This is a genomic window from Kitasatospora sp. NPDC089797, assembly GCF_040684795.1.
GTDB lineage: Bacteria > Actinomycetota > Actinomycetes > Streptomycetales > Streptomycetaceae > Kitasatospora.
Genome location: NZ_JBFBGS010000008.1, coordinates 56,960 through 114,168, shown reverse-complemented (window position 1 = coordinate 114,168; position 57,209 = coordinate 56,960). Strand labels below are relative to the sequence as shown.

48 protein-coding genes, 1 pseudogene and 1 riboswitch (2 of these 50 running past the window's edge) are annotated in these 57,209 nt (G+C 72.8%); of the genes and pseudogenes, 27 read left to right on the top strand and 22 right to left on the bottom strand.

The features are described from left to right. Window positions 1-707: the 5' portion of a DUF885 domain-containing protein gene (locus AB0O91_RS08595; protein ID WP_363429330.1), read on the bottom strand. It extends 1,003 nt beyond the left edge of the window; the window shows 707 of its 1,710 coding nt (coding positions 1-707); it begins with the start codon at window positions 705-707; its stop codon lies off the left edge, out of view. A 287-nt stretch (window positions 708-994) separates the two neighbouring features. On the opposite strand from AB0O91_RS08595, the gene AB0O91_RS08590 reads away from it, so the two are divergent. Continuing rightward, window positions 995-1,753 (top strand): helix-turn-helix domain-containing protein, encoded by a 759-nt coding sequence (locus AB0O91_RS08590; RefSeq protein WP_363429328.1) that lies wholly within the window; start codon window positions 995-997, stop codon window positions 1,751-1,753. A gap of 59 nt (window positions 1,754-1,812) precedes the next feature. Here AB0O91_RS08590 and AB0O91_RS08585 read toward each other — a convergent pair whose 3' ends face one another. From AB0O91_RS08585 to AB0O91_RS08550, 8 genes are all read right to left on the bottom strand, one after another. Further along, window positions 1,813-2,664, bottom strand: coding sequence for a fumarylacetoacetate hydrolase family protein (locus tag AB0O91_RS08585; RefSeq protein WP_363429326.1), 852 nt, complete (start codon window positions 2,662-2,664; stop codon window positions 1,813-1,815). A 196-nt stretch (window positions 2,665-2,860) separates the two neighbouring features. After that, a complete protein-coding gene (locus AB0O91_RS08580; RefSeq protein ID WP_363429324.1) occupies window positions 2,861-4,120 on the bottom strand; it encodes a serine/threonine-protein kinase in 1,260 nt (419 codons plus the stop codon). Window positions 4,121-4,219: 99 nt separating this feature from the next. Next, a complete protein-coding gene (locus AB0O91_RS08575) occupies window positions 4,220-5,206 on the bottom strand; it encodes an ABC transporter substrate-binding protein (RefSeq protein WP_363429322.1) in 987 nt (328 codons plus the stop codon). 36 nt (window positions 5,207-5,242) lie between these two features. Beyond that, window positions 5,243-5,995 (bottom strand): amino acid ABC transporter ATP-binding protein, encoded by a 753-nt coding sequence (locus tag AB0O91_RS08570; protein ID WP_363429475.1) that lies wholly within the window; start codon window positions 5,993-5,995, stop codon window positions 5,243-5,245. A gap of 23 nt (window positions 5,996-6,018) precedes the next feature. Further along, the gene (locus AB0O91_RS08565) at window positions 6,019-7,053 is read right to left on the bottom strand and encodes an amino acid ABC transporter permease (RefSeq protein WP_363429320.1); all 1,035 of its coding nucleotides are present in this window, start codon (window positions 7,051-7,053) and stop codon (window positions 6,019-6,021) included. 26 nt (window positions 7,054-7,079) lie between these two features. After that, window positions 7,080-8,027 (bottom strand): ABC transporter substrate-binding protein, encoded by a 948-nt coding sequence (locus AB0O91_RS08560; protein ID WP_363429318.1) that lies wholly within the window; start codon window positions 8,025-8,027, stop codon window positions 7,080-7,082. A gap of 10 nt (window positions 8,028-8,037) precedes the next feature. Then, window positions 8,038-8,535 (bottom strand): GNAT family N-acetyltransferase, encoded by a 498-nt coding sequence (locus tag AB0O91_RS08555; RefSeq protein WP_363429316.1) that lies wholly within the window; start codon window positions 8,533-8,535, stop codon window positions 8,038-8,040. Further along, window positions 8,532-9,698, bottom strand: coding sequence for an LLM class flavin-dependent oxidoreductase (locus AB0O91_RS08550; protein ID WP_363429314.1), 1,167 nt, complete (start codon window positions 9,696-9,698; stop codon window positions 8,532-8,534). Before AB0O91_RS08550 ends, AB0O91_RS08555 begins: the two co-directional genes overlap by 4 nt. Before the next feature lie 650 nt (window positions 9,699-10,348). Between AB0O91_RS08550 and AB0O91_RS08545 the strand changes: the two genes are divergently transcribed. The 3 genes from AB0O91_RS08545 to AB0O91_RS08535 all read left to right on the top strand — a co-directional run bounded on the left by AB0O91_RS08545 (window position 10,349) and on the right by AB0O91_RS08535 (window position 15,718). Next, the gene (locus tag AB0O91_RS08545) at window positions 10,349-11,302 is read left to right on the top strand and encodes an amino acid ABC transporter permease (protein WP_363429312.1); all 954 of its coding nucleotides are present in this window, start codon (window positions 10,349-10,351) and stop codon (window positions 11,300-11,302) included. Next, window positions 11,299-13,224, top strand: a complete 1,926-nt coding sequence (locus AB0O91_RS08540; RefSeq protein WP_363429310.1) for an FAD/NAD(P)-binding protein — start codon at window positions 11,299-11,301, stop codon at window positions 13,222-13,224. Before AB0O91_RS08545 ends, AB0O91_RS08540 begins: the two co-directional genes overlap by 4 nt. Window positions 13,225-13,432: 208 nt before the next feature. Then, entirely contained in the window at window positions 13,433-15,718 is a 2,286-nt protein-coding gene (locus tag AB0O91_RS08535) for an FdhF/YdeP family oxidoreductase (protein WP_363429308.1), read from the top strand. A gap of 66 nt (window positions 15,719-15,784) precedes the next feature. Here AB0O91_RS08535 and AB0O91_RS08530 read toward each other — a convergent pair whose 3' ends face one another. Beyond that, complete coding sequence (locus tag AB0O91_RS08530; protein ID WP_363429306.1) at window positions 15,785-17,323, bottom strand: NlpC/P60 family protein; 1,539 nt, start codon at window positions 17,321-17,323, stop codon at window positions 15,785-15,787. 389 nt (window positions 17,324-17,712) lie between these two features. On the opposite strand from AB0O91_RS08530, the gene AB0O91_RS08525 reads away from it, so the two are divergent. Next, the gene (locus tag AB0O91_RS08525; protein ID WP_363429304.1) at window positions 17,713-18,897 is read left to right on the top strand and encodes an inorganic phosphate transporter; all 1,185 of its coding nucleotides are present in this window, start codon (window positions 17,713-17,715) and stop codon (window positions 18,895-18,897) included. Between the two features lie 25 nt (window positions 18,898-18,922). Further along, window positions 18,923-19,171 carry a hypothetical protein gene (locus AB0O91_RS08520; RefSeq protein WP_363429473.1) on the top strand — a complete coding sequence of 83 codons (249 nt, stop codon included), beginning with the start codon at window positions 18,923-18,925 and terminating at the stop codon, window positions 19,169-19,171. 82 nt (window positions 19,172-19,253) lie between these two features. Here AB0O91_RS08520 and AB0O91_RS08515 read toward each other — a convergent pair whose 3' ends face one another. Together AB0O91_RS08515 and AB0O91_RS08510 are read right to left on the bottom strand one after the other, a co-directional pair. Next, entirely contained in the window at window positions 19,254-20,804 is a 1,551-nt protein-coding gene (locus AB0O91_RS08515) for an MDR family MFS transporter (RefSeq protein ID WP_363429302.1), read from the bottom strand. Window positions 20,805-20,941: 137 nt separating this feature from the next. After that, entirely contained in the window at window positions 20,942-21,391 is a 450-nt protein-coding gene (locus AB0O91_RS08510; protein WP_363429300.1) for a MarR family transcriptional regulator, read from the bottom strand. Window positions 21,392-21,503: 112 nt separating this feature from the next. On the opposite strand from AB0O91_RS08510, the gene AB0O91_RS08505 reads away from it, so the two are divergent. After that, on the top strand, window positions 21,504-22,553 hold the full coding sequence (locus AB0O91_RS08505; RefSeq protein ID WP_363429298.1) for an ABC transporter permease: 1,050 nt from the start codon (window positions 21,504-21,506) through the stop codon (window positions 22,551-22,553). Between the two features lie 126 nt (window positions 22,554-22,679). Here AB0O91_RS08505 and AB0O91_RS08500 read toward each other — a convergent pair whose 3' ends face one another. From AB0O91_RS08500 to AB0O91_RS08485, 4 genes are all read right to left on the bottom strand, one after another. Further along, the gene (locus AB0O91_RS08500; RefSeq protein WP_363429296.1) at window positions 22,680-23,909 is read right to left on the bottom strand and encodes an ROK family transcriptional regulator; all 1,230 of its coding nucleotides are present in this window, start codon (window positions 23,907-23,909) and stop codon (window positions 22,680-22,682) included. Between the two features lie 67 nt (window positions 23,910-23,976). Then, window positions 23,977-24,519: a GtrA family protein gene (locus AB0O91_RS08495; protein WP_363429294.1), complete on the bottom strand. Its 543-nt coding sequence runs from the start codon at window positions 24,517-24,519 to the stop codon at window positions 23,977-23,979. 66 nt (window positions 24,520-24,585) lie between these two features. Further along, on the bottom strand, window positions 24,586-26,982 hold the full coding sequence (gene lon / locus AB0O91_RS08490; protein ID WP_363429292.1) for an endopeptidase La: 2,397 nt from the start codon (window positions 26,980-26,982) through the stop codon (window positions 24,586-24,588). Window positions 26,983-27,147: 165 nt separating this feature from the next. After that, the gene (locus tag AB0O91_RS08485; RefSeq protein ID WP_363429290.1) at window positions 27,148-27,951 is read right to left on the bottom strand and encodes a rhomboid-like protein; all 804 of its coding nucleotides are present in this window, start codon (window positions 27,949-27,951) and stop codon (window positions 27,148-27,150) included. Window positions 27,952-28,511: 560 nt separating this feature from the next. Between AB0O91_RS08485 and AB0O91_RS08480 the strand changes: the two genes are divergently transcribed. The 6 genes from AB0O91_RS08480 to AB0O91_RS08455 all read left to right on the top strand — a co-directional run bounded on the left by AB0O91_RS08480 (window position 28,512) and on the right by AB0O91_RS08455 (window position 37,026). Then, the gene (locus AB0O91_RS08480) at window positions 28,512-29,249 is read left to right on the top strand and encodes a response regulator transcription factor (protein WP_094742879.1); all 738 of its coding nucleotides are present in this window, start codon (window positions 28,512-28,514) and stop codon (window positions 29,247-29,249) included. Window positions 29,250-29,328: 79 nt separating this feature from the next. Then, entirely contained in the window at window positions 29,329-30,459 is a 1,131-nt protein-coding gene (locus tag AB0O91_RS08475) for a HAMP domain-containing sensor histidine kinase (protein ID WP_363429287.1), read from the top strand. 286 nt (window positions 30,460-30,745) lie between these two features. Next, window positions 30,746-34,471, top strand: a complete 3,726-nt coding sequence (locus AB0O91_RS08470) for a multifunctional oxoglutarate decarboxylase/oxoglutarate dehydrogenase thiamine pyrophosphate-binding subunit/dihydrolipoyllysine-residue succinyltransferase subunit (RefSeq protein ID WP_363429285.1) — start codon at window positions 30,746-30,748, stop codon at window positions 34,469-34,471. A 158-nt stretch (window positions 34,472-34,629) separates the two neighbouring features. Next, window positions 34,630-34,809, top strand: a complete 180-nt coding sequence (locus AB0O91_RS08465) for a DUF6104 family protein (protein ID WP_360253909.1) — start codon at window positions 34,630-34,632, stop codon at window positions 34,807-34,809. Window positions 34,810-35,036: 227 nt separating this feature from the next. After that, window positions 35,037-35,957, top strand: coding sequence for a DUF4097 family beta strand repeat-containing protein (locus AB0O91_RS08460; protein WP_363429282.1), 921 nt, complete (start codon window positions 35,037-35,039; stop codon window positions 35,955-35,957). A 1-nt stretch (window position 35,958) separates the two neighbouring features. Continuing rightward, window positions 35,959-37,026, top strand: coding sequence for a PadR family transcriptional regulator (locus AB0O91_RS08455; RefSeq protein ID WP_363429280.1), 1,068 nt, complete (start codon window positions 35,959-35,961; stop codon window positions 37,024-37,026). A gap of 79 nt (window positions 37,027-37,105) precedes the next feature. Here AB0O91_RS08455 and AB0O91_RS08450 read toward each other — a convergent pair whose 3' ends face one another. Together AB0O91_RS08450 and AB0O91_RS08445 are read right to left on the bottom strand one after the other, a co-directional pair. Further along, a complete protein-coding gene (locus tag AB0O91_RS08450) occupies window positions 37,106-38,068 on the bottom strand; it encodes a zinc-binding dehydrogenase (protein WP_363429278.1) in 963 nt (320 codons plus the stop codon). 222 nt (window positions 38,069-38,290) lie between these two features. Next, window positions 38,291-39,427 (bottom strand): annotated as a pseudogene (locus AB0O91_RS08445) (NADP-dependent malic enzyme); the annotation flags it as partial. Between the two features lie 644 nt (window positions 39,428-40,071). Here AB0O91_RS08445 and AB0O91_RS08440 point away from each other — a divergent pair. The 5 genes from AB0O91_RS08440 to AB0O91_RS08420 all read left to right on the top strand — a co-directional run bounded on the left by AB0O91_RS08440 (window position 40,072) and on the right by AB0O91_RS08420 (window position 44,914). Continuing rightward, a complete protein-coding gene (locus AB0O91_RS08440) occupies window positions 40,072-40,998 on the top strand; it encodes an ABC transporter substrate-binding protein (RefSeq protein ID WP_363429276.1) in 927 nt (308 codons plus the stop codon). 455 nt (window positions 40,999-41,453) lie between these two features. Further along, window positions 41,454-42,383 (top strand): ABC transporter substrate-binding protein, encoded by a 930-nt coding sequence (locus tag AB0O91_RS08435; protein WP_363429274.1) that lies wholly within the window; start codon window positions 41,454-41,456, stop codon window positions 42,381-42,383. A gap of 34 nt (window positions 42,384-42,417) precedes the next feature. Next, window positions 42,418-43,392, top strand: a complete 975-nt coding sequence (locus AB0O91_RS08430) for an amino acid ABC transporter permease (protein WP_363429272.1) — start codon at window positions 42,418-42,420, stop codon at window positions 43,390-43,392. Between the two features lie 47 nt (window positions 43,393-43,439). Beyond that, entirely contained in the window at window positions 43,440-44,192 is a 753-nt protein-coding gene (locus tag AB0O91_RS08425; protein ID WP_363429471.1) for an amino acid ABC transporter ATP-binding protein, read from the top strand. 113 nt (window positions 44,193-44,305) lie between these two features. Beyond that, entirely contained in the window at window positions 44,306-44,914 is a 609-nt protein-coding gene (locus AB0O91_RS08420; RefSeq protein WP_363429270.1) for a CGNR zinc finger domain-containing protein, read from the top strand. Between the two features lie 77 nt (window positions 44,915-44,991). Here AB0O91_RS08420 and sodX read toward each other — a convergent pair whose 3' ends face one another. Beyond that, window positions 44,992-45,435 carry a nickel-type superoxide dismutase maturation protease gene (gene sodX / locus AB0O91_RS08415; protein WP_363429268.1) on the bottom strand — a complete coding sequence of 148 codons (444 nt, stop codon included), beginning with the start codon at window positions 45,433-45,435 and terminating at the stop codon, window positions 44,992-44,994. 183 nt (window positions 45,436-45,618) lie between these two features. Between sodX and sodN the strand changes: the two genes are divergently transcribed. From sodN to AB0O91_RS08380, 7 genes are all read left to right on the top strand, one after another. Next, window positions 45,619-46,014 carry a superoxide dismutase, Ni gene (gene sodN, locus AB0O91_RS08410; protein ID WP_045699892.1) on the top strand — a complete coding sequence of 132 codons (396 nt, stop codon included), beginning with the start codon at window positions 45,619-45,621 and terminating at the stop codon, window positions 46,012-46,014. A gap of 89 nt (window positions 46,015-46,103) precedes the next feature. Then, window positions 46,104-46,243: riboswitch (cobalamin riboswitch) on the top strand. 94 nt (window positions 46,244-46,337) lie between these two features. Continuing rightward, entirely contained in the window at window positions 46,338-47,390 is a 1,053-nt protein-coding gene (locus tag AB0O91_RS08405) for an iron ABC transporter permease (protein ID WP_363429266.1), read from the top strand. Beyond that, a complete protein-coding gene (locus tag AB0O91_RS08400) occupies window positions 47,387-48,178 on the top strand; it encodes an ABC transporter ATP-binding protein (protein WP_363429264.1) in 792 nt (263 codons plus the stop codon). The genes AB0O91_RS08405 and AB0O91_RS08400 overlap by 4 nt, the downstream gene beginning before the upstream one ends. 58 nt (window positions 48,179-48,236) lie before the next feature. Beyond that, window positions 48,237-49,229 (top strand): ABC transporter substrate-binding protein, encoded by a 993-nt coding sequence (locus AB0O91_RS08395; protein WP_363429262.1) that lies wholly within the window; start codon window positions 48,237-48,239, stop codon window positions 49,227-49,229. Window positions 49,230-49,370: 141 nt separating this feature from the next. After that, window positions 49,371-49,847, top strand: coding sequence for a GNAT family N-acetyltransferase (locus AB0O91_RS08390; protein ID WP_363429260.1), 477 nt, complete (start codon window positions 49,371-49,373; stop codon window positions 49,845-49,847). A gap of 149 nt (window positions 49,848-49,996) precedes the next feature. Further along, window positions 49,997-50,407 (top strand): anti-sigma regulatory factor, encoded by a 411-nt coding sequence (locus AB0O91_RS08385; RefSeq protein WP_363429258.1) that lies wholly within the window; start codon window positions 49,997-49,999, stop codon window positions 50,405-50,407. A gap of 147 nt (window positions 50,408-50,554) precedes the next feature. Then, on the top strand, window positions 50,555-51,565 hold the full coding sequence (locus tag AB0O91_RS08380; protein ID WP_363429256.1) for an RNA polymerase sigma factor SigF: 1,011 nt from the start codon (window positions 50,555-50,557) through the stop codon (window positions 51,563-51,565). Window positions 51,566-51,645: 80 nt separating this feature from the next. On the opposite strand, the gene AB0O91_RS08375 is transcribed toward AB0O91_RS08380, so the two are convergent. Next, window positions 51,646-52,062, bottom strand: coding sequence for a hypothetical protein (locus AB0O91_RS08375; RefSeq protein ID WP_363429254.1), 417 nt, complete (start codon window positions 52,060-52,062; stop codon window positions 51,646-51,648). Window positions 52,063-52,112: 50 nt separating this feature from the next. On the opposite strand from AB0O91_RS08375, the gene AB0O91_RS08370 reads away from it, so the two are divergent. Next, on the top strand, window positions 52,113-53,084 hold the full coding sequence (locus AB0O91_RS08370) for a diacylglycerol kinase family protein (RefSeq protein WP_363429252.1): 972 nt from the start codon (window positions 52,113-52,115) through the stop codon (window positions 53,082-53,084). Between the two features lie 370 nt (window positions 53,085-53,454). Beyond that, window positions 53,455-53,706: a WhiB family transcriptional regulator gene (locus tag AB0O91_RS08365; RefSeq protein WP_014138019.1), complete on the top strand. Its 252-nt coding sequence runs from the start codon at window positions 53,455-53,457 to the stop codon at window positions 53,704-53,706. Window positions 53,707-54,158: 452 nt separating this feature from the next. On the opposite strand, the gene AB0O91_RS08360 is transcribed toward AB0O91_RS08365, so the two are convergent. Together AB0O91_RS08360 and AB0O91_RS08355 are read right to left on the bottom strand one after the other, a co-directional pair. Beyond that, entirely contained in the window at window positions 54,159-55,679 is a 1,521-nt protein-coding gene (locus AB0O91_RS08360; protein ID WP_363429250.1) for a PAS domain-containing sensor histidine kinase, read from the bottom strand. A 475-nt stretch (window positions 55,680-56,154) separates the two neighbouring features. Then, window positions 56,155-57,209: the 3' portion of an SIS domain-containing protein gene (locus AB0O91_RS08355; protein ID WP_363429248.1), read on the bottom strand. It continues 4 nt past the right edge of the window; 1,055 of the gene's 1,059 nt are visible here — the last part of the coding sequence; its start codon lies off the right edge, out of view — the gene reads right to left on this strand; its stop codon occupies window positions 56,155-56,157.

Here is a 57,209-nt window from a genome sequence, read left to right as displayed (position 1 = left end):
TGGTCCGGGGTGTCGGCCGCGGCCGGGCCGTACACGTCCCGCAGCCAGTCGCGCAGGGCGGCCAGCGCCTCGGCCGCGGCCACCGCGTGCGCGGACAGCTCGGCGCGCACGGCCTCCGGCGCGGCCTGGACGAACTCGCCGAACCAGCCGCCGGGGGTCTCCCCCGCCAGCCACTCGCCGTACTGGCCGACCACCGTCTCCACCTGGCGCGGGCCGGACAGCAGGCCGCGCTCGATGCCCTCGGTCAGCGTCCGCCGGTACTGCTCCAGCGCCAGCGGGATCCGGGCCAGCCGGCGGCCGATCCGCCGCCAGTCGTCCTCGGTGTCGGCGGGCAGCAGGGTGAAGGCCTCCCGGACGTTGTGCACCGGGGAGCCCAGGTTGCGCACCGCGCGGTAGCCCTCCCCCGCGTCGTGGACGGCGAGTTCGGCGGTCAGCCGCTCGCGCAGCAGCCGCGCGCAGCGGCGCTCGGCCTCCTCGTCGGCGAGGCCGGCCCGCTCGGCCTCGTCCAGCTGCTCCAGGGTGCGGCGGGCGAGGTCGGCGACGGCCCGGTCACCGGCCGGGGAGAGGTCGGGCAGCCGGTCGTCCTCGGGGTTGAGGCCGAGGTAGACCGCGGTCAGCGGGTCGAGGTCGGCCAGGGACCGGACGTAACCGTCAGCGATGCGGCGGGGGGTGTGGTCGCCGCCGGAATTGATCAGTTCTTCAACCATTGGCACATCATCGCGTTGCCGGGGCCGAATGCAAGCCCCGTCACCGGCCGTTGACGGCCCCGACGCCGGCCCGACGCCCGGCCGTTGACGGCCCCGACGCCGGCCCGACGCCCGGCCGTTGACGGCCCCGACGCCGGGCCGGCACCCGGGCGGCGGCGCACCGGGCGGGGCGCGCGGGGAGCGGGGTGCGCGCGGAGCGGCGCGCGGGGAGCGGGGCAAACGCCTGTTCGGGGGGATCCGGCGCGCGACAGGTCCCGATCGGCCCGACGCCCATTACGCTGACCGGCATGGAAGCCCGCCCCACCACGGCAACCGACCCGGTCCGCACGCCCGCCGTCCCCGCACCGCGACCGCGCCGCTCCGGGTACCGGCGGCTGCCGGTCGAACAGCGGCGTGAGCAGCTGATCGCGGTCGCGCTGGAGCTGTTCGCCGCCCGGCCGCCCGAGGAGGTCAGCCTGGACGACGTCGCCGAGGCGGCCGGCGCCTCCCGGCCGCTGGTCTACCGCTACTTCGCGGGCGGCAAGCAGCAGTTGTACGAGGCCGCGCTGCGCACCGCGGCGGACGAGCTGACCGCCCGGTTCGCCGTCCCGCCGACCGGGACGCCGTCCGAGCAGCTGGGGGCCGCGCTGGACGGCTACTTCGCCTTCGTCGCCGAACACGACGCGGGTTACTCGGCGCTGCTGCGCGGCGGTTCGGTGGTGGAGACGGCCCGCACCTCGGCGATCGTGGACGACGTCCGGCGGGCGGCGCTCCGGCGGACCCTGCGGCACCTGGGCGTGCGGGAGGCCGGACCGCGGCTGACGCTGCTGGTGCGCTCGTGGATCGCGGTGGTCGAGGGGGCCTCGCTGAGCTGGCTGGACGAGGGGCGCGCGCTGCCGGTGGACGGGCTGCGGGACTGGCTGGTGGACCAGTTCACGGCGATGGCGGCGGCGACGGCGCTGCACGATCCGCAGACGGCGGAGGTGCTGGCGGGGCTGCTCGCGCTGGAGGGTCCGCGGGCGGAACGGGCCGAGCGGCTGCGCGCGGTGCTGGGCGGCGGCCGGTAGCGGCGGCCGGTCGGGGTGGCCTCCCGACCCCCGTGCCAAGGGTCGGGGCGGCGCGGTGATCAGGCCTTGCCGAGCACCTGGCGCTGCCGGCCCAGGCCGTCGATCTCGATCTCGACCACGTCACCGGGGGCCAGGAACGGCGTGCCCGGACGGCCCAGGGTGACCCCGGCCGGGGTGCCGGTGATGACCACGTCGCCGGGCTCCAGCACCATGAACCGGCTCGCGTAGCGGACCAGTTCGAGCACCGGGAAGATCATCTCCGCGGTGTTGCCGTGCTGCCGCTGCTCGCCGTTGACCCAGAGCCGCAGTGCCAGGGCCTGCGGGTCGGCCACCTCGTCGGCGGTGACCAGCCAGGGCCCGAGCGGGGTGAAGGTCTCCGCCGACTTGCCCTTGTCCCACTGGCCGCCGCGCTCGAACTGGAAGGCCCGCTCGGTGACGTCGTTGGCGATCGTGTACCCGGCGATCACCCCGGCGGCCTCGGCGGGTGAGTCCAGATAGCGGGCGGTGCGGCCGATCACGATCGCCAACTCGGCCTCGTAGTCGGTCTTCTCGCCGTCGCGCGGCACCAGCACCTCGTCGTACGGGCCGACCACCGTGGAGCTCGGCTTGAGGAAGATCACCGGCTCGTCCGGGATCGCGGCCCCGGCCTCGGCCGCGTGGTCGCGGTAGTTGAGCCCGATGCCGACCACCTTGCCCGGCCGGGCCACCGGCGCGCCCACCCGCAGGCCGGCCAGGTCCACCACCGGCAGCGAGCCGGCGGCCACCTCCCGGGCCAACGCGGCGGTGTCCAGTCCGGCCAGGAAGGCCCCGTCGAGGTCACGGGCCCGCCCGGAGAGGTCGTACGCGGTGCCGTCCTCACCCAGTACGACCGGGCGCTCGGCGCCCGGGGGTCCGACGCGGAGGAGCTTCATCGATCCGTCACCAGCCTTTCGTCGCAGCTCACCGGGGCGGCGCGGACACCGCTCCCGAGTCTGGCAACGAGGTATATCAACGGCCCGGGCCCGCCGACCAGACCGTCCCGATGGGCGGATTCCGATCAGATCGCACCAGCGCGAGGGGGCCCGAATCGGTGGCTCGTACGGTTGACAGGGCGGCGGGCCCGGCGCCTCAGCCGCGCTGCGCGCCGCCGCGGCCACCGCCGTCGCCGCGGCCGGTGCCGCCGGTCCGGTCACCGGTGCCGAGCAGCACCCGCAGGCTCAGCGGCCGGGCCCGACCCGGACCGAGCCGGGCCGCCTCGCGCTGCCAGTGGGCGAGGTCGCGACGCAGGTCGGCCCGGGCCTCCGGGGCGGTGCCGGGCTCCGCCACGAGCGCCTCCAGGAGGTCGGCGGCGGCGCCCGGGCTGCCGTCCCGGGCCAGCCAGAGGGCCAGGTCGTGGCAGGTGCGCAGGGTCCGCGGGTCGGCCGGGCCGCAGATCCGGGCGAAGTCGGGGACCAGCTGCACCAGCAGCTCCACCGCGTCCCCGGCCCGGCCCTCGGTGCCGTGCCGCCAGGCCAGGTCGGCCCGGCGGCGCAGCTGCTCCGGGCTGGGGTCGTCCGGCCGCAGCATCCCGGGCCGGATCGCGCGCAGCCGGTCCAGCACCTCGGCGGCGCCGGCGGGCCGGTCGGCCGGCCGCTTGGCGAGCAGTTGGGCGACCAGGTCGGCCAGGGCCGGGTCCTTGCCGCGCACCCGGGGCGGGATCTCGTCCATGTGCTTGCGCATGTACTCGTACGGGGAGTCGGCGCGGAACGGCCGCCGGCCGGTGCTGACCTCGTAGAGCATCACGCCGAAGGCGTAGAGGTCGGCCCGGCCGTCCACGGTGCCGCCGGACCAGCACTCGGGCGCCAGGTAGGGGACGGTGCCGACCACGCTGCCGGTGGAGGTGAGCCCGGTGGCCTGGGTGAGCAGCCGGGCGATGCCGAAGTCCAGCACCTTGGCGTGGTCCCCGCTGTCGGTGATCATCACGTTCTCGGGCTTGATGTCCCGGTGGACCACCTCGTTGCGGTGGGCGTCCGCGAGCGCCTCGCCGACCTGCGCCATCCAGGCCAGCGCGCGGCCGTGGTCCGGCAGGCCCTCCTTGAGGACCGCGGCCAGCGAGCGGCCGCGGATCAGCTCCATCACCAGGTAGTGGACCTCCCCGGTGACATCGGTGACCCGGCCGTAGTCGTGCACGGTGACGATGTGCGGGTTGGAGAGGCTGCCGGCCAGTTTGGCCTCCCGGACGAACCGGCCGACGGCCTCCTGGTCCGCCGCGTGCTCGGCCAGCAGCAGTTTGACCGCGACGGACCGGTCCAGCACGGTGTCGGTCGCCCGCCAGACCACGCCGAAGCCGCCCCTGCCCAGCCACTGGTCCAGCCGGAACCGGCCGCCGAGCACCTCGCCCTTGTGCATGCACTCCCCCAACAGGCCCGCGCCCGTGCGGCGTTCGCCGTCGGCGGGGTCACCATAGCGGCGGTCGGGGACGAACGGGTGAACGGGCCGGGGCCGGGATCAGGGCTTGGGCTTGGGCAGGCCGACGGGGTTGATCTCGGAGGTCCGGACCGCCTCGTTCTCCAGGCCCCAGCGCTTGAGCACCTGCCCGTACGTGCCGTTCCCGATCACCTCGTCGAGCGCGCCGTTGAGCGCCTTGACCAGGCCGTTGTCCTTGCGGGTGGTGGCCGCGATCTTGCCCAGGACGTCCGCGCCGCCGCCCGAGTAGGTGCCGACGACCTCGGTCTGGCCGGTCTGCACGGCGTGGAAGGCCAGGCTGGGGTTGGGGCCGGTGTAGACGTCGATCCGGCCGGAGGAGAGCGCCAGGTAGTACTCGGTGCCGGCGAAGTACTTGATGTCGATCGGCTTGAGGCCGTTGCGGACGTTCTCCTCGCTCCAGGAGATCAGCAGCTTCTCCTGGTTGGTGCCGGTGGCCACGCCGACCGACCGGCCGGCCAGGTCCTTGGCGCCGGTGACCTTGAGCCCGCTGCCCTTCTTCGCCTCGAAGCCGAGGACGTCCAGCCGGTAGGTGGCGAAGTCGTACTTCTCCTTGCGCTCCTCGGTGACGGTGATGTTGGACAGGCCCGCGTCGTACTTGCCGCTGTCCAGGCCGACGAAGATGTTCTCCCAGGAGACCGGGTTGAACTCGACCTTGAGGCCGAGCACGTCGCCGATCAGCGAGGCGATGTCCGGCTCGACGCCGATGATGGTCCGGTCGTCGTCGGCGTAGAAGTCCAGCGGCGGGGTGGTGCCGATCGAGTCGACGACCTTCAGGGTGCCTCTTCTCCTGATCTCCTCCGGCACCAGTGCCGCGATCGCGTCGACCTTGGGCGTGGTCACCCGGTTCTGCTGCGGCGAGAGGTTCACCACCGCGCCGTTCGGCGCGGTGCTGCCCTTGGCCGCGGCGAGGTCCGCCGAGGCGCCGGTGGCGCCGCTGCCGCAGCCGGTCAGCAGGAGGGCGGCGGCGAGCGGTGCGGCGGCCAGCAGGGCGCGACGGGGTAGGGACATGGTGGAACTCCTGCTCGGTGAAGGGGACGGGGTGGGTCAGAGGACCTTGGCCAGGAAGGCCCGGGTGCGCTCGTGCTGCGGGCGGTCCAGGACCTCCGCGGGCGGGCCCTGTTCGACCACCACGCCGCCGTCCATGAAGACCACGGTGTCGGCGACCTCGCGGGCGAAGCCGATCTCATGGGTGACCACGATCATCGTGGTGCCGCTGCGGGCGAGGTCCTTGATGACGTCCAGCACCTCGCCGACCAGCTCGGGGTCGAGCGCCGAGGTCGGCTCGTCGAACAGCAGCACCTTGGGCTCCAGCGCCAGCGCCCGGGCGATCGCCACCCGCTGCTGCTGGCCGCCGGACAGCTGCCGGGGGTAGGCGGCGGCCTTGTCGGCCAGCCCGACCCGCTCCAGCAGGGCCAGCGCCCCCGCCCGCGCCACGGCCCGGGAGCGGCCGAGCGCGGCGATCGGCGCCTCGACCAGGTTCTCCAGCACGGTCAGGTGCGGGAAGAGGTTGAAGTTCTGGAACACGAAGCCGATGCCGGTGCGCTGGCGCAGCACCTCGCGCTCCTTGAGCTCGTGCAGCCGGTCGCCGGAGCGCCGGTAGCCGATCAGCTCGCCGTCGATGGCGACGTAGCCGCGGTCGAGCTTCTCCAGGTGGTTGATCGCCCGCAGCAGGGTGGACTTCCCGGAGCCGGACGGGCCGAGCACCACGGTGACCGAGCCGGCCGGGACGTCCAGGTCGACCCCGCGCAGCACCTCCAGGCGGCCGAAGCTCTTGTGCAGGCCGCGGACCTGCACCATCGGGGCGGCCTTGGTCGGGGTCGTCACGGGGTTCCTCCGGAGGTGCTGGTGCGGGTCCGTGCGAACGCCCGCAGGCGCTGCAGCGGGGTGGGCGGCGGGGTGCGCCGGGCGCCCCGGGCGAAGTAGCGCTCGACGTAGTACTGGCCGATCGACAGCACCGTGGTGAGCACCACGTACCAGACCGTGGCGACCATCAGCAGCGGCACCACCCGGCCGGTCCGGCCGTAGATCACCTGGGCCTGGTAGAACAGCTCGCCGATGGCCATCACGTAGACCACCGAGGTGCCCTTGAGCAGCGAGACCACCTCGTTGGCGGCGGCCGGCAGGATGCCCCGCATGGCCTGGGGCAGCACGATCCGCCAGGCCTGCCGCCGGCGCGGGATGCCGAGCGCGGCGGCGGCCTCGCGCTGGCCGGCCTCCACCGAGAGGACGCCGCCGCGGATGATCTCGGCGGCGAACGCGGCCTGGTGCAGCCCGAGTCCGAGCACGGCGGCGCCCAGCGCGCCGAGCACGCCGACCGTCTCGAACTCGCCGAAGGTCGGGCCGAACGGGATGCCGAAGCCGAACCGCTTGTAGAGGTAGGAGAGGTTGAACCAGAACACCAGCTGGACGATCAGCGGGATCGAGCGGAACACCCAGACGTACGCCCAGGCGATGGTCCGCAGGATCGCGCTGCGGGACAGCCGCATCGCGGCCACCACGGCGCCGAGCGCGAAGCCCAGCACCGTTCCGTAGGCGGTGAGTTCGAGGGTGCGGCCGATCGCCTGGAGGATGGTGTCGGCGGTGAAGTAGAGCCGGAAGGTGGGCCAGTCCCAGGCGGGGTTGGTGGCCAGGCCGTGCAGGAACTGGACCAGGACGACGAGGGCGGCGAGCCCGGCCGCCCAGCGCCACGGGTGCCGGGCGGGGACGGTCCGCAGGGCGTCCAGCTCGGCGGCGTCGAGGCCGGGGCCGGTGTCGGGTCCGGGGTCCGGGACGGGTCCGGAGCCCCGGGCGGGCGCGGGGTCCGGGGCGGCTGCGGGTCTCGGCGGGGCGGGTACGTCCGGGGTGCTGGTGGTCATCGGGACTCCTTGGACAGGCCCTGCGGTCAGGGGTGTTCGGGCGGGCTGATCTGCGATTCCTTGATCGCCGAGTCGGTGAGCCCCCACTTCCGGAGGATCCGCTGGTACGTCCCGTCCTTGATCAGCTGGTTGACCGCCGCCTGGAAGGCCGGGGTGAGCGGGGAGCCCTTCTTGAAGGCGAAGCCGACGTCCAGCCGGTGGAACTCGTTGAGGAAGCGCACTCCGGCGGCCTCCTGGGAGGCCTGGTGGCGCAGGCCGTTGATGGTCGACATCTCGACGTCAACCCGGCCCTGCTGGAGGCCGGTCAGCAGGGCCCCGCCCTCACTGAACGCCTTGACCTCGAACGGCTTCCTCCCGGCGTCGGTGCAGACGCTCCTCTTCGCGTTGAGCGTGGTCTCGAAGGTGGTGCCGGCGCCGGTGCCGATGGTCAGCCCGCAGAGCTGGACCAGGTCGGTGACCGGCTGGACGGCGGTGTTGTCCTTCTTCACCGCGAAGCCCTGGCCGTCGTCGATGTAGGTGACGAAGTCGATGGTCCTCAGCCGGGCGGTGGTGACCCCGAAGTTGCCGGTGCCGACGTCGAACTTGCCGCTGTCCAGGGCGGGCAGGATGGTCTCGAAGGCGGCCTCCTGGCGCCGCACGGTCAGGCCGAGCACCTTGGCGACCGCGTCGGTGAAGTCCACGTCGACGCCGACCGGCTTCTTGGTGGCCTGGTCGGCGTAGAAGGCGCTGGGCGGGGCACCGAAGGACGATCCGAAGGTCAGCGTGCCGGACGCGCGCACCTCCGCGGGCAGCAGCGCGGCGGCGGTGTCCGACCTGGCCACGCCGGAGACGACGTCCTCGGTGGCGGTGGCGGCCGGTCCGTCCGCCCCCGCCGGACCCACGATCTCCGGGTCGGAGCCGCAGGCGGCCAGTGCCAGGACCGGCAGCAGGGCGGTGGTCGCGAGCAGGCGGCGGCGGACGGTGGTGGTTCTCACGGGGGGCCTTTCAGCGGGTCGGGAGCAGAGCCGGCAGCGGCTTCTCGAACGGGAGCGGGCCGATGGTCAGGGGATCGGCGGTGACGTCGAACAGCGGGGTGTAGCCGGCCGCCAGGTAGAGGCCCTTGGCCTCGGGCTGGCGCGGGCCGGTGGTGAGGAAGATCCGGCGGTAGCCGGCGGCCGCGGCGGTCCGCTCCAGTTCGGCCAGCACCCGGCGGGCCAGGCCCCGGCGGCGGTGCGCGGAGTGGGTCCACATCCGCTTCACCTCGGCGGTGTGCCCGTCGTACCGCTTGTAGGCGCCGCCGGCCACCGGCTCGCCGTCCTCCAGCAGGAGCAGCAGCACGCCGTGCGGCTCGGCGAAGGCGTCGACCGGGTAGCGGGTCATCTCCTCGCGGGCCGTGGGGCCGTAGCGGGTGACGTACTCGTGGGTGAGCTCCCGCAGCAGCGGTTCGACCAGCGGGTCCGCCAGGGCGACCCGGCGGAACTCCTGCTGGTGCGGGTCGCTCACGCCTGCACCGCGATCAGCTGGTGCCGGTCCCGCTCGGCGCGCTCGGCCGCGGCGGCCGCCTCGGCGGCCCTGGCGGCGTCCCGCTTGGCGACCTCCTCGCGGACGATCGGGATGACGTACCGGCCGAAGTCGATCGCGTCGTCCAGCAGGTCGTAGCCGCGGGCGGACAGGATGTCCACGCCGAGGTCGTAGTAGTCCAGCAGCGCCTGGGCGACCGTCTCCGGGGTGCCGACCAGCGCGTTGGAGTTGCCCGCGCCCCCGGTGGCCGCGGCGGTCGGCGTCCACAGCGCGCGGTCGTAGCGCTCGCCGGCCTCGGCGATCTCGATCAGCCGCTGGGAGCCGGTGTTCTCAGGTGTCGCGGCCGCCGGCCGGCGGCGGGGCGCGAGCTCGCCGTTCTCCCGGCGGGCCCGGATGGCGGCCACCGTGCGGTGCGCCTTCTCCCAGGCCAGCTCCTCGGTCGGGGCGATGATCGGCCGGAACGCCACCTGGATCCGCGGCAGGTCGCTGCGCCCGGCAGCCTGGGCTGCCTCCTTCACCCGCTCGATCTGCTCGGCGGTGCGGGCCAGCGGCTCGCCCCACAGGCAGTAGATGTCGGCCTCGGCGCCGCCGGCCGCGTAGGCGGCGTCCGAGGAGCCGCCGAAGGAGACCGCCGGGCGCGGCTGCTGGACGGGGAAGACGTCGGAGACGAAGTCGTGGAAGCGGTAGTGCGGGCCCTCGTGGTCGAACGGCTCCCGGCTGGTCCAGGCCTTCTTCACGATGCCGATGTACTCGCGGGTGCGTGCGTAGCGCTGGTCCTTGGTGAGGAAGTCGCCCTCGCGCTGCTGCTCGTGGTCGGTGCCACCGGTGATGAAGTGGACGGTCAGCCGGCCGTCGCTGATCCGGTCCAGGGTGGCGAAGGTCTTGGCGGCGAAGGTCGGGTAGGACACGTTCGGCCGGTGGGCGAGCAGGATCTGGAGCCGGTCGAGGTGCGAGGCGAGGAAGGCCGCCGCGGCCGCGGGCTCCGGGGCTCCGGAGCCGTACGCGAAGAGCACCCGGTCCCAGCCGTGGTCCTCGTGCGCCCGGGCCAGCCGCAGGGTGTAGTCGCGGTCGAAGGAGGCGGTGGTGCGCGGGTTGGTCTCCGAACCGTCGCCGGTGGCGGCGATGCCGAGGAATTCGACGGGCATGGCGGAACCTTTCGGGTGGGCTGGGCCGGCGGCTGCGGGTGGGCAGGCCGGAGGCGGCCGCGGCGGGGCGGCCGTCGAGCACGAGGGGGCGGGTGACGGCGGGCTGGAGTGACGGCGAAGGGGAACGGCCGGAGCGCAGTGCGAGGGTGGTGACGAGCGGGGCGGCAGCGCGCGACCGACGATCCGTCAGCGAGGCGGACGGACGTCGTTCTCCCGGCCCGCGACGGGGCACACCGAGGGAGGGGACTCCCCGAGGAGGATCAGGCCGGACGGGCGGCCCGCTGCCGGGTCAGCCGCGACACGCCGCGGACCACACCCGACCGAAGTCGATGTGGTCGCGGGTGACCAGGGGCTGCTCGGCGTACATGGCCTCAAGTTGAGCAGTCGGCCGACTGGTACGTCAACCGTCCATCATTGCCGCACTGTTGCGATCTCCTGTCGCTTCTCCGACAGGGTGCGACCGGCCCCGCACCGCTGTCGATCGCGGCCCGATCACCCTTGACAGCCCTCGATCGCGCACGCGTACGATCGCAGCGGAGTGCAGTGCCGCGCACCGGCCGTGTTGAGGGACACGGGCCGGCGCCCGAGGGACCCGTACGTGATCACGCCCGTACCCCGCCCCGCCCGTACTCCGCCCAGGAGCCGCCGTCATGGCCACCCCGCAGGACCTCCTGCCCGCCCCCGCCCGCGCCGAGAGCCCGCCACCGCCACCGGCCCCCGAGGCCCGGATCGTCGCCCGCCGCAAGCCCGGGCAGTGGATCGCCGCCGCCGTCGCCCTGCTGCTGGCCGCGATGGCGGTCGGCTCGGTGGTCCGCAACCGGGCCTTCCAGTGGAGTGTGGTCGCCGAGTGGTTCACCGCCCGGTCCGTCCTCGACGGCCTGGGTCTGACCCTGTGGCTGACGGCCGTCACCCTCGCCCTCGGCTTCGTGTTCGGCACCGTCCTCGCCACCATGCGGATGTCCACCAACCCGGTGCTGCGCACGCTCAGTTGGGGCTACATCTGGATCTTCCGGGCGACCCCGCCGCTGGTCCAGCTGCTGTTCTTCTTCAACATCGGCGCGCTCTACCCGACCCTCGGCCTCGGCATCCCCTTCGGCCCCGAGTTCGTCACCGTGAAGACCGTCAACCTGATCGGCCCCACCCTGACCGCCGTCATCGGACTCACCCTGCTGGAGACCGCGTACGCCGCCGAGGTGATCCGCGGCGGCATCCTCTCCGTCGACCGCGGCCAGCTGGAGGCGGCCGCCGCGCTCGGGCTCGGCCGGTGGCGGGTGCTGCGCCGGATCGTGGTGCCGCAGGCGATGCGCTCGATCGTGCCCACCGCCGGGAACATGCTGATCGGCGCGCTCAAGGGCACCAGCATCGTCAGCGTGCTGGCCGTCTCCGACCTGCTCTACTCGGTGCAGCTGGTCTACCTGCAGTCCTACCGGGTCATCCCGATGCTGATGGTCGCCACCATCTGGTACCTGGTGGTCACCACCGTGCTGTCCGTCGGCCAGTACTACGTCGAGCGCCACTTCGCCAAGGGCGCCACCCGGGACGGCCTGCCGCCCACCCCGCTGCAACGCGCCCGCGCGGCCTTCGGGAAGGCGGCCCGGGCATGACGACGCTGGTGATCGTCGGGGCCGGGCCGCGCGGCACCGGACTGCTGGAGCGGATCGCCGCCAACGCCGCCGAACTCCTCCCCGCCGACCGGCCGTTGGAGATCCACCTGGTCGACCCGCACCCGCCCGGAGCGGGCCGGATCTGGCGCCACGAACAGTCCCCGCTGCTGCGGATGAACTCGATGGCCGAGGACGTCACGATGTTCACCGACGAGCGCGCCACCCTCGACGGCCCGGTCCGCCCCGGCCCCTCACTGGCCGAATGGGCCCGCCGGCCCGAGGAGTTCGCACCCTTCCGGGCGGTCGAGGACCCGGCCGTCCGGGCCGAACTGCGCGACCTGGCGCCCACCGACTTCCCCACCCGGCGGGCCCAGAGCGCCTACCTGGACTGGGTGTTCCGCCGCGCGGTCGCCGACCTCCCGCCGCAGGTCACGGTCACCGTCCACCGGGACACCGTGCGACGGATCGACGGACCGGCCGACGGCCCGCAGACCGTCCACCTCGACGGCCGCACGCTCACCGCCGACCACGTCGCCCTCACCCTGGGCCACCTCGACTCCGCCCCGCACCCCCGCTACGCCGCCGACGCCGCGTTCGCCGCCCGGCACCGCCGCTTCCACCTCCCGCCCGCCTACTCCGCCGACGTCGAAACCGAGTTGGCCCGGATCGCGCCCGGCGAGCAGGTGGTCCTGCGCGGCCTCGGCCTGGCCTCGGTCGACCTGGTCGCCATGCTCACTGAGGGCCGCGGCGGGCGCTTCGAGCCGACCGGCGACGGGCCCGGACTGCGCTACCTCCCGTCCGGCCGCGAACCGGTGCTGCACCTCGGCTCCCGCCGCGGCGTCCCGTACCACTCCAAGACCGGCTACCGGCTCCAGGGCCCGCCCGCCCCGCTCCCCCGGTACTTCGACGCGGCCGCCGTGGACGCCCTGATCGCCACCGGCCGGACCCTCGAACTCCGCCGGGACGCCTGGCCGTTGATGGCCAAGGAGATCGGCTTCGGCCACTACCACGAGCTGTTCCACGCCCACCCGGAACGCACCGCACTGCCCTGGCCGGAGTTCCTGGCCCGCTACGACCGGCACGACTGGTACTCCCCCGGACTCGCCGCGCTGGTGGCCGAGGCCGTGCCCGACCCGGCCGACCGGATCGACTTCGAGCGGCTCGACCACCCGCTCGCCGGGCTCGAACTCGGCTCCGCCGAGGAGCTCCAGACCCACCTGCGCGGGTACGTCACCGCCGACGTCGACCGCCGCGCCGACCCGGCCCACAGCGCCGACCTGGGCGCCTTCCTCGCCCTGCTCTCGCTGTTCGGCCAGCTCCCCCGGCTGCTGGCCGGCGGCCGGCTCACCGCCCGCTCGGTCGCCGAGGAGGTGGACGGCTGGTTCTTCGGCTACTTCAGCTTCCTGGCCTCCGGCCCGCCCGGCTTCCGGCTGCGCCAACTGCTGGCGCTCTCCGAGGCCGGGGTGGTCCGCTTCCTCGGCGCGGGCGTCCGGGTCGAGCGGGACGCCGCCACCGGCACCTGGCGGGCCTCCGGTGCCACCGTGCCCGGCCACACCGTCACCGCCACCGCCCTGGTCGAGGCCTACCTGCCCAAGCACGCGCTGGCCCGCACCCTCGACCCGGTGCTGCGCGAGCTGCACCGGTCCGGCCGGGTGGTGGAGGAGGTGCTGAGCGACCACGAGCACACCCACCGCTCCGGCCTGGTCACCATCGACCCGGCCGACAGCCGACTGCTCGACCCGGCCCTGGGCGGCGCACCGCACCCGCGCCGCACCGCCCTCGGCCCGCACACCAACCTGCGCGCGGCGGCCGCCTTCGCCCGCCCGCGCACCAACTCCCCGGGCTTCCGGCAGAACGACGCCGCCGCCCGGGCACTGCTCCGGGCCCTGGCGGCCCTCCCGACGGGGGCGCTGGTGGGCTGAGCCGCGCCCGGGGCGGACCGGGCAGCCCGCCCCGGGCGCCCCGGGTGCCCCGGCCCCGAGGCGCTCCACGACCGGGTCCCGCCGCCAGGACGGCCCGGGGACGGGCTCCCCACCGGCCCTCCCCCGGCACCGGCCCGGGTGGAAGGATGGACGGAGAGCCCCGCAACGGTGCGGCGGCCCGCAGCAGCACAGTCCGAGGAGCGCAGTCATGGCCAAGCAGGCCCCGCAGAGCGACCCGGTGCAGGACGCCCCCGAGGTGTCCGCGCCCCAGCACGCGGCCGCCGGCCTGCCCGCCGTCGGCCACAGCCTGCGGATGGCCGCCGAGCAGATGGGCGCCCGGCGCACCGTGGCCACCCTGCTCAAGGTCAACCAGCCGAACGGCTTCGACTGCCCCGGCTGCGCCTGGCCCGAGCCGGAGAAGACCCACACCGCCGAGTTCTGCGAGAACGGCGCCAAGGCCGTCGCCGAGGAGGCCACCGAGCGCCGGATCCGGGCCGAGTTCTTCGCCGCCCACCCGATCGCCGACCTGGCCGGCCGCTCCGGCTACTGGCTGGGCCAGCAGGGCCGGCTCACCGAGCCGATGCTGCTCGACGAGGGCGCCACCCACTACCGGCCGGTCTCCTGGGACGACGCCTTCGCGCTGATCGCCGAGGAGCTGCGGGCCCTGGACACCCCGGACGGCGCCGCCTTCTACACCTCCGGCCGCACCAGCAACGAGGCCGCCTTCGCGTACCAGCTGTTCGCCCGCCGGCTCGGCACCAACAACCTGCCGGACTGCTCCAACATGTGCCACGAGTCGTCCGGTTCGGCGCTCACCGAGACGCTCGGCGTCGGCAAGGGCAGCGTCGGCCTCAAGGACCTCTACCAGGCCGACCTGATCATCGTGGCCGGCCAGAACCCGGGCACCAACCACCCCCGGATGCTCTCCGCACTGGAACGCGCCAAGCGGGCCGGCGCGACCGTGGTCAGCGTCAACCCGCTGCCGGAGGCGGGCCTGGAGCGGTTCAAGAACCCCCAGCACGCCCGCGGCCTGGTCGGCCACGGCACCAAGCTGACCGACCTCTTCCTGCAGATCCGGCTCGGCGGGGACCTCGCGCTGTTCCGCGCGCTCAACCGGATCATCCTGGAGCAGGACGGCGTCGACCACGCCTTCGTCGCCGAACACTGCCACGGCTACGAGGAGTTCGCGGCCCAGGCGCTGGAGACCGAGCGCGCCGGGGTGCTCGCCGCGACCGGTCTGCCCTGGGAGCAGATCGAGGAGCTGGGCCGGCTGGTGCTGGCGTCGAAGAAGATCATCGTCTGCTGGGCGATGGGCCTCACCCAGCACAAGCACGCGGTGCCGACCATCCGCGAGGTGGTCAACTTCCTGCTGCTGCGCGGCAACGTCGGCCGCCCCGGCGCCGGGGTCTGCCCGGTGCGCGGGCACAGCAACGTCCAGGGCGACCGCACCATGGGCATCTTCGAACGGCCGTCGACCGCCTTCCTGGACGCGCTGGCGAAGGAGTTCGACTTCGAGCCGCCGCGCGAGCACGGCCTCGACTCGGTGGACACCATCCGCGCGATGCGCGACGGCAGGATCGGGGTGTTCTTCGCGATGGGCGGCAACTTCGTCGCGGCCACCCCGGACACCGAGGTCACCGAGGCCGCGATGCGGCGCTGCCGACTGACCGTCCACGTCTCCACCAAGCTCAACCGCTCGCACGTGGTCACCGGCGCCCGAGCCCTGATCCTGCCCACCCTGGGCCGCACCGACCGGGACGTCACCGGCGCCGGCGCCCAGTTCGTCAGCGTCGAGGACTCGATGGGGCAGGTGCACTCCTCCCGCGGCGGACTGCGCCCGCCCGCGCCCGGCCTGCTCTCCGAGACGGCGATCGTCTGCCGCCTCGCCCGCGCCGTCCTGGGACCGCGGGACACCGTGCCGTGGGAGGACTTCGCGACCGACTACGACACCCTGCGCGACCGGATCGCCCGGGTGGTGCCGGGCTTCGAGGACTTCAACGAGAAGGTCCGCCGCCCCGGCGGCTTCACCCTCCCGCACGGCCCGCGCGACACCCGCACCTTCCCCACCGCCACCGGCCGGGCCAACTTCACGGTCAACCCGCTGACCGCCCCGGAGGTCCCGCCGGGCCGCCTGCTGCTCCAGACCCTGCGCTCCCACGACCAGTACAACACCACGGTCTACGGCCTCGACGACCGCTACCGCGGCATCAAGGGCGGCCGCCGGGTGGTGCTGGTGAACCCCGCCGACGCCGCCGAACTCGACCTCGCCGAGGGCCGGTACGTCGACCTGGTCAGCGAGTGGACGGACGGCACCGAGCGCCGGGCGCCGCACTTCCGGGTCGTCCACTACCCGGTGGCCCGCGGCGGCGCGGCGGCCTACTACCCGGAGACCAACGTGCTGGTCCCGCTCGACTCCACCGCCGACATCAGCAACACCCCCACCTCCAAGGCGGTCGTCATCCGCTTCGAGCCCGACACCGGCACGGCCGGCTGACCCCGCCCGAACGGCCGGAGGCCGCCCGGCGTCCTCGGACGCGGGGCGGCCTCCGGCCGTACCGGGTCACTGCAGCAGGCCGCCCAGCGGCAGGGTCGCCGTGGGGCTGCCCGGCGCGGAGGCGCCGGCGGAGCCGGTGGCACCCGGGGTGCCGGTGCCGGTCGGGGTCGGGGTCGGCGTCCGGGTGGGGCTGTCGGTGGGGCTCTGGGTCGGCGTGCCACCGGTCGGGGTCGGGGCCGGCGTGTCCGTCGGGGTCTGGGTCGGCGTCCCGCCGGTCGGGGTCGGCGCCGGCGTGCCCGGGTCGGTCGGCGCGGGCGTCCCGGTGGTCGGCGTCCCGCCCGGGGCGGGCGTCGCCGGGGTGCCGCCGGGCGCGGGGGCCGGGTTCGCCGGGGCCGGGCTCGGCGCGATCGGGGTGACGGAGTCCCAGCCCTTCGGCAGGTCCGGCACCTTCCAGGCGCCGCCGGCGTCGTCCGCCGCGCCGTCCGGGTCGGGGCGGACGGCCCCGAGGATCGCCATCGAGCCGATCGGCGACACCTTGATGAAGGCGCCCGGCCGCGGCGCCTGGACGACCAGCCCGCCGCCGATGTACATCGCGACGTGCGAGGCGTCCTGGAAGTAGATGACGAGGTCGCCGGGCCGCAGCTGGTTCAGCGGCACGTGCTGGAGCTGCGCCCACTGCTCCTGGCTGGTGCGCGGGATCGCCTTGCCGGCGTGCAGCCAGGCCTGCGAGGTGAGCCCGGAGCAGTCGTAGGAGTCCGGCCCGGTGCCGCCCCACAGGTACGGCTTGCCGAGCTGGGCCAAGGCGAAGGCGACGGCGCCGCGGCCGGACAGCGAGGGGGTGCGCTCCCCCTTGCCGAGCGCACCGGAGGCGAGGAAGGCGAGCTGGGCCTCGTCGGCCTTGGCCTTCTCCAGCTGCTCCAGCTCGGTGCGCTGCGCGCCGGTGAGCGAGGAGACCAGCTGCTCGACGGAGGCGAGGTCGGCCGTGACCTTGGCCTTGGCGGCGTCCTGCTGGACGACCAGCGCCTGCGAGGCCTTGAGGGCGTCCTCGGTCTGCTTCTTCAGGCCGTCCAGGGCCTCCCGGTCGGCCTTGAGCTTGTCCAGGAACTCGGACTGCGAGCGGCTGGCGGTGGCCAGCAGCTCGGCGATGGTGACGGCCTCGTACGGGTCCTTGGAGAGCAGCAGTTCGGCGTAGGCGGATGCGGCGCCGTTGCGGTACTGCGCGGCGGCGAGCTGGGAGGCGATGTCCGTCCCGGCGTCGACCTGCTTCTGCTGGCGGTCGAGCCTGCCCTGGAGGTCGGTGAGCGCGGCCTGCTGCTCGTTGGCCTTGGCGACCGAGCCGTTGTACTGCTCGGTGGCGGCCTCGGCGCTCTGGTAGAGCCCGTGCAGCTGGTCGAGCAGCGGCCCGAGGGTGGCCTTGGCCGCGGCGAGCGGGTCGGCCCCGGGCGCGACGGCTATGCCGGTGCCCGGGTCGGGTGCGGCGTAGGCGGCCTGGGTGGCCAGCGGCAGGGCGAGCGCGGCGGCCGCGAGGACGGCTCCGCACCGCAGGGCCGCCCGCACCCAGGGGCGTACGCCCGACGTCTCCGTACGCTGTGCGGCCCCGCCCATGGGTTGGTCCTCCCCGCCTTGCCCTGCTCTGCCCCGGTGGCGCCGTCCGCGGGCTCCCCCCGGGACGATCCCGCAGATCCTCCCACGGGTTACTCGGCGGAAACAGAGCGCGTGCGGACCAGGAGGTTAATTCTCGATTGACCCGTTGATGATCCGTTGATCTGCGGGCGACCTGTGAGACAGCTCTCAGCAAACGGGGGCGAACCGGGGCGTTCTCCGCTAATGTCCAGCTCAGCGCGGCCCACGTCACCCCTCGGAAAGCTTTCGGCCATCGACGGGTCACCATCGGAACCACGATTCCCGGCTTAGTTCACCTTCCGTTCACCAGGCAGACCTACGGTCGCGACGTCATCAACTGTCCGTGCGACAACTACGACGATTGTTTGGGTATGGAACACATCTCGTTCCTGGTGGCCGTTGTGATCATCACGGCGCTCGCCTTCGACTTCACCAACGGCTTCCACGACACCGCGAACGCGTCCGCCACCGCGATCGCGACCGGAGCCCTTCGTCCGAAGGTCGCGGTCACCATCGCGGCCCTGCTCAACTTCGCGGGCGCGTTCCTGTCCGTGAAGGTCGCCACCACCATCTCCGGCGGCATCGTCAACGAGAAGGCCGGCATCCACCCCGAGGTGATCTTCGCCGCCCTGGCCGGCGCGATCCTGTGGAACCTGCTGACCTGGCTGCGCGGCCTGCCGTCCAGCTCCTCGCACGCTCTGTACGGCGGTCTGATCGGCGCCACGATCGTCGGCGTCGGCATGAACGGCGTCAACTTCGACACCGTGATCTCGAAGATCATCATCCCGGCGGTCGCCTCCCCGATCGTCGCCGGGCTCGCCTCCTGGGGCGCCACCAAGCTGGCCTACGCGATCACCCGCAAGGGCGGCTCCGCGACCACCGACAAGGGCTTCAAGACCGGCCAGATCTTCTCCTCCTCGCTGATCTCGCTGGCGCACGGCACCAACGACGCCCAGAAGACGATGGGCATCATCACCCTGACCCTGGTCTCGGTCGGCGCCCTGCCGCACGGCGCGCTGCCCCCCACCTGGGTGATCGTCTCGGCCGGCGCCGCGATCGCGCTCGGCACCTACATGGGCGGCTGGCGGATCATCCGCTCGATGGGCAAGGGCCTGGCGGACATCAAGCCGCTGCAGGGCTTCGCCTCCGAGTCGGCCGTCTCGACCGTCATCCTGACCTCCTCGCACATGGGCTTCGGCCTCTCCACCACCCAGGTCTGCACCGGCGGCATCATGGGCGCCGGCCTCGGCGGCCCGAAGCCGGAGCTGCGCTGGAGCCTGGTCCGCCGCATGGTCTACACCTGGGGCCTGACCCTGCCGGCCGCCGGTCTGGTCTCCGGCGGCGCCGCCGTGCTGGCCCGCCAGGGCACCTGGGGCGTCGTCCTGGTCGGCGCCGTGCTAGTGGCCGGCTCGGCCGCGATGTGGGTGATCTCCCGCCGTCAGCCGGTCGGCGCGGACAACGTCAACGACGTCCCCGAGGTCACCCCGGTCGACGTCACCCCGACCGCCCCGGCCACCGCCGCCCCCACCGCCGCCTCGACCACGGTCGCGGCCTGAGCGCCCAGGAGCACTCACCATGTCCCTGCACATCAAGTGGAACGCGCTGGCCCAGACCGCCGGCATCAGCTTCGGCGTCACCGTCGCCGTGGTCTCCGTCTTCGCCCTCGGCATCCTGGCGATGTCCCGCCGGGAGGCCGCGCTGAGCGCCCGTGAGGCGGACGGCGCCGCCGCCGGAGGCGGCCGGTCCGCCCTGCTGGCCGGCGCGTACGTCTGCTTCGCGCTCTGCGCCGCCGCCGTGGTCTACGGCCTGGTGCTGATCGCCGCCCCGTAGTCCGGTCCGACCGCACGACGACGGGCCGGGGAGTGTCTCCACACTCCCCGGCCCGTCGTCGTGCGCGTCCCCGGCGCCCCGGTCAGCCCTCCTGGGCGGTCCGCAGCGCGGTCTCCCGGATGAACAGCACGGTGACGAAGGCCAGCGCGGCGAACGGCGCGGCGCACAGGAAGACGGTGCCCACGCCGTGGCCGAAGGCGTCGGTCACCAGCGGCACGATCGGGGCGGGCAGCTTCGCCAGGTCCGGGATGCCGCCGCCGGAGGCCGCGGCCCCGGCCGGGATGTGCGCGGCGGCGAGGTTCTCCGCCAGGTAGTGGCCGACCTTGTTGGACATCAGCGCGCCGAGCGCGGAGACGCCCATCGCGCCGCCCATGGTGCGGAAGAAGGTGACCACCGAGCTGGCCGCGCCGAGCTCGTGCCGGGGCACCGTGTTCTGCACCGCGAGCACCAGGTTCTGGCTGGTCAGACCGAGGCCGATGCCGGTGAGCGCCATGTAGAGCGAGAGCAGCCCGTAGCTGGTGTCGGCCCGGGCGGTGCCGAGCAGGGCGAAGCCGATCGCGAGCAGCGCGGTACCGGTGACCAGGTAGGCCTTCCACTTGCCGTACTTGGTGATCAGCCGGCCGGCCACGGCCGAGGAGACCGCCAGGCCGAGGATCATCGGCAGGGTCATCAGGCCGGCCGTCGTCGGGGACTTGTCCCGGGCGAGCTGGAAGTACTGGCTGAGGAAGGTGGTCGCGCCGTACATCCCGACGCCGACCAGCACGCTGGCGATCGCGGCCAGGGTGACCGTGCGGTACTTGAACAGGTCCGGCGGGATGATCGGCTCGGCGGCGCGGCGCTCGACCACGACCGCCAGGGCGCCCAGCAGCAGGCCGCCGCCGACCATCACCACGGTCTGCCAGGACAGCCACGGGTAGTTGGTGCCGGCCAGCGTGATCCAGATCATCAGCAGGCTGACCGCGCCGGTGATGACCACCGCGCCCAGGTAGTCGATCTTCACCTTGCGCTTGACCACCGGCAGCTTGAGGGTGCGCTGCACCACCAGGATCGCGGCCAGCGCGAACGGGATGCCGACGTAGAAGCACCAGCGCCAGCCGAGCCAGGAGGTGTCGACGATGACGCCGCCGATCAGCGGGCCGCCGATGGTGGCGAGCGCGAAGACCGCGCCGAAGTAGCCGCTGTAGCGGCCGCGTTCGCGCGGCGGGACCATCGCGGCCAGGCAGATCTGGCCGAGCGCGACGACACCGCCGGCCCCGATGCCCTGGAGCGCGCGGCAGGCGATCAGCTCACCGGTGTTCTGCGAGAGCCCGGCGAGGGCGGAGGTCGCGACGTAGATCAGCAGGGCTATCTGGAGCAGCAGCTTCTTGCTGACCAGGTCGGAGAGCTTGCCCCAGATCGGGGTGGCGGCCGTCATGGTGAGCAGCGCCGCGGTGATCACCCAGGTGTAGGCGGACTGGCCGCCGTGCAGGTCGGTGAGGATGTGCGGCAGCGCGTTGGAGACGATGGTCGAGGAGAGCACGGCCACGAACAGGCCGAGCAGCAGCCCGGACAGTGCCTCCATCACCTGCCGGTGGGTCATCGGTCGGTCGTCGACGGCGGCGGCGCCGGTCGAGGCCTGGGTGGTCACGGTCATCTGGGTCCTTCGGCGAGGCGGCGGGGTGCGGGGACGCGGGCAGGAAAGATTGTTGCCTTAAGCAACCATAGACCTGAATGGTTGACTTAGGCAACTTTCCTCAAGTTCCAGTAAAGCCACCGGCCCCGACCTGGGGCTCACTCCCCCGGCGCTTCCCCCATCACCTCGTTGAAGCGGTGCAGCAGCTCGGCGAACCGGTCCACGTCCTCGCGCGACCACCCGCCCATCAACTCGCGCACCCGCCGTATCCGGCCGTCCCGGGCGGCCTCGTAGCGCCGCCGCCCGTCCTCGGTCAGCGAGACCAGGGCCGCCCGGCGGTCCAGCGGATCCGCCTCCCGGCTGACCAGTCCGAGTTCCTCCAGCGCCCGGATCTGCCGGCTGACGGTGGCCTTGCCGACCGCGAAGTGCACCCCGACGTCCGTCACCCGCACCCGGCCGGCCTGCTCGATGTAGCCGAGCATGCTGTACGCCATGCCCTCCAGTTCGGGGTGCACCCGGCGTGAGAGTTCCGCCACTCTCGCGCGACCCCGCCGGAACATCAGCCCGACCTCGCGCTCCACCGCCACCAGGGCTTCCTCGTCCGTCATCGCGCCAGTATCGCCCAGCGGCCGTGGCCGGGAACCGGCGCGGGGGATGGGACAACCCAACTAGTTCATGGTATTAAGTATCCGTTTTCCGCCGATACACAAGGAGATGTGGATGGCCGCCCCGGGGCAGGGTTTCGTCGCCGAACTGAAGGGCGCGGTCACACCGCGTGCAGCGCTGCTCGTGCTCGGCGTGCTGCTGCTGCAGCTCGGCTTCATCACGTCGTACGTCGGAGCACTCCACCACCCGGCCCCGCACAAGCTGTCGATCGCGGTGGTCGCCCCGCCGCAGCTGACGCCCAAGCTGGTCGGGGCCCTGGAGCAGGTTCCGGACGAGGCCGTGAAGCCGGTCACCGCGCCGGACGCCGAGACGGCGACCCAGCAGATCAAGGACCAGAAGATCTACGCGGCACTGGTGGTGAACCCCACCGGCACCGAGGACACCCTGCTGGTCGGCGGCGCCCGCGGCAGCTCCGCGGCCAAGGCCGCCGAGTCCATCACCACCGCGCTGGAGAAGTCCCAGGGCCGCACCGTCACCGTCCAGGACGTGGTGCCGCTGGCCAAGGGCGACACCAACGGCCTGTCCGCCTTCTACCTGGTCATCGGCTGGTGCGTCGGCGGCTACCTGGTCGCCTCGATCCTCGGCATCAGCGCCGGCTCCAAGCCGGCCAACGCCCACCGCCTGCTGATCCGCCTCGGCGCGCTGGCGCTGTACTCGGTGGTGGCCGGGCTCGGCGGCACGATCATCGCCGGACCGGTGCTGGACGCGCTGCCCGGTTCGGTCCTGGCCCTGACCGGCATCGGCGCCCTGGTGGTGTTCACGGTCGGCGCGTTCACCATGGCGTTGCAGTGCCTGTTCGACATCATCGGCATCGGCGTCGCGGTGCTGATCTTCGTGGTGCTGGGCAACCCGAGCGCCGGCGGCGTCTACCCGGCGCCGATGATGCCGCCGTTCTGGCGGGCCATCGGCTCGCTGATCCCGAACGGCGCCGGCACCAGCGCCACCAAGTCGATCGCCTACTTCGACTCCACCAACCTGGGCATGCCGATCCTGGTCCTGGTGGTCTGGGCGCTGATCGGCATCGGCATCGCCTACCTGGCCGTGCTGCGCGGCCCGCGCTCCGGCGGCCGCGAGATCGTCGCCGAGGCCCCCACCGAGGCCTGATCCGCACGCACCGTCAGAGGAGCCCCCGGCCGCTGGAACCCCAGCACCGGCCGGGGGCTCCTCCGCGTCCGTCCGCCGTCGGCCCGACGTACGGCCGGCGCACCCGCGTCCGCCGACCCGGCCGGGTCACCCGCCCGCCAGCGGCCCCGGATCGGCCACGATGGCGCGCACCACCCCGACCGCGGCGCCCAGCAGCGGCCCGCGCCGCCCGAGCCGGGAGACCGTCAGCCGCTCCTCCGCCCACGGCCGCACCGTCACCCGGGCGGCCAGCTCCCGTCGCATGGCCGGCAGCAGCCAGGGGGCCAGCCGGGCGTAGCCGCCGCCCAGCACCACCTCGGCCGGGTCCAGCAGGTTGACCGCCCCGGCGGCGGCGATGCCGAGCGCCGCACCGGCCCCGGCCAGCGCCGCCCGGGCCGGCTCGTCCCCGGCCCCGGCGCGTTCGGCGAGCAGCGTCACCCAGTCCCCGGGCAGGCCGGCCAGCCCGGCCGCCCGCAGCACCGCGGCCTCGCCCGCGTACTGCTCCAGGCAGCCGTGCGCCCCGCAGGCGCAGCGCCGCCCCTCCGGGTGGACGGGGACGTGGCCGAGCTCGCCGGCGTAGCCGCGCGCGCCGCGCAGCAGCCGGCCGCCGACCACGACGGCCGCCCCGACCCCGGCCTCGGCGGAGACGTACAGGAAGTCCTCCGGGCCCTCGCCCAGCCAGCGTTCGGCCAGCCCGCCGAGGTTGGCCTCGTTGTCCACCTCGACCGGCAGCGCGGCCAGCCCTCCCCCGCCCGGGCCGTCGCCGAGCAGCCGCAGCGCCGGGCGCAGTTCGGCGGCCAGCGGGACGTCCTGCCAGCCGAGGTTGGCGGCCCGCTGGAGCAGCCCGCTGCCGCCGACCAGCCCGGGCACGGCGAGGGTCAGCCCGGCCGGGCGCAGGCCCGACTCGGCGACGGCCTCGCCCACCAGCCGGGCGAGGTCGGCCATCACCGCGGCGGGTTCCCGCCCGTGGTTGGCGCTCTCCCGGCGCCGCCAGGCGCGGACCCCGCCGCGCAGGTCGACCACGCAGACGCCGAGGTGCCGGACGCCGATCTCGGCGCCGAGACCGCCGGGCCCGAGCGGGTTGAGCCCGAGCGCGGTGCCGGGGCGGCCGACCTTGCCGCTGGGCGCGGCCGGGCCCTCCTCGACGACCAGTCCGGCCGAGATCAGCTGTTCGGCGAGCGAGGAGACCGCGGCCCTGGTGAGGCCGGTCGCGGCGGCCACCTCGGCGCGCGAGCGGGGGCCGCGGGCGATCACGCCGAGCACCAGGGCCAGGTTGGCCCGGCGCATCCCCTGCTGGCTGGCGGGCCCGGTCCGGACGCCGTCCGGCTCCCCGCGCATAACCCTCACCTCACGGTCTCGGAGCGGCTCGCGGCCCACGGGTGCACGGATCCGCGGACATGCGGACTTACGGCACATCCCGTGGCATCTCGGGTGCAGCGTAACCGGGTTCCGGCCCGGGGTGCGCCCGCTCGACCGGGCTGGTGAAGACCCACCGCTGCATCGCCCAGAAGCGGAACAGCATCGCGACGAAGGTGCCGACGACCATCCCGCTGAGGAAGTCCGCGACCTCCTGCTGGAACGCGGTGACGTACGGCTCGCGCAGGTCGAGGGCGTACCGGGAGAGCGCCAGCGGGACGACGTTGACGCCGATCGCCGCCGCGCTGACCAGGAGGAACAGGAGGGCCTCCGGCCCGCGCCCGTCCGTCCGGAAGGCCCAGCGGCGGTTCAGCACGTAGGAGACGGCGGTGGTGACCACCGTCGCCACCGTCAGTGCCGTCACCGGCTGGTGCGCCAGAACGGTGAACTTGAGCTCCACGTCGATCACCGTGGTGAGGACGAAGCAGCCGCTGCCGACCAGCAGGTACTTCACCAGTCGGCGGTGCCGCACCAGGAACGGCCGCAGCCGCGCGGGCACCCGGGCCAGGGCGCGCTGCGTGGGGGACGGCATCTCCGCAGTGTGGCACGCGGAGATGCCGTCGGCCCGTGGAGCGCCGGCGACTTGCGGCGCAGCACACTAGGCGGCGGCGACCAGCACCCCTGCGGGCTCCAGGGCCAGCCGGAGCACCTCGCGCACGTCCGACACCGGGTGGACGGTGAGCCGTTCCAGCACCTCGGCCGGGACGTCGTCCAGGTCGGCCTCGTTGCGCTTGGGGATGATCACCGTGGTGACGCCGGCCCGGTCGGCGGCGAGCAGCTTCTGCTTCACCCCGCCGATCGGCAGCACCCGCCCGGTCAGCGAGACCTCGCCCGTCATCGCCAGGTCCGTGCGGACCTTGCGGCCGGAGAGCAGCGAGGCGAGCGCGGTGGTCATGGTGATGCCGGCGCTCGGGCCGTCCTTGGGGATGGCCCCGGCCGGGATGTGCAGGTGCACTCCGCGGTCGCGCAGCGAGGTGACCGGCAGTTCCAGCTCGGCGCCCCGCGAGCGCAGGTAGGAGAGCGCGATGTGCGCGGACTCCTTCATCACGTCGCCCAGCTGCCCGGTCAGGGTCAGCCCGGTGCCGCCGGTCTCGGCGTCGGCCAGCGAGGCCTCGATGTAGAGGACGTCGCCGCCGGCGCCGGTGACCGCGAGGCCGGTGGCCACGCCGGGGACGGCGGTGCGCCGCTCGGCCGGGTCCTGGGCGGACTCCGGCACGTGGTGCGGCCGGCCGATCAGGGTGCGCAGGTCCGCCGTGCCGACCGTGGCGGGCAGCTCGCGCCGGCCGAGTTCGGCCTCGGCGGCGATCTTGCGCAGCACCCGGGCGATCGAGCGCTCCAGGGTGCGCACACCGGCCTCCCGGGTGTACTCCCCGGCGAGCTTGCGCAGCGCCTCCTCGTCGACCGTGACCTGGCCGTCGCCCAGGCCGGCCCGCTCCAGCTGGCGCGGGAGCAGGTGGTCGCGGGCGATGAGGACCTTCTCGTCCTCGGTGTACCCGTCGAGGCGGACCAGCTCCATCCGGTCGAGCAGCGGCTCGGGGATGGCCTCCAGCACGTTGGCGGTGGCGAGGAAGACGACGTCGGAGAGGTCGAGCTCGACCTCCAGGTAGTGGTCCCGGAAGGTGTGGTTCTGGGCCGGGTCCAGCACCTCCAGCAGGGCGGCGGCCGGGTCGCCCCGGTAGTCGGAGCCGACCTTGTCGATCTCGTCGAGCAGGACGACCGGGTTCATCGAGCCGGCCTCCTTGATCGCCCGGACCAGCCGGCCGGGCAGCGCGCCGACGTAGGTGCGCCGGTGGCCGCGGATCTCGGCCTCGTCCCGGACGCCGCCGAGCGCGACCCGGACGAACTTCCGGCCCATGGCGCGGGCCACGGATTCGCCGAGCGAGGTCTTGCCGACGCCGGGCGGGCCGACCAGGGCCAGCACCGCGCCGCCCCGGCGGCCGCCGACCAGGCCGAGCCCCTGGTCGGAGCGGCGCTTGCGGACGGCCAGGTACTCGACGATCCGGTCCTTGACGTCGGCGAGGCCGGCGTGGTCGGCGTCGAGCACGGCGCGGGCGCCGGCGATGTCGTAGGCGTCCTCGGTGCGCTCGTTCCAGGGCAGCTCCAGGACGGTGTCCAGCCAGGTGCGGATCCAGGAGCCCTCGGGCGACTGGTCGGACGAGCGCTCCAGCTTGTCGACCTCCTTGAGCGCGGCCTCGCGGACCCGGTCCGGCAGGTCGGCGGCCTCGACCCGGGCGCGGTAGTCGCCCTCCTCGTCGGCCGGGTCGCCGTTCAGCTCGGCCAGCTCCTTGCGCACGGCCTCCAGCTGGCGGCGGAGCAGGAACTCCTTCTGCTGCTTGGCCACGCCCTCCTCGACGTCCTTGCGGATGGTGTCGTTGACCTCCTCCTCGGCGAGGTGGTCGCGCAGCAGGGTGAGCGCGTACTCCAGGCGGGCGACCTGGTCGGCCTCCAGCAGCACCTTGAGCTTCTGCTCGGCGGTGGCGAAGGGGGCGTAGCCGATGTTGTCGGCGAGCTCGCCGACGCCCTCGATCTGGGCCACCCGGTCGACGATCTGCCAGGCGCCGCGCCGGCGCAGCCACTGGGTGGACAGCGCCTTGTACTCCTTGACCAGCTCGGCGGCCCGCCCGGCCACCGGCATGCCGACCGAGGACTCCCGGAACGGCGTGGTCTCCACCCAGAGGGCGGCGCCGGGGCCGGTGGTGCCGACCCCGATCCGGATCCGGCGCACGGCGCGCACCAGCGCCGCCGGCTCCCCGTCGGCCAGCCGGCCGACCTGTTCCACGGTGGCCAGCGTGCCGGCCGCCGCGTACGAGCCGTCGACCCGCGGGACCAGCAGGACCTGCGGCTTGCCGGAGCCGGTGGCCGCCGCGCGGGCGGCCTCGACCGCGGCCCGCACCTCGGCGTCCTTGAGGTCCAGCGGGACGACCATGCCCGGGAGCACGACCTCGTCGTCGAGCGGCAGCACGGGCAGGGTGAGCGGTGTGGACGTCGATGCCATGATCTCTCCCCGGTCAGTGAACTTGAGTCGACCTGACTAAGGCTTGGCGGGTGCGGGATGTTCCCCACCCCTTGTTCGCTGTGAGCGAACAGGCCGTCAGCGGCCCGCCCGGAGGGAAGGCCCGTCAAAAGAACAGGGAAAGAACTGCCCAAGGAGTCCCGGTCGTCAGCGCACGGCGGACGGCCGGGCACCGGCCCGCACCACGGCGGCGGCAGCGGCCGGTGCGGCGCCGACCACCGGGGCCAGCGGCAGCCGGATCCGCGGCCGGGACGGGCGCCGCTCCACCCGGCGCACCCAGCCCCACATCGCCACCCCGGTGAGCAGGGCGACCGGGTGGCCGACGGCGGTGACCAGGTCCCGCTCCCCGGCGATCTGCTGGGCGAGCACCAGCCCGGCGCCGGCCAGCGCGGGCAGCCGCCAGCGCAGCGGGAGGGAGGCGACCACCGCGCCCAGGCAGGCGTAGACGCCGTAGCTGACCCCGATGTCCAGGCGCTCCAGCGCCGCCGGCGCCATCCGCCCGGCATCCACCGCGGCGATCACCACGCCCTGGGAGAGCAGCGTGGCCACGACGTGCCCGGCCGCGAACACGGCCGCCGTCCGGGCGGAGCCGACCCGGCGCTCCAGCGGCGCCAGGGTGACGGCGAACCCCCACAGGTAGGGCGTCCAGGAGCCGCCGGCCACCCAGAACCCGCTGAGCACCAGCACCCGCAGCGGGTGCAGCAGCAGGTTGTGGCCGTCCGAGCTGGAGGCCTCCTGCAAACGCTGCACGAGTTCCGGATCGGCGACCCTGGCGAAGGTCGCCGTGATCCCCACCACCGCCAGATATCCGAGCGTGAAGGGAGTGCGCCGGGGCGTCGGCACGCGTTCCAGCAGCCATTCGACGACGCCGGTGCGCAGTCCGTGCCGCAGCATTCCGCACGACGGCCGCACGGGCGCGCGCCGCGCGGTGTCCCGCCGAAGTCCCGCCATGTCGACCTCCGCTCCACGCCCGCGGCCACCGGGCCCGAGGGCGCCCAACGCACCGGCACGACGGCCGGATTCCGCCCTGCGGGGCGCTGTCGCGGCCACCGTACGTCGAGGTTCTGAGAGGCACCTGAGAAAAGCCCGTGAAGACCGTCGTCGCGCGGACCGGCCGGATTCCCGACATTGGTCCAGACCTTCTGTCGATTAACGCGTCAGTAGGGCCTCTGACCGGCGACTTGGCGTCAACTGGACTGCATACGTACCGTTACACAGAGAAAATTAGCCGGGTAAGGTATCGGCCCGTGCCCACTCGTGCGGTGGGCCCGAGGGCGGGCGGACAGTCGGCCCGCGGGCCGGAAACGTCCGGTCCGCCTGCCGGGAGGCATCCGCTGTCCGTACGCTGCGAAGTGCGTGGGAGAAGTGGACGGAAGACCATCCGTCCCCACCCTCCCGGCGCGCGACGGGACGGCGGACCCGGCACAGTCCACGACGGAACAAGACTACGAGCGGAGCCCCGCCATCCCCACAGGTGGCCGGCCCGCAGCCCTGGGGGCGGTGGCGTGACCGTGACAGAAATCCAGCAGGACAACCCCAACACCGGTGGCACGGTGAGCAGTCAGCGCAGAGTGCTGGTGGTGGAGGACGAGCCCACGATCGCCGAGTCGATCGCGGCCCGACTGGGCGCGGAGGGGTTCAAGGTCGCCGTGGCCCACGACGGCCCCGGCGCGGTGGACGGCTTCCACACCTGGCAGCCGGACCTGGTCGTCCTGGACATCATGCTGCCCGGCTTCGACGGGCTGGAGGTGTGCCGCCGGATCCAGGCCCAACGCCCGGTGCCGGTACTGATGCTGACCGCCCGCGACGACGAGACGGACCTGCTGGTCGGCCTCGGCGTGGGTGCCGACGACTACATGACCAAGCCGTTCTCGATGCGCGAACTGGCCGCCCGGGTCAACGTGCTGCTGCGCCGCGTCGAGCGCGCCCAGCAGGCCGCCCGCACGCCCGCGCTCGGCAGCCTGCGCTTCGGCGAGCTGGAGATCGACCACGTGCAGCGCCGGGTCCGACTGGCCTCGGGCGACGTCCACCTGACGCCGACCGAGTTCGACCTGCTGGCCTGCCTGGCCGCCCAGCCGCGCGCGGTGCTCACCCGCGAGCAGCTGCTGGCCGAGGTCTGGGACTGGACGGACGCGTCCGGCACCCGCACCGTGGACAGCCATGTGAAGGCACTGCGCCGCAAGATCGGCGCCAGCTGGATCCGCACCGTGCACGGCGTCGGATACGCGCTGGAGGCCCCGCTCTCCTGACGGGGGCTCCGGGCGACGGGCCACCGGGGGGCCCGTGTCCCGGCACCGCCGTGACACCGCACGGGGATCACAGGGACCAATGACCTTTCCACAGCAACGCAACGGGGACGCCGACGGCGTCCGCCCGCAGACCCTGGCCGCCCGCGCGGCCAGCCGGGTCTGGGCCGACATCCGTCCGCTCGACCCGGTCCGCTCGATCAAGGGCAAACTGGCCCTGCTGGTGATCGTCTCCGTGTTCCTGGCCACCGGGATGGTGGTGGTGGCGATCCGGTCCGAGACCCAGATCCGGATCATCATGGTCTTCTCCATGATCGCCTCGCTGCTCTTCATGCAGTTCCTCGCGCACGGGCTGACCGCCCCGCTGCGCGAGATGACGGCCGCCGCCCGCGCGATGGCCTCCGGCGACTACAGCCGCCGGGTCGAGGTGAGCTCGCGCGACGAGATCGGCGAGCTGGCGGCCGCGTTCAACGCCATGGCCGCCGACCTCCAGGCCGCCGACCGGCACCGCCGCGAGCTGGTCGCCAACGTCTCGCACGAGCTGCGCACGCCGATCGCCGCGCTGCGGGCCGTGCTGGAGAACGTGGTGGACGGCGTCGTGCAGCCCAACCCGGCGACGCTGGGGGCCGCGCTGGAGCAGACCGAACGGCTCGGCCGACTGGTCACCCACCTGCTGGACCTCTCCAAGATCGACGACGGGGTGGTCGACCTGGACGCCCGCCCGTTCGAGGTCCGGGAGTTCCTGGACGGCGTGCTGCGCGGGGTCACCGTGGACGGCGCGACGGCCGGCGGGGCGTTCTCCCGGCGCGGCGACGTCCGGCTGGCCCTGGAGGTCAGCCCGACCGGCCTGACCGCCGTGGCGGATCCGGAACGGCTGCACCAGGTGGTCGCCAACCTGGTCGACAACGCCTGCAAGCACTCGCCGCCCGGCGGCACCGTCACGGTGCGCGCCCGGCCCGACGGCGAGGACGGCGGCCTGCTGCTGGAGGTCCAGGACGAGGGCCCGGGCATCCCGCTCGCGGACCGCGGCCGGGTCTTCGAGCGCTTCAGCCGCAGCGGCACCGCGACCGCCGCCGGACCGGGCTCGGACGGCGGCACCGGCCTGGGCCTGGCGATCGCCCGCTGGGCGGTGGACCTGCACGGCGGGCGGATCGCGGTGGCGGAGTCGCCGAGCGGCTGCCGGATCGAGGTCCGGCTGCCCGGGCAGTGCTGAGCGGCCGGGACATTTGTCACAGATCCGACACAGACGCACACGAAGATCACCGGGGGATCCGAGCGACTGTTTGTCCGTATTTGCCCTGGATTATGGGGTGATCGGTCCCGACCGGTTCCCCTCAGATACGGCTTTCTAACGCACTTTTTCAGCCAAAGTGCAGGTCAGGACTGTGATCTGGGCGACGCCTGGGGCCCGGGGCCTGCGCGATCACTGGTCAGGGGCGTAGCCTTAATCCCCGCTGTCCAAACATCCCAAAAGGAAGCGGAAGAGGGCGGTTGCCGCCGTGTCGCCACAACCTGAAACCCCCAGCTCGGCAAGCTCCACTGGCTTTGGCCCCAATGAGTGGCTCGTCGATGAGATCTACCAGCAGTACCTCCAGGACCCGAACTCGGTCGACCGAGCCTGGTGGGACTTTTTCGCCGACTACAAGCCCGGTACCGAGGTGACCCCAGTGACCCAGGCCGCGACCCAGGCCGGCCCCACGCCGACCCCTGCCGCTGCCCCCGCGCCCGCCGCTGCTGCTCCGGCCGCGCCCGCCGCCCCGGCCGCGCCGGCCCCGGCTGCCGCCCCGCTCGCCGCCGCACCGGCCGCGCCCCCGGCCCCCAAGGCCGCCGCCCCGGCCGCGCCCGCCGCAGCCGCTGCGGCCGGCCCCGAGCTGGTCCAGCTGCGCGGCCCGGCGAAGGCCGTCGCCACCAACATGGACGCCTCGCTGGAGGTGCCGACCGCGACCTCGGTCCGCGCCGTCCCGGCGAAGCTGTTGATCGACAACCGCATCGTCATCAACAACCACCTGCAGCGCGCCCGTGGCGGCAAGGTCTCCTTCACCCACCTGATCGGTTACGCCCTGGTCCAGGCCATCAAGGCCGCCCCGGGCATGAACCACAGCTACAAGGTGGAGGACGGCAAGGCCTTCCTGGTCAAGCCGGAGCACGTCAACCTCGGCCTGGCGATCGACCTGGTCAAGCCGAACGGCGACCGCCAGCTCGTCGTCGCGGCCATCAAGAAGGCCGAGACCCTCGACTTCTTCGGCTTCTGGCAGGCCTACGAGGACATCGTCCGCCGGGCCCGCGCCAACAAGCTGACCATGGACGACTTCACCGGCGTCACGGTCTCGCTGACCAACCCCGGCGGCATCGGCACCGTGCACTCCGTGCCGCGCCTGATGCAGAACCAGGGCACCATCGTCGGCGTCGGCGCCATGGAGTACCCGGCCGAGTTCCAGGGCTCCGCCCCGGAGACCCTGTCCCGCCTGGGCGTCTCCAAGATCATGACGCTGACCTCGACCTACGACCACCGCGTCATCCAGGGCGCGGCGTCCGGCGAGTTCCTGCGCGAGATCCACCGCCTGCTGCTCGGCGAGAACGGCTTCTACGACGAGATCTTCGAGTCGCTGCGGATCCCGTACGAGCCGGTCCGCTGGGCGACCGACGTCGCCACCACCCACGACGACGAGGTCAACAAGACCGCGCGCGTCATGGAGCTGATCCACTCCTACCGGGTCCGCGGCCACCTCATGGCCGACACCGACCCGCTGGAGTACAAGCAGCGCAAGCACCCCGACCTGGACGTCACCACCCACGGCCTCACCCTGTGGGACCTGGAGCGCGAGTTCGCGGTCGGCGGCTTCGGCGGCCAGAAGATGATGAAGCTCCGCGACATCCTCGGCCTGCTGCGCAACACCTACTGCCGCACCGTCGGCATCGAGTACATGCACATCCAGGACCCGAAGCAGCGCAAGTGGCTGCAGGAGCGCCTGGAGAAGCCGTACGCGAAGCCCGAGCGCGAGGAGCAGCTGCGCATCCTGCGCCGGCTGAACTCGGCCGAGGCCTTCGAGACCTTCCTGCAGACCAAGTACGTCGGCCAGAAGCGCTTCTCGCTGGAGGGCGGTGAGTCGCTGATCGCCCTGCTGGACGCGACCATCGACTCCGCCGCCGAGCAGCGCCTGGACGAGGCCGTCATCGGCATGGCCCACCGCGGCCGGCTGAACGTGCTCGCCAACATCGTCGGCAAGCCGTACGGCAAGATCTTCGGCGAGTTCGAGGGCAACCTCGACCCGAAGTCGATGCACGGCTCCGGCGACGTCAAGTACCACCTGGGCTCCGAGGGCACCTTCACCGGCCTGGACGGCGAGACCATCAAGGTCTCGCTCGCCGCGAACCCGTCCCACCTGGAGACGGTCGACCCGGTCGTCGAGGGCATCGCCCGCGCCAAGCAGGACATCCTGGACCAGGGCGGCACCACCTTCCCGGTGCTGCCGATCCAGATCCACGGCGACGCGGCCTTCGCCGGCCAGGGCGTCGTCGCGGAGACCCTGAACATGTCGCAGCTGCGCGGCTACCGCACCGGCGGCACCGTGCACATCGTGGTGAACAACCAGGTCGGCTTCACCGCCGCCCCGGCGTCCTCGCGCTCCTCGATGTACTGCACCGACGTGGCCCGCATGATCGAGGCCCCGATCTTCCACGTGAACGGCGACGACCCGGAGGCCGTGGTCCGCGTCGCGCGGCTCGCCTTCGAGTTCCGCCAGGCGTTCCACAAGGACGTCGTGATCGACCTCATCTGCTACCGCCGCCGCGGTCACAACGAGGCCGACAACCCGTCGTTCACCCAGCCGCTGATGTACGACCTGATCGACAAGAAGCGCTCGGTGCGCAAGCTGTACACCGAGGGCCTGATCGGTCGCGGCGACATCACCATGGAAGAGGCGGAGCAGGCGCTCCAGGACTTCCAGGGCCAGCTGGAGAAGGTCTTCGCCGAGGTCCGCGACGCGGCCCAGGCGCCGGCCGACGCCACCGCCGGCAAGCCGGTCGCCGACTTCCCGGTCTCCATCCAGACCGGCATCTCCCAGGAGATGGTCAAGCGGATCGCCGCCTCGCAGGTCAACCTGCCGGACTGGCTGACCGTCCACCCGCGCCTGCTGCCGCAGCTGCAGCGCCGCGCCGCCTCGGTCGAGGACAACACCATCGACTGGGCGATGGGCGAGACCCTCGCCATCGGCTCGCTGCTCATGGAGGGCCACCCGGTCCGCCTGGCCGGCCAGGACAGCCGCCGCGGCACCTTCGGCCAGCGGCACGCCGTCCTGATCGACCGCAAGACCGGCGAGGACTACACCCCGCTGCAGTACCTCACCGAGGACCAGGCCCGCTACACCGTCTACGACAGCCTGCTGTCGGAGTACGCGGCCATGGGCTTCGAGTACGGCTACTCGCTGACCCGCCCGAACGCGCTGGTCATGTGGGAGGCGCAGTTCGGCGACTTCGTCAACGGCGCGCAGACCATGGTGGACGAGTACATCGCCTCCGCCGAGCAGAAGTGGGGCCAGCACTCCGGCGTCACCCTGCTGCTGCCGCACGGCTACGAGGGCCAGGGCCCGGACCACTCGTCCGCCCGCCCGGAGCGCTTCCTCCAGCTGTGCGCGCAGAACAACATGACGGTCGCGGCGCCGACCCTGCCGTCGAACTACTTCCACCTGCTGCGCTGGCAGGCGCACAACCCGCACCACAAGCCGCTGGTCGTCTTCACCCCGAAGTCGATGCTGCGTCTGAAGGCCGCGGCGAGTGCGGCCGAGGAGTTCCTGTCCGGCTCGTTCCGCCCGGTCATCGGCGACACCACCGTCGACCCGGCGCAGGTCCGCAAGGTGGTCATCACCTCCGGCAAGTTCTACTACGACCTGGCGGCGGCCCGCACCGAGCGCGGCGTCACCGACACCGCGATCGTCCGGGTCGAGCGGCTCTACCCGCTGCCGGTGGCCGAGCTCCAGGAGGAGCTGGCCCGCTACGGCGACAACGTCCAGTTCGTCTGGGCGCAGGAGGAGCCGGCCAACCAGGGTGCCTGGCCGTTCATCGCGATGAACCTGGTCGACCACCTCCAGGTCGTCATCGGCCGCAGCGGCGGCGACGCCCGTCTGCGCCGGGTCGCCCGCACCGCGGCCTCGTCGCCCGCCGTCGGCTCGGCCAAGCGGCACGCCGCCGAGCAGCAGGCGCTGATCGAGGAGGTCTTCTCGCTCTGACGAGCCGAGGACCCGCAGCAGCACCGACGCCCGCGGCCTCCGCCCCCTCTTCCGGGGGCGGAGGCCGCGGGCGTTCCCGTCCCACCCGTACCGCCCCGGCGGCCGACCGGCCCGGACTATCCTGACCAGGTCAATTCCCAGCGGACCGGAGCGAACCCGTGTACTTCACCGACCGAGGCATCGAGGAGCTGGCGAACCGGCGCGGCGAGGAGGAGGTCACCTTCGAGTGGCTGGCCGAGCGCCTGCGCGAGTTCGTCGACCTCAACCCGGACTTCGAGATCCCGGTCGAGCGGCTGGCCACCTGGCTGGCCCGGCTCGACGACGAGGACGACGAGTGACGTCCCGACGCACGGACGTGCTGACGTGCTGAGGCGCTGACCTCGTGACCGCCGCAGGGCCCGGAGGGCAACCGCCCTCCGGGCCCTGCGCGTGTCCCCGTAGGGGTGGCCTCGGGGTCGGGTCCGGGGCGGGATCGGGGCGGAACCGCTTGCTTTTCCCGGCACGCGATATATCGTCTTTAGCAGAGAACGCGATACATCGCGATCCGCTACGGGAGGCGGCAGAGATGAGCCAGTGGACGATCGAGGGGCCCGGCAGGACCACCTTCGAGGACGAGGTCCGCGCGCTGCACGTGCGCGTCATCGACGGCACGGTGAACGTGGTCGCGGCCGAGGGGCCGGCCCGCCTGGAGGTCACCGACCTCAAGGGCGACCCGCTGCACGTCACCCTCGTGGACGGCGTCCTGACCGCCACCTACAAGGACATCAACAGCTGGGGCGAGTTCGGCGACTGGATCAAGTCGGTCGGCTCGGTCCGCACCTTCTTCGACTCCTTCAAGCGCAAGCGCTCCGTCGACATCACCCTGACCGTGCCGGCCGGCACCGAGGTCAAGGTCGGCGCGGTGTCCGCGCACTCCACGGTCAGCGGCATCGACGGGCGCGTCTCGGTGCAGAGCGCCAGCGGCGGCACCACCCTGGCCGGGGTCACCGGCCGGATCGACGCCGCCACCGTCACCGGCGACGTGGAGGCGCAGGCCGTCGGCGGCCGGCTCAAGGTCAACACCGTCTCCGGGCAGCTCACCGTGATCGCCGGCACCGCCGACCGGATCCAGGCCAACACCGTCACCGGTGCCGTCACCCTCGACCTCGACGTGGCCGGCGAGACCGACATCAAGGTCAACACGGTCAGCGGCGCGGTCGTGGTCCGGATCCCCTCGCTGGCCGACGCCACCGTCGAGGCCGGCTCCACCAGCGGCGACGTCTCCAGCACCTTCGACGAGCTGACCATGAACAGCACCTGGGGCGCCAAGAAGATCTCCGGCCAGCTCGGCGACGGCCGGGGTAGCCTCCACGTCACCACCGTCTCCGGCGCGGTCACCGTGCTGCGCCGCCCCGAGCCGGAGGACGACACCCCGGCGGTGGTCCGGGAGCTCCCGGCCGCCCCGTCCGACGCTCCCACCGGCCCCGACCTCACCAAGGAGGCCTGAAATGACCCCCGTGTTCGGCCACGGCCGGCTCCGGCTCTACCTGCTGAAGTTGCTGGACGAGTCCCCGCGGCACGGCTACGAGGTGATCCGCCTGCTCGAGGAGCGCTTCCAGGGCCTCTACGCACCCTCCGCCGGCACGGTCTACCCGCGGCTGGCGAAGCTGGAGCAGGAGGGCCTGGTCAGCCACAGCACCGAGGGCGGCCGCAAGGTCTACCGGCTGACCGACGCCGGGCGCGCCGAACTGGAGGCCCGCCAGGTCGAGTTGGACGAACTCGAGCTGGAGATCCACGACTCCGTGGCCCAACTCGCCGGGGCGATCCGGGAGGACGTCCGGGACAGCGCCAAGGACCTCCGCGAGGAGCTCTGGCAGGCCGCCAAGCAGGCTCCCCGGCCGGAGGGCCCCGGAGCGGGCGGCGACCCGTGGGCCGGGCCCTGGGGCGACAACGAGTCCTGGCAGCGCGCCAAGGAGGAGTTCACCCAGTTCAAGCAGCAGGCCAAGGAACAGGCCAAGCGCGCCCGGGAGCAGGAGCGGGCCGCCAAGGCCAAGGCGAAGGCCGCCGAGGAGGAGGCCCGTCGGCTCCGGGAGCAGGCCAAGGCCTCCCGCACCGCCGCCCAGCAGGAGGCGCTGCGGATCAAGCGCCGGGTCGAGCAGCAGGTGCGCGAGCACGCCGCGAAGGGCGACTGGCCGACCGGGCTGGCCGAGGGCCTGTCCGAACTGACCAAGGGCCTGGCCGGGTTGGCCGACGCGGCCCGCTGGGGCCACCCCACGGACGAGTCCGCCGAGCAGTCCGACCGGTCCGAGCGGGTCACGGCGACCCGGATCGACCTGGACAAGGACAAGGCCGGCCAGGCCGGGGACGCCGAGCAGACCGCCCCCGCCGACCTGCCACCGTGGGCGCGCACCGATCCGGCCGGGGACCCGGCCCGCGAACTGGACCGGCTGCTCGACCGCTTCCGCGACCAGGTCCGCGACGCGGCCCGGGACGGCGGCGTCGGCGCCGACCAACTGGCCGAGGCCCGCTCGGTCCTGGGCACGGCCGGTGAGCGGCTGAAGCGGCTGCTCGGCTGACCGCCCGCCGCCCGCCGCCCGCCGCCCCCTGCGAGGGCCCGGTGTCTCCGATCCGACGGAGGCGCCGGGCCGTCGCACGTCAGGGGTTGAGCACGATCTTGCCGAAGACCTCACCCTTGGCGAGCCGGGCGAAGCCCTCCCGGGCCTCGGACAGCGGCAGCACCGCATCGATCACCGGACGGACGCCGGTGTTGGCGCACAGCGCCAGCAGTCCGGCCAGCTCCTCCTTGGTGCCCATGGTCGAGCCGACCACCTTGAGCTCCAGGAAGAAGATCCGGTTCAGCTCGGTGGCACTCGGGTTCGGTCCGGAGGTGGCCCCGGAGATGACGAGGGTGCCGCCCGGACGCAGCGCCTTCACCGAGTGCGACCAGGTCGCGGCGCCGACCGTCTCCATCACCGCGTCCACCCGCTCGGGCAGCCGGGCGCCGCTCTCGAAGGCCGCGTCCGCCCCGAGCCCGACCGCCCGGCGGCGCTTGGCCTCGTCCCGGCCGGTGACCCAGACCCGCAGGCCGGCGGCCTTGCCGAGGACGACCAGCGCGGTCGCCACCCCACCGCCCGCCCCCTGCACCAGCACCGTGTCACCGGGCCTGACCCCGCCCTTGGTGAACAGCATCCGGTACGCCGTCAGCCAGGCCGTCGGCAGGCAGGCGGCCTCCTCGAAGCTCAGCCCGGCGGGCTTGGGCAGCAGGTTCCAGGTGGGCACGGCCACCTGCTGGGCGAAGGTGCCCTGGTAGCGCTCGGTCAGGATGGACGGGCGCTCGGTCGGGCCCACCCCGTGGCCGGTCTGGCCGACCACCGAGTGGACGACCACCTCGTTGCCGTCCTGGTCGACGCCGGCCGCGTCGCAGCCGAGGATCATCGGCAGCCGCTCGGCGGGCAGGCCGACACCGCGCAGCGACCACAGGTCGTGATGGTTGAGGCTGGCGGCCCGGACCGTGACCACGCTCCAGCCGGGACGGGCCTGCGGCTCGGGGAGTTCGCCCAACTCCAGTGCGCCGAGCGGATCGTCGGCGTCGATACGGGCGGCATAGGCAGCAAACATGCCCCGGACACTAGCCGGGGCGACCGGGGCCGGGAACCGCGCGAGGATGTGACGCGCGTCCCGGCACCCGTTTTATTTCCCCCGCTCGCCGCCGGGCGCTCGGACCCACTGCCGACGGTCGTCGCTCCGGCGCTCGTGCCTCGCTGGTCGCTCCTCCCTTTCGGCAGTGGCGCGCCCTTTGGCTCGCGGGGGGGGGAGGTGGTGTGTCGGGGTTCCGGACCGTCAGATCCGGGCGACGCCCTCGGCCCTGGCGGCCTCGGCCACCGCCTTGGTGACCGCCGGGGCCACCCGCTCGTCGAACGGGGAGGGGATGACCTTGTGCGGCGTCAGCTCGTCGGCCACCACACCGGCCAGCGCCTTGGCGGCGGCCAGCTTCATGCCCTCGGTGATCCGGGACGCCCGCACCTGGAGGGCGCCGGCGAAGATCCCCGGGAAGGCCAGCACGTTGTTGATCTGGTTCGGGAAGTCGCTGCGCCCGGTGGCGACGACCGCCGCGTACTTGTGCGCCACCTCGGGGTGGATCTCCGGGTTGGGGTTGGCCATCGCGAACACGAACGCGCCCTCGGCCATGGTCGCCACGACCTCCTCCGGCACGGTGCCGCCGGAGACGCCGATGAACACGTCCGCGCCGGCCAGCGCGTCGGCCAGGGTGCCCTTGAGGCCGGTGCGGTTGGTCAGCCCGGCGATCTCGGCCTTGACGTCGGTCAGGTCCTCGCGGCCCTGGTGGACGACGCCCTTGCGGTCGCAGACGGCCACGTCGCCGATGCCCGCCGCCAGCAGCATCTTGGCGATGGCGATGCCGGCCGCGCCGGCGCCGGAGATGACGGCACGCAGCGAGCCGATCTCCCGGCCGGTCACCTTCGCCGCGTTCCACAGGGCCGCGGTGGTGACGATCGCGGTGCCGTGCTGGTCGTCGTGGAAGACCGGGATGTCCAGGGCCTCCTGGAGCCGCCGCTCGATCTCGAAGCAGCGCGGGGCGGAGATGTCCTCCAGGTTGACGCCGCCGAAGGAGGGGGCCAGCCGGACCACCGTCTCGACGATCTCGTCCACCTCGGTGCAGGCGAGCGCGATCGGCACCGCGTCCACCCCGCCGAACTGCTTGAACAGGATGGCCTTGCCCTCCATCACCGGGAGCGAGGCCTCCGGGCCGATGTCACCCAGGCCGAGCACCGCGGTGCCGTCGGTGACCACCGCGACGGTGTTGGACTTCCAGGTGTAGTCGTTGACCAGCTCCGGCTGCTCGGCGATGGCCGTGCAGACCCGCGCGACACCGGGGGTGTAGGCGAGGGACAGGTCGTCCGCGTCGCGCACCGGCACGGTCGCCCGGATCTCCATCTTGCCGCCGCGGTGGAGCGCGAAAACGGCGTCGACCGGATCGACGGTGTCCTGGGTGCTGCTGATGATCTCCGCTGCCACGATGACCTCTTCGTCATTGATCTGGCGAGGTGCGCGGCCGACGGACGGGGCGCCCCGACCGGAAATCCGGAACACCGGGTACGCCGCAGCGGACCCGGGGGCGGGGCGGGGGCGCTGCCGTCGGGTGGCGCCCTCGGATGAGGGTTTTTATGGGGTCTGGTGTTGTCCGCGTTGTGCTACCGGGCCGAGCGTAGGTCGGACGAAGGCATCGCACCTATGCCTTTTCGTCCTCGTCACGCACCGTTCATCGCCGTGCTGTCGCGTCTGCTGGGGCCCGGTGTCGGAAGCACCTGGCTCCGGCGGCGGCAACGGCGTGGCGGCACGCGCACCCGCGGGAGTGAACGCAGACCGGTAGGGGAATCGGCGCTCCGGATACGGAGCCACGTGATGACTTCCGTTCCCGAGCACCCCGAGCCTGTCGGGGCTCGTCGGCCTGGTTCGAGCATTCGGGGGTCACCCGGTACCGGAATTCTGACACACCCGCCGCCGGGCCCGGCAGGGCGGGATGGCAGGATCGTCTGTCCGCCATTCCGCGTACCCGAGTGCGTCACCGCGCCGACCGCGGTCCGCCCCCAGGAGCAGCCCTCATGCCTCACCTCCCCCCTGCCCGTCGTCCGGTCTCCGCCGCAGCCGCCCTGGCGGTCGCCGGAGCCCTGTTGCTGACCGGATGCGGCGGTGGCGGGCAGGCCGCCGCGAGCGATCCGGTCAAGGACCTCCGGGCCAAGCTGCCGAAGGCCCAGCGCGCGGCCGGGGTGCTGCGGATCGGCATGGACGTGAACTACCCGCCGGTGGAGTTCCGCGGGCCGGACGGCAAGCCGACCGGCCTCGACCCGGACCTCGCCGCCGCCCTGGGGCGGATCCTCGACGTGCGGGTCGAGTTCGTGGACACCCCGTTCGACAAGCTGGTGCCGAACCTCCAGGGCAAGCAGTTCGACGTGGCGATGTCCGCGCTCAGCGACGTCCGCCAGCGCCGTGAGGGCCTGGACGGGGACGGCAAGCAGGTCAACCCGGGCGTGGACTTCGTGGACTACTTCATCGCCGGGACCTCGATCGTCGTCCCGAAGGGCAACCCCAAGGGGATCCGGACCCTGGACGACCTGTGCGGCCGGACGGTCGCCTTCCAGCAGGGCACCACCCAGGACGGCATCGCCACCCGGCAGGTGGCCGTCTGCGCCCGCACCGGCCGCCAGCTGACCGTGCACCGCTTCGACACCGACGCCAAGGCGCTGGCCGAGGTCGCCGCCGGCACCGCGGCGGCCGGCCTGAACGACTTCCCGGTGGCCGCCTACGCGGCGAAGACCACCGACGGCGGCGCCCGGTTCGAGGTGACCGGCGCCCAGTCCACCTCCAACCCGTACGGGATCGCGGTGCGCAAGGAGGACACCGAGCTGCGCGACACCCTGTCCCGGGCGGTGGACCAGCTGATCCGCAGCGGCGAGTACGACAAGATCCTCGCCACCTGGAACGTGGGCGCCGGCGCGGCGCAGAACGCGGTGGTCAACGGCGGCATCTGAACCCGCCCGGCGGCGCGGGGCCCCGCCCGGGGCCCCGCCCGTCCCGGCGGGCCTTCCGGCGGAGTACAGGCAGATCTGCATACTTATACGCAGGGTGACAGGGACACGCGATCTGTCCGAATAGCGGACAGCATGAGCCCTCGTTATCCGATTTTGATCTGGATGAGGGCCATCTGACCGTCGTCAGATGGCAGGATTCCCCCCAACTCGGATCGAGCCGACCACCGGTCGAGGCGGTTCCAGGTCGACGTCCACCTCGGCGGAGGGTGGCGCACGCAGTACCGGCACCACCCCGGGCGGCCCCCTGCGCCCGGTCACTGCACCACCCGGCAACGCCCGTACGACGACGTACAGCGACATAACCATCCGTACGGCTCCGTACGGCCAGCTGACCCGGTGCGCCGCTCCCGCGGCGCGCTCCGCCCGATTTCTCTCCCCAGGAGGAGATCCCCCTCATGAGCGTCCGTACCCAGCGCACCCGCCTCTTCGCGGCCGGCGTGGCCACCGTCTCCGTGTCCCTCGCGCTGACCGGCTGTAGCAGCAGCAAGAGCGACACCGGCAGCGGTGCCCCCAACGCCTCCGCGACCGTCAACACGGTCAAGGCCGACGACAAGCTGGCCGCCCTCGTCCCCGCCGACATCAAGTCGGCCGGGAAGCTCCTGGTCGGCGCGGACGCCTCCTACGCACCGGACGAGTTCAAGGACGACAGCGGCAAGGTCATCGGCATGGACGTCGACCTCGCCGAGGCGATCGCCGCCAAGCTCGGGCTCAAGGCCGAGGTGCAGGACTCCGGCTTCACCGCGATCATCCCCGGCATCCAGTCGAACAAGTTCCAGCTCGGCATGTCGTCCTTCACGGACAACAAGGAGCGCGAGCAGGTCGTCGACATGGTGACCTACTTCAACTCCGGCAGCGCCATCGCGGTCAAGAAGGGCAACCCCGGCAAGGTCGACCCGAAGGACCTCTGCGGCAAGAAGGTCGCCGTCCAGACCGGCACCACCCAGGCCGACGAGATCAAGGACACCCGCAACCCGGACTGCACCAAGGCCGGCAAGCCGGGCATCCCGAACGAGGGCGACAAGTTCGACCTCCAGACGGACGTCACCAACGCCGTGGTCTCCGGTCGCGACGACGCCATGATGGCGGACTCCCAGGTCGTCGACTACGCGATCAAGCAGTCCGGCGGTCAGCTGGAGAAGCTCGGCGACACCTACGGCGTGGCCCCCTACGGCGTCGCCCTGGCCAAGGGTTCCAAGCTCACCCCGGCGATCCAGGGTGCCGTCCAGTCGCTGATCGACGACGGCACCTACAAGCAGATCCTCACCAAGTGGGGCGTCGAGGCCGGCGCCCTCACCACGTCGACCGTCAACGGCGCCGTCAGCTGACCCCTCGTACGCTTCTCTCCCCCGAGGCCACACCGTGAACTCTCTGGACAAGGGGACGGCGGAGAAGGGGCGGCCCGACATCATCAAGGCCGTCCCGGTCCGCCACCCCGGACGCTGGGTGGGCGCCGTCGTCATCGCCCTGCTCGCGGCGATGCTGCTGAGCGCCCTCTTCACCAACCCCGCTTTCAAGTGGGACATCGTCGGGCAGTACCTGTTCCACGACAGCATCATGCACGGGCTGCTCGTGACCCTGGAGCTGACCGCCCTCTCCATGCTCATGGGCGTGGTCGGCGGCATCGTCCTCGCGGTGATGCGGCTGTCCCCGAACCCGCTGCTGGCCGGCACCGCCTGGGTCTACATCTGGGTCTTCCGCGGCACCCCGGTGCTGGTGCAGCTGGTGTTCTGGAACTTCCTCGGCCTGATCTGGGCCAAGCTGTCGATCGGCGTCCCGTGGGGTCCGGAGTTCTGGTCCGGCGAGACCAACGTCCTGATCCCGACCTTCGTCGCCGCCCTGCTGGGCCTCGGCCTGAACGAGGCCGCCTACATGGCGGAGATCGTCCGCGGCGGCATCCAGTCGGTCGACGAGGGCCAGACCGAGGCCGCCCACGCGCTCGGCATGAGCCGGTTCCAGACCATGCGGCGGATCGTCCTGCCGCAAGCCATGCGGGTGATCATCCCGCCGACCGGCAACGAGACCATCTCGATGCTGAAGACCACCTCGCTGGTCTCGGTGATCTCCCTGGAGGAGATCTTCCGGGCCGGCCAGGTCATCTACTCCCGGAACTACCAGAACATCCCGCTGCTGATCGTGGTCAGCCTCTGGTACCTGTTCTTCACCTCGGTGCTGACCATCGGTCAGTACTACATCGAGCGCCACTACGCCCGAGGCTCCAACCGCACCCTCCCGCCCACCCCGCTGCAGCGACTGCGGGGCCTGTTCGCCGGGAAGCCCGCCCCGAAGACCACCGCAGACGTCGTCCCGGGACTCGAGGGAGGTGGTCACGTATGACCGATCCGAGCAAGACCCCCACCGCGGCCACCGCCGCCGACCGGCCGATGGTCCGGGCCGAGAACGTGCACAAGTCCTACGGCCCGGTCGAGGTGCTCAAGGGCATCGACCTGGAGGTCCGGCAGGGCGAGGTGTTCTGCCTCATCGGCCCGTCCGGCTCCGGCAAGTCGACCTTCCTGCGGTGCATCAACCACCTGGAGAAGATCAACGGCGGCCGCCTCTGGGTGGACGGCGAACTGGTCGGCTACCGGCAGAAGGGCGACAAGCTCCACGAGCTCAAGGACCGCGAGGTCGCCCTGAAGCGGCAGGACATCGGCATGGTGTTCCAGCGCTTCAACCTGTTCCCGCACATGACCGCCATGGAGAACGTCATGGAGGCGCCCGTCCAGGTCAAGGGCGAGAGCAAGGCCGAGGCCCGGGAGCGCGGCATGGTCCTGCTGGAGCGGGTCGGGCTCGCCGACAAGGCGCGGAACTACCCCTCGCAGCTCTCCGGCGGCCAGCAGCAGCGCGTCGCGATCGCCCGCGCGCTGGCCATGAAGCCCAAGCTGATGCTCTTCGACGAGCCCACCTCGGCGCTCGACCCGGAGCTGGTCGGCGACGTCCTGGACGTCATGCGCGGCCTCGCCGAGGAGGGCATGACGATGGTGGTGGTCACCCACGAGATGGGCTTCGCCCGCGAGGTCGGCGACGCGTTGGTGTTCATGGACGGCGGCGTGGTGGTCGAGTCCGGCAACCCCCGCGAGGTCCTCACCGACCCCCAGCACGAGCGCACCAGGGCCTTCCTCTCCAAGGTCCTCTGAGCCCGTACGACCGGTGCCCGGCAGGCGGTTTCCTGCCGGGCACCGCCGTTTCCCCCGCCAGGTAATAGGCTGGAGGCAGACAGCCCGTTACCGAACCCTCTGGAAGGACCGCCGTGGAGCTCGCCTCGTACGCCGATCTCGCCGTTCGGCTAGTGAACACCGAGGAGCCCGAGCGCGGCACCGACACGCTGGCCTCGGTGGACGCGGTGCGCGCCCTGTTCTCCGACTCCGCGCGGGCCGCCGCCCTCTCCGAGGAGTCCGACGTGCCCCGGCTGCGGGCGGTGCGGACCAGGCTGCGCGGGGTGTTCGAGGCCGCCGCCGAGGGGGACGAGATCCGGGCCGTCGACCTGCTGAACAGCCTGCTGATCGAGTACCCGGTCAGCCCGCAGGTCTCCGGCCACGACTACCTGGACGACGCCGGGCGGCCGCGCTGGCACCTCCACCTGGCCGACAACTCCCCCACCGCGACGGCCCACTTCAGCGCCGTCGCCTGCATGGGCCTGGCCGTCCACCTCACCGAGCTGGGCGCCGACCGGCTCGGCATCTGCCAGGCCGCGCCCTGCCGCAACGCCTACCTGGACACCTCGACCAACCGCTCCCGCCGCTACTGCTCGGACCGCTGCGCGACCCGCGCCAACGTCGCCGCGTACCGGGCCCGCAAGCGGCAGGAGGCCGAGGCGGCGCTCAGCGCGGGCAGCCACCCGGGGACCACCGGGGACTGAGGCCGGTCCGGCCGAGGCCCCGGACGGCCCGCACGCCCTGCACGACCTGGACCGCCCGGACGTCCTCCGGACGTCCTCTAGACGTCCTCGACGAACACCCCGAGCCGGCGGGCCAGCCCCGGCACCCGGGCCAGCCCGGACCCGAGCAGCAGCCGCTCCAGCCCGCGGCCCGGCGCCAGCCAGGCCGGGCTCGGGCGCAGCCGCAGCAGCACCCGGCCGAGCACCAGGTCGTCCGGGACCGGGCCGTAACTGCGGCTGTCGCTGTCCACCGGGCGGTTGTCCGACAGCAGCCACCAGCCCTTCGGGCGGCGCTCGGCGGCGCGCTTCACCACCAGCAGGTCCTGCTGGAAGGGGTGCCGGAACAGCACCACCGCGCCGGGCCGGATCGGCGCGCCGTAGCGGACCAGCAGCTGGTCGCCCTCGCGCAGGGTCGGGACCATCGACGGGCCCGCCACGTCGACCAGTCCGAACGGCACCGGGCCGCCCCCCGCACCGCCGTTCGGCTCCGTGCTCCGCGCCACGACTCCTCCTCCCGGAACGGGACCGACCGCCCCCAGTCTGCCGTACGGACCCCCCTCCGTTCGATGCCCGGATTACCCCGGTTCCGGGTCCGTCTTTCGCCCTAGGCCCACCCTCCGACCGCGAAACCCCGAGGCCGGAAGGGTAGTCTCGGGCGCGGGAAGACGATCTAAGGAAGGACTCCCATGTTCTCTCGTCTGTTTGCACCGCGCGCCACCGCCCACGCCCACTGCGACCTGCCCTGCGGTGTCTACGACCCGGCGCAGGCCAAGCTGGAGGCCGAGTCGGTCAAGGCCACCCAGGAGAAGTACCAGGCCAACGAGGACCCGCACTTCCGCGCCCGCGCCATCATCATCAAGGAGCAGCGCGCCGAGGCCGTCAAGCACCACATCTCGGTGCTGTGGAGCGACTACTTCAAGGCCCCGCACTTCGAGAAGTACCCGCAGCTGCACCAGCTGATCAACGACACCCTGAAGGCCGCCTCGGCCGCCAAGGCGTCCACCGACCCGGCCACCGGCCAGGCCCTGCTGGACCTGATCGCCGAGGTCGACAAGATCTTCTGGGAGACCAAGCAGGCCTGAGCCTGACGCGTCGCCACCCGGCCGCCCCCGTCCGCACCGTGCGGACGGGGGCGGTCGTGCGTCCACGTGCGATCCGCCCCCGGTAAGGGTTGCCTGCCCTGAGCGGCTGTTATGCTGCCTGGGCGTCCGAGGGGGAAGTCCGGTGCGAATCCGGCGCTGACCCGCAACGGTGAGCGCGGTCCGAGCGACCGCGTCAGCCCGATCACCCTCGGCCGCTGGACTCCCGACAACTCGCCGTGGACCGCGAGGGGAAGGCGCCCGGGCCCGCCCCGGCCGGCGCCCGCCCCGGCACACCCGCGGCCCGAGGCAAGGCGCGACCGCCCGTGAGTGACCCCGTTCGCCGAATACCGACCGTCCCGCTCGCCGTCGGACTCGCCGTCGCCCTGCTGATCTCCCTGGTCTGCGGCGTCGCGTTCGGCGCCTCCGGGATCGAACTCCCCCACGTGCTACGGCTCCTGGGCGCGGGACTGACCGGCGGCCGGCTGGACGCGAGCGAGGCGGCGGCGTACGCGATCGTCTGGGAGCTCCGGCTGCCGCGCACCGTGCTGGCCGCCGTGGTCGGCGGCGGACTGGCCGCCACCGGGGTCGCCGTCCAGGCGCTGGTGCGCAACGCCCTCGCCGACCCCTTCGTGCTCGGCATCTCCTCCGGCGCGGCCGTCGGCGCCAACGCCGTCCTGCTGCTCGGCGCCTTCGCCTCGCTCGGGGTGTGGGCGATCTCCGTCTCCGCCTTCGGCTCCGCACTGCTCGCCATGGTGCTGGTCTACCTCACCGCCCGCACCGCGTACGGGCTCACCCCGCTGCGGCTGGTGCTCACCGGCACCGCGCTCTCCTACGGCTTCTCCGCCCTGACCACCCTGATGGTCTTCTCCTCGGACAACGCGGAGGCCGCCCGGGACGCCATGATGTGGCTGCTCGGCAGCCTCGGCGGCGCCACCTGGGGCAAGGTGCCGATCGCCGCCTGCGCCGTCCTGGCCGGGGTGGCCTACCTCGCCTGCGCCGCCGGGCGGTTGGACGCGCTCGCGATGGGCGACGAGACCTCCGCCTCGCTCGGCGTGGACCCGGAGCGGCTGCGCCGGGAGCTGTTCGTGGTGACCGCCGCCGTCACCGGCACCGTGGTCGCGGTCAGCGGGGCGATCGGCTTCGTCGGGCTGCTGATGCCGCACCTGGCCCGGATGCTGGTCGGCGCCGGACACCGCCGGGTGCTGGCGATCGCGCCGCTCGCCGGCGCGCTGCTGCTGGTCTGGGTGGACATCGCCTCGCGCACCCTGCTGGCGCCCGCCGAACTGCCCGTCGGGGTGTTCACCGCGGTGCTCGGGGTGCCCGCCTTCCTGCTGATGATGCGCCGCCGCGGCCAGGCCTTCGGGGGCCGGCGATGAGCGCCGCCGAGGACCTGAGCGTCGACGGCGTCTCGGTGGAGCTGGCCGGCACCCGGCTGGTCCACGAGGTGAGCCTGACGGCCGCGGCCGGCCAGGTGGTCGGGCTGATCGGCCCGAACGGCAGCGGCAAGTCGACCCTGCTGCGCTGCGTCTACCGGGTGCTGCGGCCGGCCGGCGGGGCGGTCCGGCTGGACGGCGAGGACCTGCACGCGCTCACCGCCCGCGAGTCGGCCCGCCGGGTGGCCGCGCTGACCCAGGAGCACTCCGCCGAGTTCGACTTCACGGTGGCCGAGGTGGTCGCGATGGGCCGGCTGCCGCACCGGCGCGGCCTGGGCGGCCCGACCGGGGCGGACCACGAGCGCTGCACCGCCGCGCTGCGCCGGGTCCGGGCCGAACACCTGGCCGGACGCGGCTTCCTGAACCTGTCCGGCGGCGAGAAGCAGCGGGTGCTGATCGCCCGCGCCCTCGTCCAGGAGCCGCGCCTGCTGGTGCTCGACGAGCCCACCAACCACCTGGACATCGCCCACCAGTTGGAGGTGCTGGCGATCGCCCGCGAGGCCGGGCCGACGGTGCTCACCGCGCTGCACGACCTCAACCTGGCCGCGGGCCACTGCGATCGGCTGTACGTGCTGGCGGCCGGCCGGATCGTCGCCTCCGGCACGCCCGCCGAGGTGCTCCGACCCGATCTGCTGGCGGAGGTGTTCGGGGTCCGGGCCACCCCGGTCCGGCACCCGGACACCGGTGCCCTCCAACTGCTGTTCGACCGCCTCCCCCGGCCGCTGCCCTGATCCCCCGCCCGACCCCTCCGCCCGTGCTCCCGAAGACCCCCGACCCGAAAGAAGTAGCGTGCGTACCAAGGCCGTTGCCACCGCCGCCCTGCTCACCCTCGGCCTGACCGGCTGCGGCGCCGAGATCGCCCCGAGCCGGGCCGGCGCCGCCTCCGCCCACTACCCGGTGACCGTGGAGAACTGCGGCGAGAAGCTCACCTTCGCGCAGAAGCCCGCCCGGGTGGTGACCAACGACGTCAACATCACCGAGCTGATGCTCTCGCTGGGCCTGGCCGACCGGATGGCCGGCTACGTGATGCCCGACGACAAGGGCCGGGTCGACAAGGTGGCCTGGAAGGACGGCTACCAGCAGACCACGTGGCTCTCCAAGAAGGTGCTCACCAAGGAGATCGCCCTGGACGCCAAGGCCGACCTGGTGTTCGCCGGCTGGCACTACGGCTTCGACGAGGGCAGCGGGGTCACCCCGCAGGCCTTCAAGGCGCTCGGCGTGGACTCCTACGTGCTCAGCGAGTCCTGCCGCAGCGGCAAGGGCTCCGAGCGCGGGGTGATGGACCCGCTGGACGCGCTCTACACCGACCTGGCCAACCTCGGCGAGATCTTCGACGTCAAGGACCGCGCCGACAAGCTGATCGCCGACTCCAGGGCCACCATCGCCGCCGTCCCGGCCGCCGACCGCCACCCGTCCGTCTTCCTGTACGACAGCGGGCAGGACAAGCCGTACACCGCGGGGAAGTTCGCGGCCGCGAACGAGATCATCGCCAAGGCGGGCGGCGGCAACATCATGGCCGACCTCGCGGACACCTGGGTCACCACCGGCTGGGAGAGCGTGGTGCAGCGCGACCCGGAGGTGATCGTGATCAACAACTACGCGACCCCGGGCGCCGAGGAGAAGCGGAGCTTCCTCAAGTCCTTCCCGCCGCTGGCGAACGTCTCGGCGGTGAAGAACGACCGGATCTTCGTCATGGACTACGTCGACCTGGTCGAGAGCCCGCGCAACCCGGCCGCGATCAGCTCGCTGGCCGACTACCTGCGCACCGTCCCGGCCCGCTGACGGCCCCCTTCCGGTCGGGCCGGAGCCGCACCCGTCGGGCGTACGCCCGACGTGCGAGCGGACCGGACCCGACCGGAGGAGCGGACCATGACCACCGTCCGGGCCTGGGACGGGAGCGGGCCCGCGCAGTAGGCTCGCGGCATGATCCGCACCGCCGTCGTCACCGACGTCCCCCTGATCCTGGCCATGATCCGTGAACTGGCGGAGTACGAGCAGGCCCCGCAGGAGGCGGTGGCCACCGAGGAGCAGCTGCGCGAGGCCCTGTTCGGCGCCGCCCCGGCGCTGTTCGGCCTGGTCGCGGAGGACGACGCCACCGGTGAACCGGTCGGTTTCGCGCTCTGGTTCCTCAACTTCTCGACCTGGCGCGGGACCCACGGGGTCTATCTGGAGGACCTGTACGTCCGCCCGGCGGCGCGCGGCGGCGGCCACGGCAAGGCGCTGCTGCTGGAGCTGGCCCGGATCGCCGTCGAGCGCGGCTACGCCCGGGTGGAGTGGTCGGTGCTGGACTGGAACCGGCCCTCGATCGACTTCTACAAGTCGCTCGGCGCGGTACCGATGGACGGCTGGACCGTCTACCGGCTCACCGACGGGGCACTCGCGGCCGCCGGGAGCCGTTGAACGGACGCACAACGGACGCACGGAGTAGGGGCAAAGCCCCTGCCACCCTGCGTCGCAATGCCTTACCATGAGTAACTCCCGCACCGGGTGCGGAAGGAAGCCCCCTCGGGGGCACCAAGCAAGCACAGCGCGTCACCCAGGAGGCAAGGGTGTCCCAGATCGACAGCGATCTCGGAGTTCAGGACTTCGTGGAGGTCCGGCTGCCCGCGGCAGGGGCCTACCTCTCCGTGCTGCGAACAGCGACGGCCGGGCTCGCCGCCCGGTTGGACTTCACCCTCGACGAGATCGAGGACCTGCGGATCGCGGTCGACGAGGCCTGCGCCATCCTGCTCCAGCAGGCGGTGCCCGGCTCCGTGTTGTCCTGCGAGTTCCGCCTGGTCGGCGACTCGCTGAAGGTCACCGTCGCCGCTCCGACCACGGACGGCAAGGCGCCCGAACGGGACACCTTCGCCTGGACGGTGCTCTCCGCACTGGCCGGTGAGGTGGACTCGTCGGTCGCCGAGGACAAGACCGTGACGATCAGCCTGCACAAGAAGCGCGGCGGGTCCGCCGCCCACTGACCGGGCACCGAGCAGCACCCTGCAAGGGCCGTCCGCCGTTCCCCCTCCGGGGCCGACGGGCGGCTCCCGGTACCGCCCCCCACGCGGTACGACCAACGAGACGATGCCGGGGCCGCGGCCCCGGTGCTCCCGGAACGGAACGGGGGAATGGCCGTGAGTGATCTGGACCGTACCGGCCTCGCGACGGCGGGACCTGCCGTACCGACCCAGGCGAGCGTTTCCGGCCTCGCCGCCAACGACGAAGCGCACCCGAAGGACGCCCACCGGATGAGCCACCCGACCGAGCCGACGTCCGAGCCGACGCCCGACTCCCCTCCGCCGCAGGAGCCGGTGGCAGAGCCGGCGGCGGAGGCCGCGGAGCTGCACGGCGCCGTGCCCGCCCAGGGCGCGCACCGCAGCGGCGCGCCGGACCGGGAGGCCGCCCGCGCGCTGTTCGTCCGGCTGTCCGCGCTGCCCGAGGGCTCCCCGGAGCGGGTCGAGCTGCGCAACCAGCTGGTGCGGATGCACATCCCGCTGGTCGAGCACCTGGCCCGCCGGTTCCGCAACCGGGGCGAGCCGCTGGACGACCTGACCCAGGTCGCCACCATCGGCCTGATCAAGTCGGTGGACCGCTTCGACCACGAGCGCGGGGTGGAGTTCTCCACCTACGCGACGCCGACCATCGTCGGCGAGATCAAGCGGCACTTCCGCGACAAGGGCTGGGCGGTGCGCGTCCCGCGCCGGCTGCAGGAGCTGCGGCTGTCGCTCACCACGGCGACCAGCGAGCTCTCCCAGCGGCACGGCCGCTCCCCCACGGTGCACGAACTGGCCGAGCACCTGGGGATCTCCGAGGAGGACGTCCTGGAGGGCCTGGAGTCCGCCAACGCGTACTCCACGCTGTCCCTGGACGTCCCGGACAGCGACGACGAGTCGCCGGCCGTGGCGGACACCCTGGGCGCCACCGACGAGGCGCTGGAGGGCGTCGAGTACCGCGAGTCGCTCAAGCCGCTGCTGGCCCAACTGCCGCCGCGGGAGCAGAAGATCCTGGTGCTGCGGTTCTTCCGGAACATGACCCAGTCGCAGATCGCCGCCGAGGTGGGGATCTCCCAGATGCACGTCTCCCGGCTGCTGGCCCGGACGCTGGCCCAGCTGCGGGAGAAGCTCCTCGTGGAGGAGTGACCCGGAACGGACGACGGACGGCCGCCGCAGCTCCCGCTGCGGCGGCCGTCCGTTTCGGCGGTGGGCCCGGGGCCGGGCGCTCAGTCCTCCCGGTCGGCGTACAGGGCCGCGGTGGACCGCGGGTTCAGCAGCGAGCCGATGCCCACCAGGCCGAGCAGTCCGACCAGCACGCCGACCGCGACCATCGCGCCGCCGCTCTGGATCATGTAGTAAGCGACCGGCAGGCAGATCGAGTTGGTCAGCACGGCCGGGCTGCGGCCCCAGCGGCGCTCCTTGAGCAGCGCGCGGGCGGCCAGTATCGGCAGCACCCCGAGCAGCACGATGACCAGGCCGCCGAACTCGTTCAGGGCCAGCTGCTTGGCCTGGCCGGACAGCGCGGACACCATGTCCGAGACGCCGACGACGGCCAGCGCGGCACCCTCCAGGGCCGTGATGGCGGCGCCCAGGGTGAGCGGGACCGGGCGGGCGGGTGCGGGGGCGGAGGTTTCTGCGGTCACTCCAGCAGGGTAGCCGCCGGTGGGCCCGTAGCGCCCCGTAGGCTTTCCCCATGCGCGCTCTCCTGGTCGTGAACCACAAGGCCACCACCACCAGTGGCCGGACCAGGGACGTACTGATCCACGCGCTGCGCAGCGATCTCAAGCTGGAGGTCGCCGAGACCCAGTACCGGGGCCACGCGCGCGATCTGGCCCGGGAGGCCGCGCAGGACGGCACGGTCGACCTGGTGGTGGCGCTGGGCGGTGACGGCACCGTCAACGAGGTGGTCAACGGGCTGCTGACGCACGGCCCGGGCGAGAAGGTCCCGCGACTGGCCGTGGTGCCGGGCGGTTCGACCAATGTCTTCGCCCGTGCGCTGGGCCTGCCCAACGACCCGGTGGAGGCCACCGGCGCCCTGCTGGACGCGCTGGAGCACGGGCACGAGCGGCCGATCGGGCTGGGCAAGGCGATGACCGAGGGCCTGCCGGACCGCTGGTTCACCTTCACCGCCGGCCTCGGCTTCGACGCGGGCGTGGTCGGCCGGGTCGAGGAGCAGCGCCGGGCCGGGCGCAAGTCCACCCACGCGCTGTACGTCGGGCAGGCGCTGCGGCACTACTTCACCCAGCGTGAGCAACGCCGCTCGGGCCCGGTGTCCCTGGAAATCCCGGGCCACGAGGCCGTTCCGGGCCTGGTGCTGGCGATAGTCAGCAACACCTCACCGTGGACGTTCCTCGGCAACCGTCCGGTCTACCCCTCACCGCTCGCCTCCTTCGACACCGATCTGGACGCCTTCGGCATCACCCGGATGACGGCGTTCGGTACTGCTCGAACGATCCGTCAGATCCTGCGGTCGTACGGGCCTTCGAGCGACGGCGCCCCGCCGGCCGGCCCGTCCGGGAAGCACGTCGTCTCCTATCACGACGTCAGACACTTCACCTTGGTTTCCCAGGAACCCGTCCCGTTCCAGGTCGACGGGGACCATCTTGGAGACCGGAGTCGCGTCAGTTTCACAGGCGTACGGCGGGCACTGCGTGTGATTGTGTGACTGGAAGTGGGCTTCGCCCTTCTTCTCGAACGCACAAGCCCCCTTCACTCCATAGAAGTACTGGCTGTGAGCTAGGCGACACCGAAGAATCAAAAATTCCTCCCCGAAGGGGGTTGTATCCGAGCCCGAGGTTTGCGAACCTCTACATGGCGATCGGGACACATCGCAGCGACGGCAACTCCGGAACCACAGGAGCGCCGACCGCGGAGCGTCCCTCGAATCGCCGAATCCCCTCCCAGTACAGACCACCCGGGCCCGGCGGGCCTTTGGTCTCTTTTGCTGTTGTGGGATTCGTGAAAGCGTTCACATTCACAAGCCATTCGATTATGCCGATCGGGCCACCCCCCGCGGCAGGAGGAGTTGGACGACCATGGACTGGCGCCACCGCGCTGTCTGCCGCGAAGAGGACCCGGAGCTGTTCTTCCCGATCGGGAACACCGGTCCTGCTCTGCTGCAGATCGAGGAAGCCAAGGCCGTGTGCCGCCGCTGTCCGGTGATGGAGCAGTGCCTCCAGTGGGCTCTCGAAACCGGCCAGGACGCCGGCGTCTGGGGCGGCATGAGCGAGGACGAGCGTCGCGCGATGAAGCGCCGTGCCGCCCGCAACCGCGCCCGCACCGCCTGATCAGCAGCATCCGGTCACACGCCGTAGTACCCGCAGTAACCGCAGCACCGATCAACACATGATCAAAGGCTTCCCTGCACCTCCTGGTGAAGCCTTCCGCACAACGGGCCTTGCTGGTCGAGGCCCCGCGACACCGAACCGTCCGGCCACTTGATACTGTTCACACAGAGCAATATCGTGGAGCTGCGACGCTCACCGTGTGCAACGCACAAGCGAGGTGTCGCACCACCTAGAGCCCCTGTTCCGGCCGACTCCCCCCGACGGCCGGAACGGGTTGAGAGGCCCTGTCGACCCACCCCCCCCGGTCGACAGGGCCTCGTTTCTGTTTCCGTAGCCGAACGGCGACGAGGCGCGAGAAGTGCGCGACCGGCGCCTGTGCCGAGCGTGCGCCCCCACCGCACGCCGAATGCACCGGATGCACCGACCCCCGCCCCCCCGGCGCACCGGGCACCTCAGCGGACCGGGATCTCCAGGATCACCTTGGTCCCGCCGTTCGGGCCGGCCACCATGTCGAAGGTCCCGCCCAACTCCCCGGTGGCCAGCGTCCGGACGATCTGCAGCCCGAGGTTGCCGGCCGTCTTGGGGTCGAACCCCTCCGGCATGCCGCGGCCGTCGTCCTGCACGGTGATCAGCAGGTACTCCTCCGGCCGGGCGCCGCCGTTCCAGCTGTCCGACCAGCCCATGCCGGTCGCCGGGGCCCGTCCGCGCAGCGCGCTCACCTCCAGGTTCCCGGAGGCCGTCGGACCGAAGGCGTGTTCCAGCGCGTTCTGCAGCAGTTCGGTGAGCACCATCGACAGCGGGGTGGCGACCTCGGCGGAGAGGATGCCGAAACTGCCGCTGCGCCGGGTCGCCACCCGGCCGTCCTGGGACAGCTCCATCACCATCGCCAGCACCCGGTCGGCGATCTCGTCGAAGGCCACCTGCTCGTCCAGCGCTTGGGAGAGCGTCTCGTGCACGATCGCGATCGAGCCGACCCGGCGCACCGCCTCGTCCAGCGCGGCCCGGCCGGACTCGGAGTCCATCCGGCGGGACTGCAGCCGCAGCAGCGCCGCGACGGTCTGCAGGTTGTTCTTCACCCGGTGGTGGATCTCCCGGATGGTGGCGTCCTTGGTCATCAGCTCGCGGTCGCGGCGGCGCAGCTCGGTGACGTCCCGGCAGAGCACCAGGGAGCCGGTCAGGGTCCCCTTGGGCTTGAGCGGGATCGCCCGCAGGGTCACCACGCCCCCCTGGGCCTCCACCTCGGTCTGCCGGGGCGCCCAGCCGCTGGCCAGCTTCACCAGCGCCTCGTGGACGGCCGAGCGGGACGGCGGGGCGAGCTCGGCGGTGGCCCGGCCGAGGTGGCTGCCGACCAGGTCGGTGGTGAGGCCGAGCCGGTGGTAGGCGGAGAGCGCGTTGGGACTGGCGTAGGTGACCATGCCGTCCGCGTCCAGCCGGATCAGGCCGTCGCCGACCCGGGGCGCGGCGTCCATGTCGGCCAGTTCGACGCCGGGGAAGGGGAAGCTGCCGGCCGCGATCATCTGGGCCAGGTCGGAGGCGCTCTGCAGGTAGGTGAGCTCCAGCCGGCTGGGGGTGCGCACGGTCAGCAGGTTGGTGTTGCGGGCGATCACGCCGAGCACCTTGCCCTCGCGCCGGACCGGGATCGACTCGACCCGGACCGGCACCTCCTCGCGCCACTCCGGGTCGCCCTCGCGCACGATCCGCCCCTCGTCGAAGGCGGCGTCCAGCAGCGGGCGGCGCCCGCGCGGGACGAGGTGGCCGACCATGTCGTCCTGGTAGGAGGTGGGCCCGGTGTTGGGCCGCATCTGCGCCACCGAGACGTAGCGGATGCCGTCCCAGGTGGGGATCCACAGCACCAGGTCGGCGAAGGACAGGTCGGAGAGCAGCTGCCACTCCGAGACCAGGTTGTGGAGCCATTCCACGTCGGCCCCGGTCAGGGTGGTGTGGCGGCGGACGAGTTCGTTCAACGAGGGCACATGGCGAGGGTAGCGCCGCCGCCCGGCGGGGGGCTCGGCGGACTGTCCGCTGGCGGTGGATGACTGTCCGGAGTTGTTTAGACCAATGTGCCGAGCGGCCTGGACAACCCAGATTGGTCTAGTCCACAATGAAAGGGCACCAAGGAGAGGCCCACCGCGCAACTGCCCTGACCGCGCGCGGCTTCTCCTCGGTCGGACGCCGCCGAACGAGGACCCCGCACAGTTCTCGATCGGGTCCGGTGCCCGACGACAGCTCCGGGCTGCGGTGCCGCATGGGTTGAGGGTCCCGTGTCGGCGCCGTGGCCCGTAGTGCTTTCCAGGGCCGTGTCCCCCGCCGGCCCGCTCCCCCGCGACCATGTTCCGCCGCTCAACGGACCGGCCCCGTCCACAGCCTGTGGACGGGGCCGGTCCCTCCTCGGTGGGTCCCGGATCAGCGGGTCCCGGATCGGCGGGTCCCTCCTCGGCGGGTCACGGATCAGTGGGTCTCGGTGACCTTGGCCAGCGCGCGCGGGGCGTCCGGGTCCTGGCCGCGGGCGATGGTGACCTCGTAGGCCAGCTGCTGGAGCGGGAGGATCTCCAGGATCGGCTGGACCTCCTCCGGCACGCCGGCCGGCAGCGCGAAGCCGGCCGAGGCCGCGTCCACCTGCGCCTGCTGGCCGATCACCACGAGGTCCGCGCCGCGGCCGCGCAGCCGGTCCAGCACCGGCTGGAGGGCCTCGCCGCCCTTGCCGTCCGGGACGATCGCGATCACCGGCGAGACGTTGTCCACCATGGCCAGCGGGCCGTGCAGCAGGTCGGCGCCGGAGAACGGGCTGGCCGGGATGTAGGTGGTCTCCATCAGCTTCAGCGCCGCCTCCCGGGCGGTCGGGTAGCCGTAGCCGCGGGAGGTGATGACCAGGCGCTGGGCGAAGCGGTAGCGCTCGGCCAGCGCCCGCACCTCGGCCTGGCGGGCCAGTACCCCGGCGGCCAGGCCCGGCAGCCCCTTGGCGGCCGAGCCGTCCCCGCCCCGCAGGCCTTCGACCAGCAGGTAGAGCGCCAGCAGCTCGGCGGTGTAGGTCTTGGTGGCCGGCAGCGCCTTCTCCGGACCGGCCAGCACGTCGATGTGGAACTCGGACACCTCGGCGAGCGGGGAGTCCGGGTTGTTGGTGACGGCGAGGGTGATCGCCCCGGCCTCGCGGGCCGCCTTGGTGGAGGCGACCAGGTCGGGCGAGCCGCCGGACTGGCTGACGGTGATCACCAGGACGTCGGTGAGGTCCGGCTTGGCGCCGTACGCGGTGGTGGTGGACATCGAGGTCAGGCCGGCCGGCTTGCCGAGCAGGATCTCGATCAGGTACTTGGCGTAGAGCGCCGCGTTGTCGGACGTGCCGCGCGCGGTCAGCAGGACGAACCGCGGGTTGCGGGCGGCGATCCCGGCCGCGATCTCGCGGATCTTCGGCGCCCCCTCGTCGAGGATGCGCTGGAGGACGGCCGGCTGCTCGGCCATCTCCGCCGCCATGATCCGGCCGGGGACGGAAACAGTCTGCGGGTCGG

What these genes read in the sequence shown, in the direction of transcription:
- AB0O91_RS08440 (WP_363429276.1), top strand. Translation starts at nt 40,072, where the DNA reads ATGCCTCACCTCCCCCCTGCCCGTCGTCCGGTCTCCGCCGCAGCCGCC.
- sodN (WP_045699892.1), top strand. Translation starts at nt 45,619, where the DNA reads ATGTTCTCTCGTCTGTTTGCACCGCGCGCCACCGCCCACGCCCACTGC.
- AB0O91_RS08400 (WP_363429264.1), top strand. Translation starts at nt 47,387, where the DNA reads ATGAGCGCCGCCGAGGACCTGAGCGTCGACGGCGTCTCGGTGGAGCTG.
- AB0O91_RS08485 (WP_363429290.1), bottom strand. Translation starts at nt 27,951, where the DNA reads ATGGCGGGACTTCGGCGGGACACCGCGCGGCGCGCGCCCGTGCGGCCG.
- AB0O91_RS08580 (WP_363429324.1), bottom strand. Translation starts at nt 4,120, where the DNA reads ATGCACAAGGGCGAGGTGCTCGGCGGCCGGTTCCGGCTGGACCAGTGG.
- AB0O91_RS08475 (WP_363429287.1), top strand. Translation starts at nt 29,329, where the DNA reads ATGACCTTTCCACAGCAACGCAACGGGGACGCCGACGGCGTCCGCCCG.
- AB0O91_RS08530 (WP_363429306.1), bottom strand. Translation starts at nt 17,323, where the DNA reads ATGGGCGGGGCCGCACAGCGTACGGAGACGTCGGGCGTACGCCCCTGG.
- AB0O91_RS08585 (WP_363429326.1), bottom strand. Translation starts at nt 2,664, where the DNA reads ATGAAGCTCCTCCGCGTCGGACCCCCGGGCGCCGAGCGCCCGGTCGTA.
- AB0O91_RS08550 (WP_363429314.1), bottom strand. Translation starts at nt 9,698, where the DNA reads ATGCCCGTCGAATTCCTCGGCATCGCCGCCACCGGCGACGGTTCGGAG.
- AB0O91_RS08540 (WP_363429310.1), top strand. Translation starts at nt 11,299, where the DNA reads ATGACGACGCTGGTGATCGTCGGGGCCGGGCCGCGCGGCACCGGACTG.
- AB0O91_RS08450 (WP_363429278.1), bottom strand. Translation starts at nt 38,068, where the DNA reads ATGTTTGCTGCCTATGCCGCCCGTATCGACGCCGACGATCCGCTCGGC.
- AB0O91_RS08455 (WP_363429280.1), top strand. Translation starts at nt 35,959, where the DNA reads ATGACCCCCGTGTTCGGCCACGGCCGGCTCCGGCTCTACCTGCTGAAG.
- AB0O91_RS08535 (WP_363429308.1), top strand. Translation starts at nt 13,433, where the DNA reads ATGGCCAAGCAGGCCCCGCAGAGCGACCCGGTGCAGGACGCCCCCGAG.
- AB0O91_RS08390 (WP_363429260.1), top strand. Translation starts at nt 49,371, where the DNA reads ATGATCCGCACCGCCGTCGTCACCGACGTCCCCCTGATCCTGGCCATG.
- AB0O91_RS08365 (WP_014138019.1), top strand. Translation starts at nt 53,455, where the DNA reads ATGGACTGGCGCCACCGCGCTGTCTGCCGCGAAGAGGACCCGGAGCTG.
- AB0O91_RS08380 (WP_363429256.1), top strand. Translation starts at nt 50,555, where the DNA reads ATGGCCGTGAGTGATCTGGACCGTACCGGCCTCGCGACGGCGGGACCT.
- AB0O91_RS08590 (WP_363429328.1), top strand. Translation starts at nt 995, where the DNA reads ATGGAAGCCCGCCCCACCACGGCAACCGACCCGGTCCGCACGCCCGCC.
- AB0O91_RS08515 (WP_363429302.1), bottom strand. Translation starts at nt 20,804, where the DNA reads ATGACCGTGACCACCCAGGCCTCGACCGGCGCCGCCGCCGTCGACGAC.
- AB0O91_RS08500 (WP_363429296.1), bottom strand. Translation starts at nt 23,909, where the DNA reads ATGCGCGGGGAGCCGGACGGCGTCCGGACCGGGCCCGCCAGCCAGCAG.
- AB0O91_RS08370 (WP_363429252.1), top strand. Translation starts at nt 52,113, where the DNA reads ATGCGCGCTCTCCTGGTCGTGAACCACAAGGCCACCACCACCAGTGGC.
- AB0O91_RS08570 (WP_363429475.1), bottom strand. Translation starts at nt 5,995, where the DNA reads ATGGTGCAGGTCCGCGGCCTGCACAAGAGCTTCGGCCGCCTGGAGGTG.
- AB0O91_RS08565 (WP_363429320.1), bottom strand. Translation starts at nt 7,053, where the DNA reads ATGACCACCAGCACCCCGGACGTACCCGCCCCGCCGAGACCCGCAGCC.
- AB0O91_RS08460 (WP_363429282.1), top strand. Translation starts at nt 35,037, where the DNA reads ATGAGCCAGTGGACGATCGAGGGGCCCGGCAGGACCACCTTCGAGGAC.
- AB0O91_RS08510 (WP_363429300.1), bottom strand. Translation starts at nt 21,391, where the DNA reads ATGACGGACGAGGAAGCCCTGGTGGCGGTGGAGCGCGAGGTCGGGCTG.
- AB0O91_RS08545 (WP_363429312.1), top strand. Translation starts at nt 10,349, where the DNA reads ATGGCCACCCCGCAGGACCTCCTGCCCGCCCCCGCCCGCGCCGAGAGC.
- AB0O91_RS08425 (WP_363429471.1), top strand. Translation starts at nt 43,440, where the DNA reads ATGGTCCGGGCCGAGAACGTGCACAAGTCCTACGGCCCGGTCGAGGTG.
- AB0O91_RS08495 (WP_363429294.1), bottom strand. Translation starts at nt 24,519, where the DNA reads ATGCCGTCCCCCACGCAGCGCGCCCTGGCCCGGGTGCCCGCGCGGCTG.
- AB0O91_RS08525 (WP_363429304.1), top strand. Translation starts at nt 17,713, where the DNA reads ATGGAACACATCTCGTTCCTGGTGGCCGTTGTGATCATCACGGCGCTC.
- AB0O91_RS08435 (WP_363429274.1), top strand. Translation starts at nt 41,454, where the DNA reads ATGAGCGTCCGTACCCAGCGCACCCGCCTCTTCGCGGCCGGCGTGGCC.
- AB0O91_RS08575 (WP_363429322.1), bottom strand. Translation starts at nt 5,206, where the DNA reads ATGTCCCTACCCCGTCGCGCCCTGCTGGCCGCCGCACCGCTCGCCGCC.
- AB0O91_RS08505 (WP_363429298.1), top strand. Translation starts at nt 21,504, where the DNA reads ATGGCCGCCCCGGGGCAGGGTTTCGTCGCCGAACTGAAGGGCGCGGTC.
- lon (WP_363429292.1), bottom strand. Translation starts at nt 26,982, where the DNA reads ATGGCATCGACGTCCACACCGCTCACCCTGCCCGTGCTGCCGCTCGAC.